The organism is Neobacillus notoginsengisoli (assembly GCF_003515685.1).
Lineage (GTDB): Bacteria > Bacillota > Bacilli > Bacillales > Cytobacillaceae > Bacillus_D > Bacillus_D notoginsengisoli.
Window position 1 is genome coordinate 285,456 of record NZ_QWEG01000003.1, and the last position, 55,537, is coordinate 340,992.

Here is a 55,537-nt window from a genome sequence, read left to right on the forward strand (position 1 = left end):
TTCCTCCATTATTTTTGAAAACACATCCTCTGCTTCACCAATGGCAATATACAGTGTTCCGCCGAGCGCGGTTAATCGTTCAGCCAAATCAATAAGGCTTTCCATCACAAAGTCATAATGCCTTTCTGATAAATTCCCTCCATCCCAAAAGGAAGGCTCAAAAATATATAATGGTAAAACGTCTCCATATTTTGCTGCTTCATAGAGAGGTAAATGATCAATAGTCCTTATATCCCTCGTGAACCAGACGATATTCATCTGTATTAACCCCCGTACTCTTAATACTTTCTTTTTACCATACCCGGCTTTGTTGTTGCTACACAAAACATTATAAAGATTCAGTTTTTTCCATCGTAAAGTTCCCTAATTTTTCACTAGTATTGCTAAGCATTGAATAATAGACTAGGACAGGAGGTTGACTATAAAACATCGAGGTGTGAAAGTTGTGCGGAAAACTATGTTTCAACTCATGGCCATCACTTTCTTTACTGCGGGGATGGCACTAGCTTTAAATACATTTCTCATTCCTCACCAAGTGCTGACCGGAGGGGTGGCGGGGATTGCGATTATCATTAATCATTTCATTCCGCTTAGCACGGGTTGGGTCATTCTAATGATCAATATTCCACTATTTGTGCTTGGCTATTTTCATCTAGGCAAAAAATTTCTTGTTTATACTATTTATTCAGTTGTATTGTTATCAATATTAATGAAGGTTTTTCCTGTCAATGCATTCAGCAGTGATTTATTGCTGTCCAGCATATTTGGAGGAGTCCTTTTCGGGACCAGTATAGGTGGATTAATCAGGTTTGGAGGGTCTGCCGGAGGGATTGACATTATTAGCCTTATTCTTGCAAAGAAAAAGGATTTGCCGGTCGGGGTCCTAATCACATGGATTAATTTGTTCGTTGTCCTTGCCTCTGCACTTGCTTTCGGTGCTGATAAAACGATCTATACATTATTTGCAATTTTTGCATCGGGACGTGCCGTTGATACAATCCACACGAGCCATACAAAACTGGCTGTGACGATTGTAACAGGCAAGTGGAAAGAATTAAACGAAGCATTAATAAGCCTTCACCAGCGGGGGATAACAATGACCGATGCAGAAGGCGGATATACGCTCGAACCTAAAAAAGTCCTAACGACAGTTATAACAAAGTACGAATTATCAGAAACGAAAGAAACAATCAAGAAAACAGACCCAGACGCATTTGTCCACATAACAAAAGCAATTGAAGTAATGGGCCGTTTCAGGCGTTAGAAAATTATCACATCTAGCGCCTGAAACTGATTGAATGTCATTTTTCTATTGTTTGAAGCGGCGGGCAAAAATCATTTTAATTCAAGAATGACCGGGCAATGATCACTGCCCATAATATAACAATCAATCTTTGCATCCATTAGCCTGCCCTCCAGCTTTTTCGAAACAAGGAAATAATCGATGCGCCAGCCAATATTCCGCTCCCTGACCTGGCGCATATAGCTCCACCACGTATAAGCACCTTCGTGTTCAGGGTAAAAATAGCGATAACTGTCAATATAGCCGGCCTCGAGGAGCTCTGTCAGCTTTTGCCTTTCCTCATCTGTGAAACCAGAATTGCCAACATTCGATTTAGGATTTTTTAGATCAATCCAGGAATGTGCTACATTCAGGTCGCCGCAAAGAATAACTGGTTTCTTTTCCTCAAGGCTAAGCAGATGTTCCTTGATTTGCTCTTCCCATTCAAGCCTGTATTCCAGCCTTGCAAGATCGCGCTGGGAGTTTGGCGTATAAACATTCACAAGATAAAAATCGTCATATTCCAGAGTAATGATTCTTCCTTCTGGTTCATAGTCTGATTCTCCAAGGCCATACCTCACACTCAGCGGCTTCACTTTGGAAAATACCGCCGTACCAGAATATCCTTTCTTTTCGGCATAATTCCAATATTGATGATAGCCCTTTAGTTCCATCGTAATTTGGCCTTCCTGGCATTTTGTTTCCTGCAGACAAAATATATCCGCTTCAGCCCGATGAAAATAATCCAGGAACCCCTTATTTACACAGGCACGGATTCCATTCACATTCCATGATATCAATTTCATGCAACCATCTCCCCCTAATCAAAAAAGAGAGGCTGAGCCGGTTAAATGGCCGGCTGCAGCCCCTGTCTGTTTTACTCTTCAAAAACTTCGACTTTTTGCATAACGTCGCCGTTTCTCATATTTCTCGCAGTTTCGAGCCCGGAAGTCACTTTACCGAAAACTGTATGGACTCCGTCAAGGTGTGGCTGAGGTTCATGGACGATGAAGAACTGGCTTCCGCCTGTGTCCTTGCCTGCGTGCGCCATTGATAATGATCCCGCTACATGCTTGTGGGGGTTTCCTTCGGTTTCACATTTAATCGTATAACCCGGACCACCAGTGCCTGTTCCATGAGGGCAGCCTCCCTGGCTAACAAATCCTGGGATGACTCTGTGAAACGACAGCCCATTATAATAGCCTTTGTTTGCAAGAGTTTCAAAATTCTCAACTGTCCCCGGTGCTTCCTCGGGATATAATTCAAATTCGATTTTTTCACCATTCTCCATTGTGATAACGCCTTTTTTTGCCATAAAAACAACTCCTTATCTTAGATAACCATTATGATACCACTTCTTTTTCTAAGAATGAAATATAATGCCATCATTATAGGTGGATTAGCCGATTGATTTCAAAAGAATGGCCGTGTTAAAATGAGATTGCCTCTTCCGAAATCGCTTGTTGCGGGACACTTAACCAGTTCGGACGGAAGGGGCAGGCGCTCTTTCGGGGGCGCCTTTATTTATGTTCTTTTAACCTTTCCGCCAATCCCGGCAATTCACTGTAAATCCTGACGATCTCGTCCATTTTTATTCTGACGAGTCCGCTTGAAGATGGGGCCACGAAGTCGGTTGTTCCCGGTACAGTCTGATTACTCTGTGCTCCCCAGGGGACGTCTTTTTGCAAACTGTACTGTTGATACACTCCCTTTCCTACAAAACAGGCAATCAATGGCCTGTACATCTTTATTTTCTCTTTCAAAATCTCCCTGCCAACCCTATATTCTTCCTTTGTAATTTCATCGGCTGCTTTCGTTGGCCTGGCTACGATATTGGTTAAGCCAAGTCCAATTTCAGGCAGCAAATAATCTTCTTCTGACTTATACTTCCTCGGTGTAATCGAGGCCTCATGAAGGATTTTCCAGAATCGGTTGTTCGGGCTCGCAAAATGATGCCCTGTTTTCCCGGAAAGCAAGCTTGGATTAAAACCAATAAACAATATATCAAGATCGTGTCTTATATGGTCCCGAAGCATATGATCACCCTTTATCAATCGATAATATTATTTTAACCTTGGTATGCAAAAAAGCCGCAAGAGCGGCTTTTGTTGTTACTGTTTTGTTTTGCTTCCGGAAGGCGGTTTTGTAAATAGTTCGGATGAAAACTCAGCCAACGCAGTGTTTTTCATCATGGAACTGGGGATAAAGCGCTCAGCCGCCTGCTGGATTTGCGGGAGAACATTTCGGTATCTCGTCCGCCTTAAACCCATCGCAGTCGCACTGACTCCAAGTCCAATCAAGGACGCCCAAAACATTCGTTTGTTTTGCCTGTTGTTCGCAATCCCTCTTAAAAGGGAAGCAACCATTCGGAAATTCATTTGCAGCCACACCTTCCCTACATGAATATTGGAATCCGCAAAAGGCCTTCCGTTATTTAGTATCCTAATCATAAGCAGCATAGATACGAACGCATTCCAGCCAATTTTGGAAGATTTGGCTTACAAAAACCAGACCATTACTTAAAAAACATGCAGCACACCGTTAACATATTCTACGACCGTTGTCTGCTTTTCTGTTTTTCCATTATTTCATGCGACTTTTCGATTATATCGGATAGAACGTCACCTTTATAAATCCTTCCTACTTTCACGTTTTCCTGATAGTAAGCAACAATCTCATCTAACTTCTGATACGTTTCCTTTGTGATCCTTACATTGAGCTGGACTCGTTGATTACTCATCATAATCCCCTTCCATATACTTCTTAGCAGTTGCTAGCACTTTACTATCTTTGACCTATCAACCGCTAACTCCCTGTTAAGACTACTTTACACTATTTTTATGCAAGTGGATAGTCATTAACAAAGTAAAAAGCGATACTGTATGTACCGCTCCCCAAAGTTTTATTTTCCAACAAGCCTCAACTCATTTTCGTTTCTTCGTTCCATAATCCGCTTCAATATATCTTCTACATGGCACTGAAACGCTCTTTGGGAGCGCTGTCTTGGACGTGGCAGATCAATAACCCGGTCCATCACGATTTTCCCATTTTCAATTAATATCACTCTGTCTGCAATCGCTACAGCCTCTTCGACATCATGAGTGACCAAAATGGAGGTGAATTTCTGCTCTTTCCATATTTCCTCTATCAAATCCTGCATTTCTAGACGCGTAAGAGCATCTAGAGCTCCAAGCGGTTCATCAAGAAGAAGAATATCCGGTTCGTGAATCAATGCCCTCGCAAGCGCAACCCGCTGCTTTTGCCCTCCTGAAAGCTTTGAGGGCCAATCCTGGCTCCTTTCCTCCAGTCCCACATTGCGAAGTGTATTGATTCCTTTTTGTTTCCAGTTTCCCTTTAAACCTGTTCCAACATTCTCCAGTACTGTTCTCCAAGGGAGAAGCCTCCCATCCTGGAACATAATTCTGGCATCTTTATTTAACCCGGTCATTTTTTTCCCTTTAATAAATATTTCTCCACCTTCATTTGACTCAAGACCCGCTATCAGCCGAAGAAGTGTGCTCTTTCCACAGCCGCTCTTTCCAACAATTGAAATAAATTCACCTGGTGCCGCGGCAAGATCAATTCCATCCAAGACTGCTCTGTTTCCATATTTTTTTCGTATACCCTTCAAAAGGACATAGGGAGATGGTTCTGAATACACGGTTAACACCCCTATCTGGTAGTTCAAGCATTCCATTTTAGCCACTTATCCTCCATCGCTCTTGCAATGACATCCGAGAGTTTGCCGAAAAGTGCATATAGGACAATGCTTAGGACAATGACATCCATGGCAAAGAATTCTCTTGCATTCATGGCCATATACCCAATTCCCGAATGAGCGGATATCGTTTCAGCAACAATAAGCGTCAGCCACATAACCCCAAGCGAAAAACGCACTCCGACCAGAATTGAAGATAGGGCACCGGGAAAGATGATGGTAAAAAAGAGGGATGGGCCTTTTAATCCATATGCCTTCCCCATTTCAATTAAGCCTTTATCGACTGATTTGATCCCATGATACGTATTTATATAAATCGGAAACAAAACCCCAATCGATACGAGAAATATTTTCGAGGTTTCATCAATACCGAACCAGAGGATAACAAGTGGAATCATGGCCAAATGCGGGATGGTCCTAAGCATTTGGATGGAAGTGTCAAATATCAGCTCAGACAATTTAAAAATTCCATTCAATAACCCGAGGATAAACCCTATTGTGCCGCCAATTAAAAAACCCGCCACCGCCCTTCCGAGACTGACAGCTATATGTTCCACCAATTCACCGGTTTGCAGCAAATGAATACCTGCCGTAATGACATCAGTTGGTGCCGGAAGGATCCTTGAAGGGATCAGGCCAAGCGAGGAAAAAAATTGCCATAAAACCAATATCAGAGCTGGAAAAATCCAGGGAATGATATACCTTCCAAATTTGCTGAGGTGAGGCAGCATAAGAATGCCTCCTTTTTAATTATTTAGGACTTCTTTAATATCAATTTTTTTAGGAATAATTTTCAAGTTGTAAAAAGTGTCGGCTATTTCTTGCTGCTCCTTGATAATTTGGCTGTTCATTTCATCCACCCCGTAAACACGCCGCTTTACTGCGATCTCAAGCGATTCCTTATCTATTTTTAATATTGGTGATAACAGATCAACGAGTTCTGTATGATGGGTATTCGCCCACTCGGAGGAATTTTTAATTTCTTCAACAATATCTGCAATAATCTCTTTATGCTTTGCAAAATCCCTGCTGGCCAGAAAGAAATCCCTGTCCGTCGTAAGCCCTTCCCCGTTAACGAGCATTCTTGCACCTGCATTCACTTCAGCTGATGAAGTAAAAGGATCCCAAACAACCCACGCATCAATATTTCCTTTTTCAAAAGCCACCCGGCCATCACCAGGAGCGAGAAAAGCGGGTGTAATATCAATATAGTTGATCCCTGCTTTTTCAAGTCCCTTAATCAGCAGATAATGGGAACTTGACCCTTTTGCAAATCCAACCTTCTTGCCTTTTAAATCACTGAGCGACTTGATCGGTGAATCTTTCTGAACCAAAATGGCACTTCCATTAAATTTTGGCTTTCCTGCAGCTATATACACAAAGGGGGCATCTGCTGCTTGAGCAAAAATGGGCGGAGAGTCTCCTGTACGGCCAAAATCAATGCTTCCGGCATTAAGGGCCTCCACGAGCGCCGGTCCTGCCTGAAACTCTCTCCATTCTACAGTGATACCTTTTTGGGCAAGCCGTTTTTCTAATGTTCCAAGTGATTTTAGAATGACAAGCGGACCATTTTTCTGGTACCCGATCCGGATCGTTTTAATAGCGGTGGTTTTTTTGTTTTCACCGTCAGCATTGTTTTTCTTAGCACCACTCTCCGCACAGCCTGACAAAAAGGTACCTGCAAGCAAAAAGGCCAACAGAAGAATCAAAAGTGACTGAACACGGCTACGTTTCATCTTAAACCCCCCACCCTTGTACTAGATTATAGGCGGATTAATCAGCCTGATTTAAATGTATGAAGGAAAACCCGATAGGTTCCTGTCCCACAAAAATATTTTTAGATTCATCGTATTTTACTCAGGAAGGAAAGCAAGAAACAAGGAGCGTCTCGGAGTTCTATCTGAACAGTGTAATGGCATATACTCGAACAGAACCTCGTCCAAAAATGGAGGGCTTTATGTTTACGGTTATTGAAAAAACAGTCCTAGCGATGTCATTTTTACGGATCGTTTCCGGAGGGATTGAAATTTTCGCCGCATTGCTTATGCTAAAATTTAATGCGGTTGAAAAAGCTATGCTCATCAATAGTTCCTTGGCACTTATAGGGCCGCTCATCCTTGTCTCAACAACAACGATTGGACTGATTGGGCTTGTTGAGAAAGTGTCTCTGATGAAAATGCTATGGGTTTTTGCTGGAGTGGGTTGCATTCTTTATGGAATAAAACAATAACCCAGAGGTGGGTGGCGATGACGCCATCCTCTTTTTGTTGATGTTTTTTTCCCCTTAATAACAATTCCACTAATAAAATACTTTCACCAGCGTTTAAATTTATGGTGATATTTTTCAAAAAAAGCACTCATACTAATCCTAACTTGAAATTGATTGGAGAGAGAGCAATGGGAATAATGAGTGAAAATCCACAAGATGAACCTTTGCATGCCGGGGAAGTTTTTCATTTATGGTCACATTTGCTTGGCACAAAGGCTTATCTTGTTGCTTTGCAAGTATTTACAAACCATTCCGGTGACCATGACCTTAAAGTCTTTATTGAAGATTTAATGGAAAACTGCATTAAGCAAGAAGAACAACAGGTGGAGGCCATTTTAAAAGAGAACGGAATCCGGCTGCCCCCCGCTCCTCCCGACAGGCCGAATGTTTCAGCTGAAGATATCCCGGCAGGTGCCAGGATTAACGATTCTGAAATCGCGGCACTTCTAACCCGTGACATCATAGGCAGCAATGTCTTGGCAAGTTATATCATGGGGATTTCAATTAGAGCGGATCTTCGAGAAATGTTCGGTGACTTTATTACCCAAAAGACTGAGTATGCCGATAAACTTTCAAAAATAAACAAGGAAAAGGGCTGGCTCGTTCTGCCTCCTCTCAATTTAAAGTAAGGAATGTTAAACAATATAAAAGGAGTGTTTCCCGGTGGCAAGTAAAAATTCGGGCATGACTGTTGCGGCAATTGGTTCAATCCCACTCATAATGACACTGGGAAATTCAATGTTAATTCCCATACTGCCCCAGATGAAAGCAGAGCTAGGGTTAACACAACTGCAAGCCAGTTTGACAATTACGGTATTTTCAATTGCGGCTGCCATATTCATTCCTATATTGGGGTATTTTTCAGACCGCTTTTCAAGAAAAATTATCATCCTCCCTGCACTCATTCTTTATGGGGTTGGCGGACTGCTGGCCGGGTTTGCATCTTCTTTATTTGATAATCCTTATTGGTGGATCTTGGCCGGGCGTACACTACAAGGGATAGGCGCGGCTGGCACGGCACCGATTGCAATGGCCCTAACCGGTGATTTATTTAAAGGCGGGGAGCAAAGCAGGGTACTGGGGATTGTAGAAGCATCCAACGGACTTGGAAAGGTATTGTCACCAATATTGGGCGCAGCATTTGGAATCATTACATGGTATGCCGTTTTTTTTGCATTTCCGGCAATCTGTTCTGTCTCCATATTGCTGACATTATTTTTTATTAAAGAAAAAAGCCACAGACAGGCACCTCCCCCTTTTGGCAAATATATGCGGGGATTGGCAAGTGTGTTTAAGTTTGAAGGACGCTGGCTTTTCACAGCCTATTTGGCCGGGGCCACATGCCTGTTCACTTTGTTTGGCATCCTGTTTTATTTGTCCGATTTATTAGAAAAACAATATAAAATCGACGGAATCATCAAAGGGTTAATTCTTGCCATCCCACTTCTTGTGATGGGGTTGACCTCTTATATTACCGGCAGTAAAATCGGCAAAAACCTGGTTATGATGAAGCGATTAATTGTCATTGGCCTCGGCCTGATGACTGTTTCATACTCACTGCTCATATTTTTTGAAAAACTCGTACCGTTCCTTCTCGTCCTCGTCATAAGCAGTGTCGGGACCGGCCTTGTCCTCCCCTGCCTGAATAGCCTGATTACTGGTTCAGTCGGAAAAGAAAGGCGTGGTTTTGTCACTTCACTGTATGGCTCTGTGCGTTTTATCGGTGTTGCCATCGGCCCGCCCATTTTTACAAGGCTTATGGAATGGTCAACGACTGGTATGTTTTTGTCCATCGCCGCTTTGACATTGATTGTAGGAGTACTTGCAGCTACGTTGATTCATGTAAGTGGCAAGGGCAAAGAAAAAGATAAAAGCAAATATTCATTCCGATATAATTATGTGTAAACTTATTTTTTTCTATATGCAAAAGGATACCCATGATAAAACCGGATTTTAAAAACCACATCAATGATTTTTGTTGAAATCCATTGGCTCAATAGTGCCTGAACAATAATTTCCCATTTAATAATGGAGGCAGTCAGCAAAAAAATAAAGCCATTGATCCAAAAAAGCGGCCTTCCAGGAAGCACTCCTCTCATAGAAGAGATGATCAGCGCCAAAACTCCGACCCCTCCATTAGACACACCCTGCCTGAGGAGAAGGCCTACGCCGGCTCCAAGAAATAACGATCCAGTGATCAAGTCAATCCAGACATTCTGAAAGGGGATATCAATTGTTTTTTGGCAAAAATAAATGGAAAGCGATGTTACTGTAATGGCAAACATTGTCCATATTGTACATCGGTTTCCAAGATATTTTATTGCCAATACAAGCATGGAAAAGTTAACCGCCCATAAGGCAAACCCCATATCAAGATAAAAAAAGTAATTAAGAAGAACAGCAATTCCTCCAGCGCCTCCTGATGGTATGTTATGGGGAAATAAAAAGAGGCCCATCCCCAACCCCTGGATGAGGCCTCCTGCTGTTACAATCATACCCTTCCTTATAACTCTGCCCATATTCACCATCCCTGCTTTTTCACAAAGGAGTTTATGCTCCATTTTATTCCACAGGGAGGAAAAGTAGTACAGGCATTAAAATTTCTTGATTCTAATCGGGCTTACCATAAGTATAGCAAGCAGGATTGTAACATAGGCATTGCTGTAATCAAATAAAGCCATACCGGCAATGACCATTCCAGCTAATGGGATGGGGATGCCCATAAAATAACCTATTGTGGGACTTGCACTAAAACGCGCCAGCCTAAGTGCACCCATCGCTGCATAAAAAGTAAAAGCAAAAGAAGTTAGCATGGAAGGATGGGCAAGTGAATAGACGAGTAAGGCAGGTGCCACCCCAAAACTGACAATATCCGCGAGCGAATCAAGCTCTACCCCGACCTCACTATTTACATTAAGCCTTCTCGCAATTCTCCCATCGAACAAATCCATAAAGGCGGCGGCAAAGATTAACAAGGCTGAAAATGTAATGATGTCATTCATGTTTAAAATGATGGAAAAAATCCCGCAAAGCAAATTTGCAATTGTAAACCAATTGGGCAATGACCGAACAACTGGCGAAGGCATTGCCTCACCTCCCCCTTCTCAAATATAGAACTGCTATCAATTTGTTTCCCTATTTTACAGACGATTATTCCTAACTCTGGAAATTAAGAAATAATGGTGATGATCACTTTGTATGTAGTTTGGAGCAGTTTAATAAAAATATGGTTTCGTTTACGGTTTATAACATAAAGGTTAAAGGAACAATAAAGATAAGCAAAGTATGGGGAGCTGTATCGAATTGAAAAAGGCCATTTTCCTGGACCGGGATGGAGTATTAAACGAGGTTTTGACGAAACGAGTGAAATTTGTCAATCATCCGAAGCAGCTATTTTTGTTGGAGGGTGCTTCAGAAGCTGTAGCCCGCCTTTCAAAAGCAGGGGATCCAATCTTTATCGTGACGAACCAAGGCGGTATTGGACTTGGGTTTATGACGGAAGAAAAATTGGAAAAGGTTCATAAGCGACTCTGTGAATTGTTAGCGGAAGAAGGAGGAATGATTTCGGGCATTGCTTATTGTCCTCATAAACCTCACGCCGGCTGCAGATGCAGAAAGCCGAATCCCGGGATGTTGGTTGGATTGGCAGAAGAACACGGATTGGATTTAACAGAATCAGTTATGGTCGGGGATCATGAAAGAGATATTGAAGCTGGGATTGCAGCTGGCTGCAAAACCGTTTTTATAGGAACCAGTGAATCAAAAGCAGACTATATCGCCCCTACTCTTTTGGATGCAGTGGAGCCAATTCTTTCATTACTCCAGTAAAAATTGCCTACACCTTTCTTGCATCAGAGTTCAAATAAGGAGGACACTCAATGGAACAGACACTGGCATATTTACGGGAAATCCTTTCAAACTATACAGAAAGCCATAAGGATGGGAAACAGATTTATGAACACCTTCAAGGGTATACAGGGAATGAAAATGAATTTATTAGGAATTTATCGCAAAAAGATATTCAGTTCTTAAATACAATTTTGCCTGAAGAAATAAAATATGCCCTAAATGAGCAGGATGAGAAACGGGCAAAGGAGCTTAACAGTGTTTATGAGCAGTTAATATAAGTCGCGGCGGAAATATGTGCGGCTATCATTGGAAATATTTTTTATTTCCTGGGCAAGCGCATAGAATGACAAAACATGATAAACGTAACAGAAAACATTTGCCATAAGAAGACAAAATCTCTTTAAATTCTACAAGTTCCTGGTTTAGAAGCCGGAAAATGAAACGAGGAATCTGGAACGCCTGATTCCTCGTTTTAAATCTTTTAGGACTCATCCCTTGCGATTTTATGTAGATGAGAAACGGCTGAATCTATATCGTCCCTGCTTACATCATAATTTGTCACCAGACGTACAAGTCCTTCACCGAATGTACCGCCAAGAATTCCTCGTTCCTTAAGCCTTTCAACAAATTGGTATTCATCCATGCCGGTTCCGCTAATATCAATGACAACGATATTCGTTTCCACTTTATTTACTACAGAAAGTCCCTGGATATTGCTAGCTCCCTCAGCCAGCCTTTTCGCATTTTCATGGTCCTCCCCAAGGCGCCCCGGCATCTTGGTAAGAGCAATTAGTCCTGGAGCAGCAATGACCCCTGCCTGGCGCATTCCGCCTCCAAGCCGCTTCCGCCATTTTCTTGCCCTTCGGATAAACGCCTTGTTTCCCGCCAATAGAGAACCAACAGGCGCACCTAGTCCCTTGGATAGGCAAATTTGGACACTTTCACTATACTTGGCCAATTCACTAACAGGCACACCAAGTGCGATAGAGGCATTAAAAAGTCTGGCGCCATCAATATGAACAGGAATATTGTTCTTGTTCGCTAAAGTATGTATCTCGTTCATATTGGTTAAAGGAATAATCGCGCCTCCAGCTCGGTTATGTGTGTTTTCAATGCATATCAAACCAGTTTCGGGATAATGGATGTCTTCCCCTCTAATTGCTCTCTCCACCTTCCCGGGATCCATTCTCCCCCGGATACCAGGGATTGTCCTTGTTTGGACGCTGGCAAGTGCTGAAGCAGCAGCGGATTCATAATAAAAAATGTGCGATTCCTCTTCAAGAATGACCTCCTGGCCAGGGGTGCAATGGACAAGTATTGCGATTTGATTGCCCTGTGTCCCGCTGGTTACAAATAATGCATCTTCTTTGCCAAGCAAACTAGCTGCAGTCTCTTCAAGCTTCCTAACAGTTGGGTCCTCGCCATACACATCATCCCCGACCTCTGCTTTATAAGCGGCCATCCGCATTTCTTCTGTTGGTTTTGTGACTGTATCACTCCGTAGATCAATCATTCTGCCTCTGCCCCTTTTTTGAGAATTTCGACTATTCCTATATACTACCTTATTTTTACGGAAACGGTTAGCAAAATAAAAAGCGGAGCCTAAGGCCTCCGCTTTTTATTATTGAAGGTTCGCGAACTTTTCCAAATCTTTATTTTCGCCAATGACCACAAGTACATCCCCTGCCTCGATTGTTTCATCTGGCGAAGGTGAGATATTAATTGATTTGGCATGCCTGATTGCAATGACACTTAAATTATATTTAGCACGCAAATCGAGTTCTCTGAGTGTTTTGCTCGTCATTGATTCCGGAACTTTCATTTCTTCAACGCTATATTCTTTTGACAGCTCAATAAAGTTCAGGACATTTGGCGATAACAGCATGTGCGCGACTCTTTCACCCATATCCCGCTCTGGGAATATGATCCAGTCTGCGCCGACCTTGTCGAGCACTTGGCCATGTGGTTTGTTTAGGGCTTTAGCAATAACTTTTTTCACACCTGCCTCTTTCAAAAGAAGGACCGTCAGGATACTCGCCTGAATATCATTCCCGATTGCCACAATCACAGTATCGAAATTGCGGATGCCTATCGATTTCAACGCTTCAGGATCGGTAGAATCAGCGATAACGGCGTGGGTGACGACTGATTGGGCATCCTCCACGCGTTCCTCATTGACATCAACGCCAAGCACTTCCTGGCCTTCTTGAAACAAACGGGCTGCAAGGCTGACCCCAAACCTTCCCAGCCCTATTACTGCGTATGTTTTAACCATTCATTATGCACTCCTAACTTGCCATTGTCAGCCGATCATTATTTTGCCTTTAGGATATTTGTACGGGTCTTGCCTCCGCCTAAAAGTAATCGCATAAGCAACTGTCAAAGGGCCCAGCCTCCCGGCAAGCATCATGATCGTGATGATTAATTCACCGGCGGGAGAGAGATGTGGCGTCAGTCCCATAGATAAGCCCACTGTTCCAAATGCAGAGGTTGTTTCAAATAAAATCGCTAAAAAGTCGGCCCCTTCTTCAGTGATCGTCAGAAGCATCGTCATGAGGATGATGAGAAAAAGGGCACTCATAGTGACTGTTAATGCTTTATATATTGTTTCATAGCCTATTCTCCTGCGGTATAAAACCACATCTTCTTTCCCTCTTATTTGCGACCAGACCGCCCCTATTAAGGTGGCAAATGTCGTGGTCTTGATGCCTCCCCCAGTTGATCCAGGCGATGCACCTATGAACATTAGAAGAATGATGAGAAAGAGTCCTGAATGTGTCATATCCCCTATGCTAATCGTATTTGCTCCTGCAGTCCGCGCTGTTACAGACTGGAACAAAGCTCCGAGAATCTTTCCTCCCGGAGATAACGGTCCAAGTGTCTTACTATTCGTATACTCCAAAAGGAGAATGAAAAGTGTTCCCGCGACTAGGAGCCCTATTGTAAAAGATAGAACGATTTTTGTGTGCAAGGACAGCCTGCCGGATCGGCGGTATTCATACAATTCATTGATAACAATAAAACCAATCCCCCCCATCACGATTAACAGACATACAGTCAGGACAACCACAGGGTCATCTACATACCCGGTCAAACTCCTGAACTCACCCATCAAATCAAAACCCGCATTATTAAAGTTGGAAACCGAGTGAAAAATTCCGTAATAAATCGCTTTTCCATTCGGCATGTCAAATGAGAACCTGATTGACAGGATGATGGCCCCGAACGTTTCAAAAATAGCGGTAAAGATGAGAATTCTTTTTGCGAACCGGACAATCCCTTCTATAGAAATATTGTTCAATGATTCCTGAAGGAGAATCCGTTCCTTCAACGAAATTCTTTTCCCCAGCAGGAATGCAAAGAAGGTTGCAAATGTCATAAACCCGAGCCCGCCAATCTGGATGAGTAAAAGTATAATGATTTGCCCAAACTTCGTAAAAGCAGTTCCGGTATCAACCACCACCAAACCGGTTACACACGTAGCGGAAGTCGCGGTAAAAAGAGCTTTGATGAATGGCAGCCCTTCCCCATTGGCAGTTGCCGCTGGCATGGATAAAAATAAAGCACCAATTAGGATAATGAGAATAAACCCGAATACAAGCACTTTCGGCGGATCGTAAGCAATTTTCCTGAACCTCATATTTTTCGCCTTCTCTTTTTAAAGGAAATATGTTCGCTGCCTAATTGGATGTATACGATACCAATTACCACCCTTTTAGATTCTATAATCATAAATCTGAAGGGCTTGGCTGCCAAGCAGTTTTTTTGTCATTTTAAGTTTTTTTCTTCACCACAATTAGTAGTTGGTACAAGGTTAACTTGATTAAGCAACCAAAGAAGGATAATTATAGTATTATTTAGTTAATGCGATATAATACACTATGACTAAATGACTAATCAAAGGGGAGTATCAATGGGAAAGGGTACAAAACAATTATTCATTCAAACAACTAGCCTTATTGCGGGATTCATGGTCTGGGCCCTGATCTCATCGTTAATGCCCTTCATAGATGAAGACTTACACATGTCTGCTGCCCATACGGCCTGGATTATCGCCATTCCTGTCTTCCTAGGGTCGATATTCCGCATACCAATGGGGTATTTTACCGATCTATTTGGTGCCAGAAAACTATTTGCAATCAGCTTCCTCGTATTGATTTTACCTATCGTGATGATAAGCAGAGCTGAATCTTTCGCATCACTACTGGCCGGAAGCCTATTACTTGGGCTTGGCGGAAGTATATTTTCAGTTGGAACAACTTCTCTCCCAAAATACTTTTCAAAAGATAAACATGGCGCTATAAACGGCCTTTATGGGATTGGCACAATAGGAACTGCGATAACCGCATTTCTGGCGCCGGTCCTTGCATCGGGTATTGGCTGGAGAAACACTGTACAGTTATACATTTTCCTTGTTGTTATATTCGCAATGATCCATCTGCTTTTTGGAGATAAACAAGAACGAAAAGTTGATGAACCAATCATGAGCCAAGTGAAGAAAGTTTACAAAAATAAAAAGCTTTGGCTTCTTTGCCTTTTTTATTTTTTAACTTTTGGATCATTTATTGCTTTTACAGTGTATTTGCCTATTTTTCTAGTTAAATATTTCGAGTTGACTTCAACGGATGCAGGGATTCGCACAGCGATTTTCATTGTCATCTCCCTCCTCTTCCGGGTAGCGGGCGGCTGGTTTTCAGATAAAATCAATCCATATTTTGTACTGATTCTTGCTTTTGCAGGATTGAGTTTTGCCGGAATTTTATTGTCCTTTACACCGTCCCTTCCACTCTTTTCTTTCGGCTGTCTACTGGTTGCTGTATGTTCCGGCCTTGGGAATGGAACTGTATTTAAATTGGTTCCATTATACTTTTTTAAGCAGGCAGGGATTGTGAATGGGCTTGTAACGGCGATGGGTGGTTTAGGAGGCTTCTTCCCTCCAATGATTGTAGGGGCGATTTATAGTGTTACCGGGCACCATGCAATCGGGTTTATGGGCTTATCCGAACTTGCTCTCGCCTGCATGATTCTTTCCGCATGGACTTATTATCACGAGCGAAAAAGTATTTCTGAGCAAATTATCCTTCACAGTAATGAAGGAATAACAGTGACCGATACGGAAGGGATTATTTTGAAAGTAAATCCTGCTTTTACTCGGATTACAGGTTACACGCTTGAGGAAGTAATCGGTAAAACTCCTAGTGTTCTGCAATCAGGCGAGCATGATAACGAATTTTACCGAAAAATGTGGTTTGACTTAAAGGTGAAAGATTGCTGGGAGGGCCTCATTTGGAACAAACGCAAAAATGGTGAGATTTATCAGGAGTATTTAACGATTAAGGCCATCAAGGATGATGCCGGGGAGACAAAGAATTTTATTGGTGTCTTTAGGGAAATAGACTGATTTTCACATAATAAAAGTGCTGCGCATTTGGCAGCACTTTTTATTTTGCTGAAAACTACCGGGTGGCCCTGTTCTTAAAGAAATTGACTACGAATAGAACAACCGCTGCAATTAAGAGAAGATGAATCAGCCCTCCCGCAACTTTGAAAACCAATCCAAGAACCCAGAAAAGTACAAGGAGACCAATAATAGTCCATAACATAGCATTCTTCCTTTCTATCTGTTTGGGAGTAGTTTACCCATTATGGTTTCATTAAAAACAACAGATTCCATTAACGTGAATTGAGAATGAAATTTTTACAACTTTTTGAACAGAACCCTATTTTCACAAATCCTTCAAATATAGAGTGACGAAAATCACATTTATGATGATAACATCACACTATCATTAACATTAACAGCACCAACTTAGTGATAAATCGATTTTTTGGATGGGGGAAAAAACATGGCACGTATTAATCAATGGAATCCTGAAGATGCACAGTTTTGGCAAAAAGAAGGAAAGAAACACGCGAGAAGGAATTTGTGGATATCTGTCCCTTCGCTCATGCTGGCCTTTATTGTTTGGCAAATTTGGTCGGTCGTTGCTGTCCGTCTAAACGATATCGGCTTCAGCTTCACTGAAGAGCAACTATTCACACTCGCTGCAATACCCGGGCTTGTAGGCGCGACATTAAGGTTTGTCTACACCTTTGCCGTTGGAAAAATCGGAGGTAAAAATTGGACGGTTATTTCAACCGCGGTACTTGCAATTCCAGCCATTGGAATTGGAATCGCTGTTCAAAATCCTGATACTCCTTTCTCTGTCATGCTGATCCTTGCTGCGCTATGTGGCTTGGGAGGAGGGAACTTCTCCTCCTCGACAGCAAACATTTCTTTCTTCTTTCCAAAGAAAGAGAAAGGTACAGCACTAGGCATTAATGGCGGCCTTGGAAATATGGGCGTTTCGGTAGTCCAATTCATTACGCCGCTGGTCATCGCGTCAAGCACTTTCGCACTTGTCGGAGGTTCACAAGTCATGCCTGATGGTTCCCAAGTATATCTTCAAAATGCAGCATTCATTTGGGTAATCCCTATAGTGATCATGACATTTGCAGCCTATTTCGGCATGGATAACCTGCCTAATGCCAAACAGTCTGTATCAGATCAATTTGTTATTGTTAAGCGCAAGCATACTTGGATTATGACAGTATTATATATCGCGACATTTGGTTCTTTCATTGGCTATTCCGCTGCGTTTCCGTTACTGCTAAGGTCACAGTTTCCCCAATATGTTCCACTGGCATTCTTAGGGGCGCTTCTCGCAGCTTCAGCCAGGCCTGTTGGCGGTTGGATTGCAGATAAGCTTGGTGGCGCACAAGTGACAGCATACGTGCTTGTCGTTCAAGCAATTGGGGCAGCCGGAGTTATCTTCTTCTTGGGAGAAAAGCAGTTTTCGGGCTTCCTCGCTTCATTCCTGATTTTGTTCGTAGCATCAGGTATAGGATCAGGATCAACCTTCCAAATGATTCCCGGTATTTTTATTCCGAAAGAAGCGGCGCCGGTCCTTGGTTTTACAGCTGCGTTCGCGGCATACGGATCATTCTTCATTCCTAAGCTATTCGGCTGGTCTGTAAACACAACTGGGACCCCCGTCACGGCCTTCTACTTCTTTATTGGATTTTATGTCATCTCATTTGCATTGAATTGGTACTTCTATCAAAGGAAGAGTGCAGCTGTCCTTATGAAGCAGGCATCATAGTTGAACTTGGGACAGAGAGTCGACTTTTTGACTTGGATCTGCCCCAAGATAGAAAAAACCGCCAAATGGCGGTTTTTTCCTTTTTATTTATTTTAGGACTGTCACTTTCACTGTTTTTCTTCCCCATTTTAAGGCTGCGTCCTTTGATGGGATGAAAACATCAATGATATTTCCTCTAATGGCTCCACCGGTATCTCCGGCAATTGCATGTCCATAACCTTCTACATATACCTTAGAACCAAGCGGAATGATTGATGGGTCAACTGAAATGACTTTCATTCCAGGATTGTTTTTCAAGTTTATGCCTGTGGCCGTAATTCCTGAACAGCCTTTGCATGATGCCGTATAGGCTGTCGCTGTCATGGTCAGCACCTTCCCGTTTACCGGTTGTGCGTTTGTTTGATTAACTTTCTGGGCACGCGGTGCAGCCTTTACAGTATTTGTTGCTTTTACTTTCTTGACAGGACTGTCTTTGGCTATCCTGACTGTTTTACCTGGATTGATTTTTTTAACTGGGGCTGCATCAGTAGCCGCTGTTTTTACACCGTTTACTGACAACTCCATTCCAGGGAAGATCAAATCGCCAGTCAATCCGTTCCAGGCTTTTAAATCCTCGACAGAAGTATGATGCTCAAGGGCAATATCCCAAAGGGTATCACCTTTCTCCACTTCATAAAGCATTTCAGTAAGAATTGTTAGCTTTTTTCCTGCAAAAATGGTATCAGATGCTAATCCATTCCATGCCTTTATGTTGTCAATTGTAGTGTTATGTACAGTTGCAAGTTTTGAAAGTGTGTCTCCAGCATTAACTTCAATTTCCTCTGCCTGCGCATTGACGCCAGCTGTCGTAGAGAGAGCAGCCGCCATGATGAATGTTCCCAATGTTTTTTTCAAGTCGATTCCTCCCTAAGTTCTTGTGAAGCTAACACTGTAAATCTTAGCATGAAAAAATAAAATACCAAGAACAGGGGGATGTTATTTGAGTAACAAGAATGACGGGAACATTACGTTTCGTTAACCAATAAAATGAATATTCAAAATTTTACAGGTGAAAAAAATGAGGTTTTAGTGGGCTAATGGTTTCATTTGAGGGGTAAGAGAAGCTTAGAAGGAGGCAAATAATCGTATGAAGAAAAGAACTCTTTTTTACCTGCTTTTTGCAGGACTTACAGCAACCCCGCTGATTTCGGCCGCGCATGTTAAGTGGTTTACCGAAGCTGTGCCCCAAAAGGCGCCGATCGAAGAAATCATTTCGCCGGTCTTTATCTCAATCTCAATTGGCGCTGCCCTCATTCTTGCAGCGTTGCCACAGCTATTGCCCTGGATTATGAAATGGAAGCCTGTGGCGAAAATTGACAGGAACCTGGAGGGGCTGCGGAAATATTCAAGAGTATTATTAAAATACGGAACAGCTGCCGCATTAATCATTCAGGTTTTAATGGGGACAATTTTTGCCCCGGAAATCCATATTCCTTCAATCGAAGTTACAATTCTGGTATGGCTTGCGATTGGCCTATTGATTACACCTCACCATTATGCAACAAAAGCTGGTTCATTAATTTTGCTTGGATTATTCATTTATATTACTCCTTTGCATGGCCTCTTTCATATGTTGGATTATGGGTTTTATCTGGCCATCATTTTTGTCCTGCTGATTGGCAATACAAGGCTCGAGCAATGGGGTTTTCCTTTCCTCTATTTAGGGACTGGCCTGTCTCTTTGTTGGGTGGCGGTAGAAAAATGGGTTTTCCCGGGTCTTTCGCTTGATATCATTGCGAATCATCACGTTCCTACTTTTGGATTTCCACCAGAAATATTTGTGGTACTAAGTGCCTTTATTGAATTTGTGGTCGGATATCTTTTAGTAGTAGGGGTTCTAAACCGTCTGCTAGCATTTGTTTTGACCTGTTTATTTATTCTTACTACAACCTTATTTGGATGGCTTGAGCTGGCCGGACATTTCATGATCCATATCATTCTCGCTATTTTCATCATCGAAGGGGTTTCTTTTTACAAACCGCCCATTTCGATCCATAAGACGGTTGCCGATCAGGTTGTGTTTGTATTTCTAAACTTTATTTTTGTTCTAGCGACATTCCTGATGATTTACTATCGGTTTGCATAATAAAAAGCGCCAGAGATTAGAAAAAGGAGCAGAAAATTTCTGCTCCTTTGCGTTTTACACACGTTCTATTGACACTGCGCATGCTTTGTATTCAGCTGTTCCAGAGATAGGGTCGTATTCGTTTAGCGTCAGGACGTTCGTTGGCGTTTCATGCCAGTGGAAACTCATGAATACAAGTCCTGGTACGACCTGTTCGGTGACTTTGCATTTTACTGTCAGCTCTCCGCGGCGGGATTTCACCATGACGAGATCTCCGTTTTCTATCCCGAGCTTTTCGGCATCGGAAGGATGGATATCGACTGTTTCCTCCGTTTGCCTAATTTTCACACCTGGCGCGTAATAGCGCGTTTGGGTGTGAGTATTGTATGATTCATACCTTCTTCCTGTCGTCAGGGTGAATGGGTAATCCTCGTCAGGCAATTCGAGCGGAGCGGTATATTCCACAGGCACAAATGGTGACCTTCGCCCTGATTCCTCTCCTGTATGGAATCTTTCATGCATGATCAATGTACCCGGATGGTTTTCGTCAGGGCATGGATAATGAACAGCATACTCACGTTCTAAACGGGAATAGGATATGCCGCCGTACATTTCCCACGCGAGCTTTCTGACTTCATTCCAGATTTCCTCACTGTTCGTATAATTCATCGGGTAGCCCATCAATGTAGACAGCTCACATAGAATCTCCCAGTCTTCCTTTGTTTCTGGATGGGCTTCTACAGCTTTTCGGACCCTCTGGACCCGTCTATCAGTATTGGTGAACGTTCCATCCACCTCTCCCCATGAACGTGCCGGAAGTACAACATCAGCGTACTCGGCCGTTTCCGTCATGAAGATGTCCTGGACAATGAGCAGATCTAGTTTCTCAAGAAGGACTTTCGTATGATTCATATGGACGTCTGCAAGAAGTGGATTTTCACCTATTACATAAATAGCCTTTATTTCACCTGTCTCAATTTTGTCAAAAGTTCTCGTTTGGGTGTCACCGGCAATCGGATTAATAGTGACCTTCCATTCTTCCTCATATCTTTCGCGATATTCTGCATTGGTGAGGCTCATCCCACCGGCAAGCTGGTTCGGCAGGCAGCCCATGTCGCCCGCACCCTGCACGTTGTTTTGGCCCCTGAGCGGCATAATGCCGCTGCCTTCCTTGCCAATATTTCCGGATAACAAGGCGAGGTTGGCAATGTCAAAAACATTATTTACGCCGCAATGATGCTCTGTTATTCCAAGCGTATACGCAATCATCGCGCCGCTCGCTGAAGCATATTCCCGTGCAGTTTCCACGATATCTTCCGCAGGAACGCCCGTAATTGCAGCGGAATACTCTGGGGTATATAATTCGACCTTTTTCTTGAGTGCCTCGAAATCATCGGTATGGCGCAAGATAAATTTAGGGCTGTAAAGTCTTTCTTTCAGGATGACATGGATAAATGCGTTTATGAGCGCAATATCCGATCCGACATTGATTTGGAGATGCCGGTGGGCAAATTTGGTCATATCAATTTTTCTAGGATCGATGACAATCATTTTCAGACCAGATTTTATTGCCTTTTTGATTCTGTTCGCAATAATCGGATGAGCTTCACTTGTATTGGAACCCATTAGCAAAAGAACTTCAGCCTTGTCGAAATCGTCAAGCGTATTCGTTGGGAAACCGCTTCCAAAAACAGTTGCCAGACCGGCAACACTAGGAGCGTGTCAGGTTCGGTTACATCCGTCAATATTATTGCTGCCAATCACAGTCCTCATAAATTTTTGAGTGACGAAATTGGATTCATTCGTTGTTCTAGCACAAGCAAACATGGAAATCGCTTCGGCTCCAAATACAGATTTAATTGAACCTAGTTTTTCCGCTATGAAATTTAAAGCTTCCTTCCAGGTTGCCGGAACCAGTTTTCCGTTTTTCCTCAATAAAGGTGAATTCAGCCTTTTTGGAGAATGGACGTATTCATATCCAAACGATCCCTTCACACAAGTCTGCCCTTTGTTGACAGGCGCTTCCTTATCACCGCGGATTTTGACGATTTTATTGTCCTGGACTTCAAGGACAAGGCCGCAACCTGTACCGCAATAGCCGCAAACCGTTTTAACAAAATTTGGTTCACCCATTTAATATCCCCCCTGTTAATAACATTAAGCCTGATATAACCATAGTAATACATTTTTGCTCTTACTTGTGAAGATATTATTAAATTATTTTGACAGCATTATGAAAGTTCATAATGACTGCAATACTATTAAGTTAACTTACTATTGAAATCAGGTGCAATGATTCTTGTCACAGCATGGCCAAATCATAGAAAAAGAGGGATTGGCTCCCTCCCTTCTGCTGTTGGCTTAGGCGATTTTTGCCGGGAGGACGATATTGAAGGTCGTACCCTTATTCGGCTCACTCTCAACAAATACTTTTCCGTTATGGCTTTCAATAATTTTAAAGCTTACCATCAAGCCGAGGCCATTCCCGTTCTTTTTCGTTGTATAAAATGGCTCACCAAGCTTCTTTAATTTTTCTTCCGGTATTCCTACGCCGGTATCCTGAATGGATATTTGCACATTATTTTCATGAATGCTCGTTTTAACATGCAATTCCCCCCCATTGGGCATTGCCTCAATTCCGTTTTTCACAAAGTTCAGGAATACCTGCTTGAGGCGGTTTTCGTCACATTCAATTTGAACGATTTCATTCGAGTAGTCAAAATGCAGCTTGACATTCTTTTTCCGTGCTTCAAATTCCAGCAGGGACAATACAGTTTGGATGACTGGAATGACATTTTTCTCCTCAAGTTCAACAACTTTCGGTTTTGCCAATACCATGAAATCTTCAACAATGACATTAACCCTCTCTATTTCATCCAAAATAATATTCAAAAACTCCTGCCTTTCAGGGTCTCTTTCATCCAACTGCAGAAACTCCGCATACCCCTTCATAGAAGTGAGCGGGTTTCGAATTTCATGAGCCACCCCGGCAGCCAGCTGGCCGACAGCTGCCAGTTTATCTTGGCGGTGTAACATTTCTTCAGTCTTTTTCCGCTCTGTAATATCGTTGCGGATTGCCATATATTGATAAGGCCGTCCTTTTTCATTAAGAAATGGAACAATTGTTGTATCAACCCAGTAATAGGTTCCATCCTTGGCCCGGTTCCGGATTTCACCTTTCCAGACCTTCCCACTGCCGATTGTGCTCCATAGATCTTTAAAAAATGCTTTGGAATGATGACCCGAATTGAGAATTCGGTGATCCTGCCCAATCAGTTCTTCCTTTGAATACTGGGAAATTTCGCAAAAGTTTTCATTGACACTTTGGATAATTCCTTTTTCATTCGTAATGGCGACAATGGAGGATTGATCAAGCGCAAACTTGAAATCCTCAATTTCTTTTAAAGAAGCCTTCAAGTTTGTTTCAGCAATCTTTCTGTTTGATATATCTGTTCGGATAGCTACATATTGATACGGCCTGCCTTTATGGTTCAGAAACGGAACAATCGTCGTGTCGACCCAGTATAGCGTTCCATCCTTCGCCTCGTTGCAAATTTCACCTTTCCATACGTTCCCTTGGCCAATTGTCCTCCAAAGCTCCTTGAAGAAATCCTTAGAATGAGTGCCCGAATTAAGAATCCGGTGGTCCTTGCCGATCAATTCTTCACGAGTATACTTGGATATCTCGCAAAATTTTTCGTTGACACTTGTAATAATCCCTTTGGAATCCGTAATCGCAACAATGGAAGATTGGTCTAAGGCAAAGGTAATGTCACTTATTTCTTTATGTCTTTCTAGCAGTTCAGCTTCAGCTTTTTTTCTTTTTGTAATATCCGTTCGAATCGAAACAAATTGGTATGGGGTTCCTTTTGAATTGAGGAAAGGAACAATCGTTGTATCAACCCAATACAAGGTCCCATCCTTTGCCTTATTACAAATTTCTCCATGCCAGATTTTGCCCGACTGGACAGTATCCCAGAGATGTTTAAAAAATTCCTTAGGATGGTAGCCTGAATTCATCAGCCGATGGCTTTGTCCGACAATCTCTTCTCTGCTGTATTTGGTGATTTCAAGGAACTTATCATTTACTTCAATCAGGTTGCCGTCTTTGTCTGTGATGCCGACTATAGCGGATGCATCAAGAGCGGCCAAGATATCTTTCAAATGGCTATCGGCGGCGGCAAGTTTTTTACTGATCAGAGTACTTGAAATGATCAATCCCCCGAAGATTAAAAACGCGACGAATAAAACGAGATACACAATAAAGGAGTCTTCAATAATCAGGCTATTGTCCGATATGGGCACCTTCCCGAAGTTGGAAGCCCTTTTTAATAAGAAATGACCCTGTGCAATCGCCGCAGTGATAATTCCCGCGCTGACAGGTTTAAGCCAAGCTGTATTGCTCCGTTTAAAGTTTTTCGAGTAAAAAAGCAGCCAAAGTGAAAAAAGAAAAGAACCATAGATTAAAAGACCTGATATAACGAAGATTAACGGGTTAAAAGCAATGCTTATTTCCATTGAATACATTCCAATGATATGAATGGAAAACACGGCCATTGTGAGAAAAAGGCTTCCAACTAGTAAGCTGGAAAACTTCACCTTTTTAGTGGTTAATGCAACGAAGGCCATTCCAGTCAGTGAAATGCCGATAATCATTGATAGAAGGGTGAATGGAATTTGATATGTGGAAAATCGATCTATGTCCTCAGCGAGAAGACCGAGAAAATTCATCACCCAAATGCCAATTCCCATCGAGAAGGTTCCACCGATAAACAGTAAACCTTTGTTTTTCCTTGACGATTGAATAAGGGTAAACATATCTAAAGCTGTATAAGAAGCCATTATGGTAAGAGCAAATGCAAAAATCAGTAAAACAGGACTGAATGTGTAAGCGAATTCACCCATTGTCAAGTATCAACCCCTGCGTTTTTAACATTATTAATACAATTGTAATAGAAAGTTCACAATTTAGAAAGAGAAAAACCCATTCTTTCTAAAAATTTCTTTTTTCACATTTTATAAAAATATGATTATACTGTATTATAATAGTGTAAATATTAGTATTCTGTATTATATAAGGAGGGTGAATGAAGTGCTGATCAACCCGGTTGAATTCTTTCGAAACCTGCCACAAAAGGAATGCCCTGTTTGCGGAGAAAACATTCAGGAACAAGCCGAATCGTACGTTTTAGAATGTGAAGGCTGCATTGCAAAAAAACTTGATTGATGATTCAAAGAAAATACCGGTTCCTTCCCAGCTGGGAGAACCGGTATTTTTTGTCTTATATACTTGGCCGTTGATTTCCACTACGGGCACACGCTTTCCGCGGGGAGTCAGTGGAGCCTCCTCGGCGCCTTGGCGCCTATGGGGTCTCCACCTTGCCTCTGCATCCCGCCGGAGTCGGTGCCCTCCGCTCCTATCAACGAAGTTAAAAATCAGCAATATTCCTTAACACAGCTTTATTTTATAGTGGTTTAGAACGTTTGAAGTCTATTTTATATGTTTAAATAGTTACTATGAGCGTATACCCGTGGAGGAAAGAAAATGAAACTGGTGAGTTGGAGTTACACAAAAAAATATAATATCAAAGCTATTTTCGATAAATTCCCTTGCTCCTTGGTTATTTTTAGGCAGATTAAGGAGTATTATTTTGTCTACACAATAAAATGGAATCCTCTTGATCCCCAAGTAAGGAGAGCTGATTTAGAAAACATGGAAACTTTGCTCAATTCCGAACTCGGGACTCTCGAAAACTATCAGAAAAGAAAGGCCATCAAGCTTCCGAACTCGAAGTAAAGGGGCGAGAATAAGCAACTACTTAAAAGTATATGCTAATTCCCAAGGAGCTGAATTCAATGGAAAAGAAAACGAAGTATACGACCCCTGCAATAAAAAACCCAACGATTACAATTGAAACCGGGGATACATTTCCGAATCCCGAAAGCATCCCGGGTAATTCCGTTGACGAACACAAACAGTTAGAGGAAGCAAATGTCATTATGGGAGGGGACGAAATTAAGCAGCAAAATGAAAATCTTTAAATAAAGAAGGAAGCTGGGACTGGTTGAAGATCAGCCGCCAGCGTTCCTTCCTTTTTATATTTCCGGTAAGTCCTTTACTCCAGAATCCATTGTACTTCCGCACATAGGACATAATAAATCATCCGAGGCGAAATTTTTGCGCATCCAGCCAATGCAAGAATCATCACTGCATGAATAAATTTCTGTGCTGATCAATGTTTCCTCTTCCTTTTCAACGGGAAACCTTCTTCCAAAAAACATGAAACCGCCTCCTTCTCTTTGTTCTAGCCCTTGCTCATCCATATGTAGTATTTACCTTTTCCAAGAAATTATTTAAGCTGCACTCCCCGCTTTTTCAATTGTTCTCATTATTGTAAGAAAGCATCCCTCGATTCCCTCCCGTCACATGTAAAATAAGAATGAAGCTTCTCCTTTCATCAAACAATAACTTGATTTGGGTGAAATATAATGAATGACTTTTCAAAAAGCCCTGCCTTATCATACGAATTAAACGAACTATTGAAATCTGCGAACAGAAGGTTCCATTGCCCAAAAGGGACATATGTATTCCGGGAAGGACAGGATGCAGCAGAGGTCTATATTATTTTGTCAGGGAAAGTGCAAGTCTCAAAAATGAATTCTGAAGGACAGGAATTACTACTAAGATTATGCTGCCATAACGATATCGTTGGGGAATTAACACTTTTCACGGTAAATCCGAAGTATATTTTCAGTGCCAGGGCTGTTGAGGATACAGAAATTGCCGCTTTGGGGATTCCTGACCTTGAAAAAGCTTTTTTTCAAAACAGCCAGTTAGCCTATGAGTTCCTAAAGTGGATGAATGACCATATGCGGAAAACGATGACCAAGTTTAAAGATCTCGTGCTCTACGGAAAAAAAGGCGCCCTGTATTCTACGCTAATCAGGCTTAGCAACAGTTATGGGATCCCGAAGGAAGATGGAATCTATATTACTGTCCCTGTCACGACTCAGGATTTAGCTAATTTTTGTGGGACGGCACGGGAGATTATCAGCCGGATGTTAGGGGATTTAAAAAGAGAGAAAGTCATCAGTGTAAAAGCCAAAAAGATTACGATTCACAACTTGGAGTTTTTGAAAACAGAAAATAATTGTGAAAACTGCCCAATTGAATACTGTAATGTTGACTGAAACTTCGTTCACAGAATGTCCACACACTTTTATCGAAAACTCCTTTATCTTTGATAAAGGAGGCGTTTTTGCATGAAAAAAATAATCATTATATGTGTTGCGGCTATTGCACTTGGGATAGCGGGAGGCATATCTTTTTTTATCGTACGTGATGCTCTTGCGCAAATCCCAGAAGACGTGGAACTTAAAACGCAAAAGAATGAGGTTTACCGTTTCGGGGATGATTACACGAAGGTTAAACTTATTGAATTCGTCTATACCCATTGCCCAGATATTTGCCCGACGACCACTCAAAAAATGGTCGCGCTTAAGGAAGATTTAAAGAAGAACGGCGTTTTCGGGAAAGACGTTGAATTTATTACAATTACGATTGACCCGTATAGAGATACACCTGAAGTCATGCGTAATTATATGGGAATGTTTGGAATTGAGGATGATGGCGGCTGGATTTTTCTGACTGGTGACAAAGATAATTTAAAGATTAGCCACGAACAGATCCGAAAAGCAGCCGAGCCTTTCCAATTCCAATACAAAGATCCAGGAAACGGATTTTTCATCCACAGCACTTTTACCTATTTAGTTGATGAAAACAATAGATTTATTGATAAGTTTCCGATGGGTAAGGACTTTGACCAAAAGGCAGTCCTAAAAGCGATTATGAAAGAAATAGATTAATTTGTATCAAAATAGTAAAGCGGATAACCTGGGTCAGGTTATCCGCTTTTTTTTGTCAATTAACTGAAGAAGGAGTCTTACTTAGGTGCTGCAGGTTGGACAGGTAGTCGGCTTTTGGCTTTGTAAGGCTAGCCTTGATTCCCGAATCCCTTAACTTTTTAACAAGTTCCGTAATCTTTTGTTTCGCCACACGGTTCACCTTCTCTTCTCGGCTTTTCCTAAACTTAATTCTACAACAAAAATATGAATAAAGTGTGAAAATCCTAAAAATCTTTTAGAAAAATTTGCACAAAAATCCATTCTGTTCATTATGCTGCGCGTGCTTGCTTCTTGACTTTACCCACTTGAAGTACACGAAAAACGCAAATCAATTGACAAAAACAACTTGGTTCTTTTGGATTAGTTAGCATCCCCTCACTAAACATGGTATAATTTTTAGGATTATGTGTATTTGGAGGATGCTATGATTACAGTCAGTAATGTAAGTTTACGCTTTGGCGACAGAAAACTTTTCGAAGATGTTAATATAAAGTTCAATCCGGGCAACTGTTATGGGTTGATTGGAGCAAACGGCGCTGGAAAATCAACTTTCCTAAAAATCCTTTCTGGCGAAATCGATGCCCAGACAGGCAGCGTTCACATGGGCCCGGGCGAAAGATTGGCTGTCCTAAAACAGAATCACTATGAATATGAGGAATATGATGTTTTAAAAACAGTTATTATGGGCCATACCCGCCTCTATGAAGTGATGCAGGAGAAGGACGCCATTTATATGAAGGCAGATTTCAATGACGAGGACGGGATGAGGGCAGCTGAGCTTGAAGGTGAATTTGCCGAAATGAATGGCTGGGAAGCAGAATCAGAGGCAGCCATTCTGTTGAAAGGACTTGGGGTTGACGAATCCCTCCACGACAAAAAAATGGCCGACCTATCAGGATCTGACAAGGTAAAGGTTCTCCTTGCCCAGGCACTGTTCGGTAAGCCAGATGTCCTTCTTCTTGACGAGCCGACAAACCATCTTGATATTAAAGCCATCCAATGGCTTGAGGAGTTCCTGATCAATTTTGAAAATACAGTCATTGTTGTATCTCACGACAGGCACTTCCTTAATAAGGTTTGCACTCATATCGCCGACTTGGATTTTGGCAAAATTCAAGTTTATGTCGGCAACTACGATTTCTGGTATGAATCCAGCCAGCTTGCTCAAAGGATGGCACAGGATTCGAATAAAAAGAAGGAAGAAAAAATCAAGGAGCTCCAAAGCTTTATTGCCCGTTTTAGCGCCAATGCTTCTAAATCAAAACAGGCAACTTCAAGGAAAAAACTTCTTGATAAAATCACCTTGGACGACATCCGGCCTTCTTCAAGAAAATACCCTTATGTCGGTTTTTCACCAGAGAGGGAAATCGGGAATGATCTGTTAATGGTTGAAGGCCTAACAAAAACCATTGACGGAGTGAAAGTTTTAGATAATATCAGTTTCACGGTGAACAAGGACGATAAAATTGCGCTTGTTGGAACAAATGAACTGGCCAAAACGACCCTCTTCAAGATTTTGATGGGAGAAATGGAGCCAGATGCGGGAACATACAAATGGGGTATCACGACTTCCCAGGCATACTTCCCAAAAGACAACTCAGCTTATTTTGAAAACAGCGATTTATCTTTAGTTGACTGGCTGCGTCAATTCTCGCCAAAGGATGATAGCGAAAGCTTTCTGCGCGGCTTCCTAGGGAGAATGCTTTTCTCTGGTGAAGAGGTTCTGAAAAAGGCAAGCGTCCTGTCCGGTGGCGAAAAGGTCCGTTGTATGCTTTCTAAAATGATGCTTTCAGGCGCGAATGTATTGCTCCTTGATGAGCCGACAAACCACCTTGACCTTGAATCTATCACGGCATTGAACAACGGATTGATTAACTTCAAAGGATCAATCATGTTTGCCTCCCACGACCATCAGTTTATCCAGACAATCGCCAACAGGATTTTCGAATTGACTCCTTCTGGCCTTGTCGATAAGCAAATGACCTATGATGAATATCTGGAAAACAAAGATCTTCAGGAACAAGTTGCGAAGATGTACTAAAAAAACAGGGGTTAACGCCCCTGTTTTTTTGTTTACCTAAATTTGTCCCCAGATAATAATCAATGCCTTTTTTGTTTATTCCTTGATGAAGAGTGTTCCTTATTACCTGTTTCACGATTTGTCGTCCCCTGCCCTTCCACTTGTGAAGAATTCAGGCCGATTGTCGATGGATCTTGTTTTCGCTTTCCCAATTCATTACACCTCCCTTTTTAGGATTTTCCAACAACAGATGATTATGCAATGAAGGAATATTTTCTTCTTTCCTAGAGAGAATATGGAAGAAGGAGGTGTGGTTTTTATGGCTAAAATTGGTGTGGAACAATCCCTCACAAATGTACAGCAGGCACTAAAAGAACGCGGCTATGATGTGGTCGAACTAAAACAGGAATCAGATTCAGCCGATTGCGCATGTTGTGTCATTACCGGCCTTGATTCAAATATGATGGGGATGCACGATACGGTGACGAAAGCTTCTGTTATTGAAGCGAACGGCTTGTCTGCTGATGAAGTTTGTTCACTTGTTGAAAACAGGCTTGGCTAGGGCTTTTTCCTATAACAGTGACAGAATAGGGTTTCTTTGTTAAATTAAGACTGTCTTTCCTTTCACATTTGGAAAGGCAGTCGCCTTTTTTAAGGCGGTAATATTTATACAGACTGGATGATTTGTTGTGTTCCATATAGATATGGCAGATCCTATTATTCTCTCAATTCAAACCGCCACTTTTGCTTTATGTATCGCATTTCCGTTCGGCACCTTGCTTGCCAGGCTTATGGCAGGAAAGAGATTCAAGGGGCAAACTGCCGTTGAAACCTTATTTTTGCTCCCTATCGTCCTCCCTCCGACTGTAATAGGCTTTTTACTCATTATACTTTTCGGTAAACATAGCCCAGTTGGTTTATTCATTGAAAGCGTCTTTGGGAGTTCAATGATGTTCACCCCTTGGGCAGCTGCAATTGCTTCTACAGTTGTGGCATTCCCCTTGATGTATCAATCGGCAAAAGCCGGCTTTGAATCGTTGGATTCCGAAATAGAAGAAGCGGCCCGTATGGATGGTGCGGGTGCCTGGAAAACTTTTTACCATATAACCCTTCCTTTATCATCCAGGGCTCTTATTACCGGGGGAATCCTCAGCTTTGCCCGGGCACTCGGAGAATTTGGCGCAACCTTAATGTTTGCCGGCAATATCCCCGGAAAAACCCAAACAGTTCCAATTGCCATATATGTTGCCATGGAGTCTGGACAAACGGAAAGAGCCTGGGCACTAGTCATCATCATCATCATCATTTCTTTCGCCATGCTCTATCTATCGTCACGCCTTAAAAGCCGATAAGATCTCTGATCCTATCGGCTTTTCCTTTTGGATAAAAACCTTCCCCCTTCCCCAAATGAAGTTTCTTTAAAAAAGAGACAAGTTTCCTCACCACCCATGCATAAATTAGTGGTAGGACAAATCTCAGGAGGGGTCATATGCAATTTTTGGTCATTAAAAAAGGTACGGTTATCTTGTTTCTTGCTGCCTGCTTGGCAATCGTTTCAGCAGCGGCCTGGTGGCTACTAAAAGCCGGTGACGATGTGGTTTTCAATCAGGTTAGCGGAAAAACCGTTCGCGAGGTCCATATGGTGACAGGGGAGTTTGCGGCAACACTTCCCACTGGGAAAAAAATAGAGGCATACAGATGGGATCCGGGGACAATATTTCTTGAAAAAAAGGAAAAGGTACGTCTCATTATTTATGGAGTCAACGGCAATGAACATCCGTTCAAGATTGAAAACACCTCTATTAAAGGAACCGTTAAAAAAGGAGAAGAAACTGTCCTGGACCTTTCTTTTGAAAAAGAAGGTGTTTATAGGCTGATCTGCGAGGTCCACCCCGATATAGAACATAACGGGCCAATGATTGCTTATATTATTGTAGATTAATTGACAAAAGCGTAAGCGCCTCGGTCATCGCCGTACAAACTGGAAGGGCTTCGACTGAGATAAAGTGAAACTTCCATCAGCAATTTTTGCTGATGGTTAGTCCCGTTCTACTGCCGCTAATTCGTCAAAGAGCACGGCGACTAAGCGGCACTACGAACCCGATTGGTTCAACTAAGCCGCTGAAATGCACAGCGGCAAGTTTCACTGTATCTCACGAATCGGACCTTTAGGGTCAGTTGCCGACGGAGGAGGCTTGACTTCCCCTTAAGAGTGGGATAAAGGAATCACGAAGAGCGAAGCTACTACCTGCAGTACTTCATGAATTAGCATCTGTGAAGTCCTTCATGGGCTTTGCGACGAGCTGAAGGTAAGCTTCCTGAATATGCTATGGCGCAGGAGCACTAAGCGCATTCGATGATGACTTATCGTAGGGAGGAGACCTGAAGTTTGGGCACGCGTAGGCGCTGAAGCTAGAGGTAGCCAAGCTTGATAAATGAGCTATCCCCTTTCGCGAAATCTATAGTTTCCAAAAAACAAACAAAAAGCTGTCTTCCTTCAGGGAAAACAGCTTTTTGTTTATAAGAATGACGAAGGTTGTTTCTAACACATCTATGGTAATAACGTTGATATCATTGGTTTCTTCTTATATAACAGTTTTGATAAACCATGATTTAATTATAATACAGATGAAAGGTTTTTGAATTTTTACTCAGTTAACCACAGTGGTTAACACAAGCGTAAACCCACTTAAAACAATAAGTTTCACAATATGTTAACAATTTGGTCTGTTTAAGGGTGATTCTTCTCACATCCCATCTGTTATACTCAAATTAAGATGTTTATAGTTAAGCTGTTATATTGCTTTTAAAATATTTGAAGAGGTGAACCACAATGACACAAACGATGTTGGTTAAAGCCACCAAAGATGAATCTGCACAGTGGAAAGGATTTAAGAAAGGTAAGTGGGCAAAAGAAGTAAATGTCCGCGACTTCATCTTGAAGAACTTCACGCTTTATGAAGGTAACGATGATTTCCTGGCTGGGGCAACAGACGCGACAGATCAGCTTTGGGCGCAAGTGATGGATTTGACTTCCCAGGAACGGGAAAAAGGCGGCGTCCTCGATATGGATACCGAAACAGTTTCAACAATTATTTCCCATGGGCCAGGCTACTTAAACGAAGACCTCGAAAAAGTTGTCGGCTTCCAGACTGATAAGCCATTCAATCGTTCCATGCAGCCGTTTGGCGGCATCAGAATGGCAAAAGCCGCATGCGAAGCATATGGGTATAAATTAAATGAAGAAGTTGAGCGGATTTTCTCAGATTTCCGGAAAACACATAACCAAGGGGTATTTGATGCCTACACAGAAGAAATGCTGCTTGCGCGAAAAGCAGGCATTATCACAGGCCTTCCTGATGCATACGGACGCGGCCGGATCATCGGCGACTACCGGAGGGTAGCCCTGTACGGAGTGGATTTCCTTATTCAAGAAAAGAAGAACGATTTAAAATCCACCAGCGGTGTTATGACAGAAAACAATATCCGCCACAGGGAAGAACTTGCGGAACAAATTCGCGCGCTTAGCGAGCTGAAGGAACTTGCAAAAAGCTATGGCTATGATATTTCCGCTCCTGCCGCCAATGCAGTTGAAGCTTTTCAATGGCTGTATTTCGGTTACCTTGCTGCAATCAAGGAACAAAATGGCGCTGCAATGAGCCTGGGTCGCGTTTCCACCTTCCTGGATATTTATATTGAACGCGACTTGAAAGTTGGCACACTTACAGAGGTTGAGGCACAGGAGCTTGTTGACCATTTCGTCATGAAACTCCGCCTAGTAAAGTTTGCGCGAACACCGGATTACAACGAGCTGTTTAGCGGCGACCCTACATGGGTAACGGAATCCATCGGCGGAATGGCTTTGGACGGACGCCCGCTTGTGACAAAAAGCTCTTTCAGATTCCTGCATACTCTTGATAATCTCGGGCCGGCTCCAGAACCGAACCTGACTGTCCTATGGTCAACAAGCCTTCCTGAGAACTTTAAAAAATACTGTGCGAAGATGTCCATTCAAACGAGCTCTATCCAATATGAAAACGATGATATCATGCGGCCTGAATGGGGCGACGACTACGGAATCGCCTGTTGTGTGTCCGCGATGGCCATTGGAAAGCAAATGCAATTCTTCGGGGCCCGATCCAATTTGGCAAAAGCCCTTCTCTATGCAATTAATGGCGGAGTTGACGAAGTTCTGAAAATCCAGGTTGGACCTGAATATGCTCCGATCACTTCCGATGTCCTTGACTATAATGAAGTGATGAAGAAGTTCGATAACATGATGGATTGGCTTGCGGGCTTGTACATCAATACGCTAAACGTCATTCACTATATGCATGACAAGTACAGCTACGAGCGGATTGAAATGGCGCTCCACGATTCCGAAATCCTCAGAACAATGGCAACAGGCATTGCTGGATTGAGTGTAGTAGCCGACTCTTTAAGCGCAATCAAGCACAGTGAAGTAAAAGTAATCCGTGATGAGAATGGATTGGCCGTTGATTTTGAAATAAACGGTGACTTCCCTAAGTATGGAAATAACGATGACCGTGTTGACGACATTGCTGTCGATATTGTCAAAACCTTTATGATGAAGCTTAATAAGCATCAAACTTACAGGGATTCCATGACAACGATGTCCGTTCTAACGATTACATCCAATGTAGTTTATGGCAAAAAGACAGGCAATACGCCTGACGGACGCAGGGCTGGCGAGCCGTTCGCACCGGGAGCAAACCCAATGCACGGCCGTGATACAAAAGGTACGCTTGCTTCTCTAGCATCTGTAGCAAAGCTTCCTTATGAATACTCGCTGGACGGGATTTCAAATACATTCTCTATCGTCCCTAAAGCGCTTGGCAAAGAAGATGAAAACCGCATCCTCAACCTTGTTTCCATCCTGGATGGTTACGCACTCAAAGATGGGCACCATCTAAACGTAAATGTATTTAACCGGGAAACATTAATGGATGCCATGGAACACCCAGAGCTATACCCGCAATTGACAATCAGGGTTTCCGGATATGCGGTAAACTTCATCAAGCTGACAAGAGAACAGCAAATGGATGTCATAAACCGTACGTTCCACGAATCACTTTAATAATAATCGGGTGGCCGGGCTACTTCGCCGGCTCCCCTCTTTTTTATCAAGGAAGGAGATTTTCTTATGAACGGAAACATACACTCAATTGAAACGTTTGGTACAGTTGATGGCCCTGGTATCCGCTATGTCATTTTTACACAGGGGTGCCTTCTCCGCTGCCAATTTTGCCATAATGCCGACACGTGGGAAATAGGGACTGGCAAGCAGATGGCTGTGGAGGAAATAATGGATGATCTCCGTTCATACCTTCCTTTCATGGAATCCTCAGGCGGAGGGATAACCGTCAGCGGCGGCGAACCGCTTCTGCAGATCCCTTTCCTTCTCGAATTATTTAAGGAATGCAAAAAAGCAGGCATCCACACGGCGATTGACTCATCAGGAGGCTGTTTTTCAAGTGCCTCTCATTTCCTCAAGCAGATGGATGAACTAATGGAATACACCGACCTCGTGCTTCTTGATATCAAGCATATTGATAGGAAAAAGCACATTGGCTTGACCGGCATGGCAAATGAGCACATCCTCGAATTTGCGAAATATTTATCAGATCGGCAAGTTCCGGTCTGGCTAAGGCATGTCCTTGTACCTGGGGTAACAGACGATCCGGGCGACATGGCCAAACTTGGGGAATTTGTCGGTACGTTAAAAAATGTTGAGAAGGTTGAAATCCTTCCCTATCATAAGCTTGGCGTCTATAAATGGGAAACTCTTGGCCTTGAGTATCCATTAAAAGATGTGGAACCTCCTAGTGATGAAAAAGTCCAGGAAGCCTATGAAACGATTACAAGACATTGGAACGCCCCCGTGAGGTAACGAATGAATGCTGTCCATGAGGGCGGCGTTTTTTCTTGGCTCATTTTTGCTAGATTAGCTGGGGGGCAAGTTCTGCATCATTTCTTCATAATGATTTGTTAATCTTAACCCTAGATAATGAAAGATTGGGGATAACGGATGATGTATCAGCTTCTTACTCATATTAGCAATTTCTTCAGCACCCCTTTTCTCAATATGCTGCATACAGTTGAACATATCCCTCTTCTGGCAGCATTTATGCTGGGAATAATCGGGGCAATGGCGCCTTGCCAGCTTACAGGGAATATTAGCGCGATTACTTATTACGGGAACAGAAGTATGCAAGCGCATGGCCAGGCTGTCCATGCGGGGTTCTTTATATTGGGAAAAATCATCGTTTTTTCCGGTCTCGGATTGATTGTCTGGGCAATCGGCCATGAATTCCAAAATACGCTGACGATGTTTTTTGCAGCCTCCCGAAAAGTAATCGGCCCGTTTATTATCCTTCTCGGCCTTTTTTTAGCAGGATTTTTCAAAATGGGATTTTTAAATTCTCTCTTTTCAGCGATTCCGTTAAACAAGGGATCCGGAAAATGGGGTTCGTTCTTGATGGGAGTTGCCTTTTCAATCTCTTTTTGCCCAACGATGTTTATTTTATTTTTCGTCACTTTGATGCCGATCGTCCTCAGCACCCCGTTCGGTGTTGTACTGCCGCCTGTTTTTGCCATCGGAACTTCCCTTCCATTAATCGTTTTTCTGGCTGCTGCGTGGTATTTGGGGATGGATGGTTCCCTTATTAGGAAGAGCCGGAAAATAGGGAATATCGTGCAAAAAAGCGCGGGCTTCTTTTTAATTCTGATCGGGCTGTTCGACACGATCACTTATTGGTGATGAAATGAAGATTGACAAAACCCTCCCCTCCGTAATAAAGTTTTATATGTCAACCAAATAAACATTCTGGTTAACCAAAAAAGGGGAGAATAAAATGTCAAATGAACAATTGAAATTGAGGCGCATGATTTTGGCTGCTTTATTTGCGGCAATTACGGGGATTCTGGCACAGATGACGATTCCGCTTCCTCTGGTCCCGATTACCGGCCAGACGCTTGCGATCGGTCTCGCCGCCACAATTCTAGGGGCCCGTTATGGAACGATTTCCATCATGCTCTACCTCGCGCTTGGTGCTGTTGGTGTCCCTGTTTTTGCTGAAATGAAATCCGGAATTTCCGTCCTTTTCGGACCGACCGGCGGTTATTTGGTAGGTTTTATTCCTACTGCCTTTATCATTGGATTTTATATGGAAAAATCATCTTTTACCTTCAAGCATGCTATGGTCGCCAACACAATCGGAATGATTGTAACCCTCGTGATTGGAACAGCCTGGCTGAAAATGTCCGCAGGCCTTCCGTGGGCTGGAGCTTTTAAAGGTGGCTTTTATCCCTTCATTCCGGTCGGCCTCATTAAAGCTGCACTGGCAGCTTCCATTGGCATCGGTGTCAGGAAGCGGCTTGTTTCTGCAAACTTATTAGGTACTGTAACCCCAGGAATGAAACACACTATTTAATCTTAGGGACAATTGGGATGGTTACCGCTCAATTGTCCCTTTTTTTAGGCTACTATGGGTAACTTATTACCAAGCAAGGCTACATCTAGCTCCAGCGCCTACGCGTGCGCAAACTTCAGGTCTCCTCCCTACGATAAGTCATGCACGAATGCGCTTAGTGCTCCTGCGCCGTAGCATATTCAGGAAGCTTACCTTCAGTTCGCCGCAAAGCCCATGAAGGACTTCACAGATGCTAATTCATGAAGTACTGCAGGTAGTAGCTTCGCTCTTCGTGATTCCTTTATCCCACTCTTAAGGGGAAGTCAAGCCTCCTCCGTCGGCAACTGACCCTAAAGGTCCGATTCGTGAGATACAGTGAAACTTGCCGCTGTGCATTTCAGCGGCTTAGTTGAACCAATCAAGTTCGTAGTGCCGCTTAGTCGCCGTGCTCTTTGGCGAATTAGCGGCAGTAGAACGGGACTAACCATCAGCAAAAATCGCTGATGGAAGTTTCACTTTATCTCAGTCGAAGCCCTTCCAGTTTGTACGGAGATGACCACGACGCTTGCGCTTTTGTTCTTCCCATTCATTCACATTGCGGGATTTCCTTTTCTCCTGTATACTTTTATCATTCGCTAATGGGAGGTGATTCCATGATAGACCTGCTGGCAGAAATATATGACCTGAATACGTGGACAACTTTATATGCCTGGATCTATTTTGGTATTGCCTTAAAGCTGTTGATTGATTTTAGCAGCACCTATTCTTTTACAAATCAAGAAAAGGTAGCAGAAACGACCGGTTTGCAACTCTCAGTTACCAAAACCACGAGCTTGCCGCCAGCATCCAATTCTGTCATTAAATGGATTGGAAAATATATAAAAAGGAAATTTTGTTCAACGGATGACCCTGAAGCACCCCTTTCCCTCCTTTCTAGCTAAAGTAAAAATAATTTACTCGGGAGGAAATATGAAAGGGAAAAATAAGTTTTTTATACTGCCAAGTATTCTATTAATGTCTGTTTTTCTATTGTCGGGATGTGCACCGGCAGATGGGAAAAGTAACTTTTTCACAAAAGTGTTTGTTGAGCCCTTCAGCTCAGCGATTCATTTTCTCGGGGAATTCTTTGGAGGCAATTACGGGATGGCAATCATCCTGATTACATTGATGATCAGATTGATCCTGATGCCGCTCATGCTTAAGCAATATAAAAATCAATTAATCATGAAAGGCAAAATGGACAGTTTAAAGCCTGAAATGGATGAATTGCAAAAGAAAATAAAGGCGGAAAAAGATGCTGCAAAACAAAAGGAACTGCAAAGCCAAATGTTTGGACTTTATCAAAAGCATGGGGTTAACCCATTGAACATGGGCTGCCTCCCTATTTTAATCCAAATGCCAATATTGACGGGCTTTTATTACGCCATTCGAAGCTCCGCCGAGATTGCTTCCCATAATTTCTTATGGTTCAGCCTTGGAAGCCCGGATATCGCCATTACATTGATTGCTGGCATTGTGTATTTCCTGCAATTCAAGGTATCTCAATCAAGCATGCCTGCACAGCAGCAGCAACAAATGAAATTCATGGGGTTGCTTTCACCCATCATGATTGTCATGTTTTCACTGAATGCTCCTGCGGCTCTTCCTTTGTATTGGGCAGTAGGCGGGACGTTCCTTATTTTGCAGACCTTGATCAGCAGGCATCTGTATAAGAATCCAGTTTCTTCGGGTAGTGTATCTGTTCAAAAATAATGAAAACCTTCCTGGTTTCTCTTACCGGGAAGGTTTTCTTACATTCTGCCTATTAAGATGCCGGTAAAGACTAAAATCATTCCGCCTGTTATACTTACCGCAAAATACCCAATGGATGTCCTTCTTTTGCGTGCGGAGTCCAGCTGAACTAGTTCAAGCATGAATGTGGAAAAGGTCGTCAAGGCGCCTGTGAAGCCAATCCCTGCGAGGGCATACATATTTCCATTCACTGCTTTAGAGGCCAAAATTCCAAGAATGAACGAACCCAATAAATTTGCAATTAGTGTTCCGCGGGGGAATCTCTCGACCCGATTGAGCATCCTTGATAGATACAGCCGCAGTATAGCCCCTAAAAACCCGCCTGCCGCAATAAAGACCAGCTTCATCCCTGAACCCCTTCCCGTCTTTTCCAACCCGTTCTGCCAACGAATAAGCCGTACCAAGCTAAAACTATTCCCCCGGCTACGCTTATTAGAAGATAAAGGAAAGATAGGACTGCATGTCCGCTCTCAATTAGTTTGATTACCTCCAGGCAAAACGTTGAAAAAGTCGTATAGGAGCCAATAAGGCCGGTTGTGAAGGCAGTATATAAATATTCGGGAATTTTAATCTTGTCCTTGTATCTAGAAGTAAGATAGCCAAGAAAGAATGAACCAGACAAATTTACGATTAGTGTCCCGTATGGCAATAAGGAATCGGGCGTCTGGAGGAATGAAAGCAAATAGCGGAGTAGGCTGCCAGCCGCCCCTCCTATCCCAACATAAAAATATCCCATTCTCTCCCCTCATTTTTGAAAAATATAGGTTTGTGATCCTTTCTTTTTTCTTGAACAAACGGAAAAGACTGCCAGCAAATTCCCGGCAGTCCCCCCTTATTCGCTGTCCACGAAATAATCCTTGTAATACCCGCCAACTTCTCCAGTATTGTCTACAACAAAATAAAACTCTTCCGTTTCATTTTTCACGTCATAAATATTTCCTGGTGTGAGAACATACTTAACCATATATTTTTTTGCATCAGTGTGTACACACTTCACTTTTTTTATTGTCTCTTTTTCTTTCCAGTTTAAGTGCTGCATATTAAAGCCCCCTTACGATTATCTTTACCAAGTATAAACAAATCAAGCCGGGTACTGCAAGGTGGGGCTTTCAATTTTGCGAAGTTCCTTTACTTCTTCCGCTTCCACTGTAATAATTTCCTGAGTGAACGCATCTTTAAATGTCCAATAGGAACGATCGCAAATTTCATCTTCCCGAAGGAATTCCATATTTGTAAAAGTCTTTTCTTGGTAATCAATAGCATACCAGTTATTTTTCTGATCCATTTCTCTACCTCTTTTCTGAAGGTCGCATGGATTCTATACCACCGGAAAGATTCAGAGTAAACATATCTGAAAATTCCTATTTCCATAGTAATAAAGTGCCATTGCTCGTCCTAAAGTACCTTTTTAAAATAATTTCACCAAAAGGCTTTCCAAAACCAGCTGGAACCTTTACAATGTAATAAACTGAATATTCAATCCACCTTCCAAGGAGGCATTACAAACCAATGAAAATTATGAGTAATGAGCAGCTAGTCGTTTCGTATCGCGATGCAATGAAGTCTGGAACGGAGAAGGAATGGATTCAAGTTCTGAAGGATGAAATTCAGCGGAGAGGGCTAAGGCCTTTTAAGAAGTAATGATTTTTGCCATGTGAATGCAGCTGCCGGCCAAGCCGGCGGCTGTTTTTATATTGTTTTACCAGCTATTTCCCCTTGTTTGACTCACAATGCAAGGGCCAAGTGAGAGTTCTGCCAAATAATCTTCTATCTTCCTTGCCGCATCTTCAATACTATCTGCGTAAATGTCTTTAAATTCCCCCACATATTCAAGCTGTTTATGCTCATACATCGGGTCATAATAGGATTCAAGCAATGTTTTGATCATGCCGCGATAATTCTTCTTGTCTAGATCGTCCTCTAGCTTGTTTTTAGCTTCCGGGATTTTAATACGCTTTTTAATTCTTTCAAGTGCGGATTTTACCTTCTCATGGTACCATGGCTCCTGTTCATAAGGAGTTATATATTCATGTTCTATTAGCTTCAGCCGCTGTTCCATTGGAAGATGAATTTGGACATGGATTCCGTACGTCTTTACATCCATTAATTCATTCGGCTGAACAATCCGCCCAATCCGCTTGCTTTCAGCTTCCATAATCGTATAGGCAGGTTTGCCAAGCTCAGCAAGGCGCTTGTACAGCATCGCATCGAATGTTTTTTGGCTGTTTCCTTCACCAAGGCCAATCGCGCCAAAAATCGACCCCCTGTGCCCGGCTAGGTGTTCCAAATCTATGACTGGATACCCTTTATCCGCCAAAAGGTGAAGTACTTCTGTTTTTCCCGTTCCTGTCATGCCATGAATAACAATCGACTTTTGTGGAAGCAACTCAGGAATCCGCTTCAAACTATACTGCCTGAATGCTTTATAACCACCTTGAAGCCTTCTGGCACTAACCCCGGAAAATTCTAGAAAGGCAGTAACGGCTTTACTTCGCATTCCGCCTCGCCAGCATTGAATAATTGGCATTCCCGAGGGTCCAGTATGTTCTTTAATTGTTCTTAAGAGGTTAGGTATTTTCGGGGAGACAATTTCCATTGCCTTCCACTTCGCCGCATCGCTGCCATCTTTTTTATAAATGATCCCGATATCGCTCCGTTCTTCATCGGAAAAGAGGGGGACATTAATTGCTCCAGGAATCGCACCTTCTTTAAATTCCACTGGTGAACGGACATCGATAATGACTGGATTTTTTAATTCGTTTAATTCTTCCATCGTTATTTCTCTCAAAATAAAAACACACCTTTGTATAAACCACTTTATTCTTTTATTTTATAGGATTCCCGCTTTTTTGCAAATGCCTGTCCCATTTTCAGCCTTCGTATTGTGTAAAAAAACGACAGGCTCACCTAAACGGAGAGCCTGTCAGTTCTGAAATTGCCATACAAAAAGCTGTCCAGTTAGCAGGAAAGTAATTGATGCCAGAGCTGATATAGGAGCCTGACCTCGTTTGCAGGCTGACTGACCAACTCGTACCATCAAGGACAATCCCTCTATCTTTTACATAATTCCTTTTCCAGTTCCATATTTGTGTATGATACAGTTTGGCTTTAAAATCACGGATGTCACCAGGCTGCCTTTCCCTTGGTGTTTCTTGAAAGGCGGGAAATCCCTTGTCCCGCCACTCAACAAAAGTGAAAATGCCATTACTAAAATTGACCTTGACTTGATAGGCATGCTTTCCGGGACGTTCCGAGTATGCCTTCAATATAACAGGCTGTTTCTCGGGGATAATTGAAATAATTCCATTATAAACTAAAAACAATTCATTTTTCCTAGACAAGATGGATTTAACCTCAGAAGGAAGCAACGGTGCTTTCTCTTTCAAACAAAGCCCATTTGCTTCATCACATAAGGAATAAAGAGATAAAGGCCCCTTTTCATCCAGAATTTTGATAATTCCTTCCAACAGCTGCATCCTTCCTCTCCCCCTTCTTCCCACTATTATAAACAAGCAATGTAAAGGATAATATTGATTAATAATTGCGTTGATTGAAGCGGAAGGCACGAAGACTCCGGCGGGATGTAGCGGCAAGGTGGAGACCCCACAGGCGCAATTGCACCGAGGAGGCTCCACTGACGCCCCGCGGAAAGCGAAGTGCCTCGTGACAGGCAAAAAGCAGCATGTCACTGCGATGATTATTCAAGGTAGCTTTCCTTTGTGGAGCGGAAATCAACAACCAAAATCGAACATACCTCTAAATAAAGTGAGTTCCAGACGATTGATTCCTGCTTCTAGTATAATAAAAATCCTCTCTCACCCTCTGTAACAAATCACACAATTTTCTCATTTCAACTGTAAATTTTCATAAAAAGGGTATACATCCTTCAAGGAGGCTAACAGCATGACGAACTTTGCAAAACAATTCATTGTTCCTAAAGGGTTTTTAGGAAAACTAGCGGGAAAAATCATGTATGTTGAAAACAGAAAAATCAATGATTGGACACTTCAGAAGCTTACGATTAGAGATGGACAGACTTTGCTTGAAGTGGGCTATGGGCCTGGTTACGCAATCGGAGTCATTGCTGAACAAAATCCAAACGTCTTTTTGGATGGAATTGATCTTTCCAAACAAATGATGGAAGAGGCTTCATTAAAACATAATGGATTAATGAAGGAAGGAAAACTCAATCTGTATCACGGCGAAGTATCGGAACTGCGGTCTAAACCCGAAACATACGACAGGATTTATTCGGTAAACAACTATCCGCTCTGGGAGAGTCCTCGTGAAACGTTAATGGACCTGGCTGATTGCTTAAAAAAGGGAGGAAAAATGGCAATTACCGTTCAGCCGAGGGAGAAGGATGCGACTGACATCACAGCCCTGGAAATAGGCAAACAACTGGAGGAAGACTTTAAAGTGGCCGGTATGGAGAGCATCAAGGTTTTCTTTAAAAAGGTATGGCCGGTACTGGCAGTTTGCGTAACAGCGGAAAAACCACACTGAGAAGCGTGGTTTTTTCATTTTGCCTGGAAAATTTTTATCAGCTTCATATGCCAATCTTCAGCTAGCTCTGTTACATCAAGAAGTTCCATAAAAATGTGCGAATCTTATGAAGACCCCAATCACTTTGCTAATAAAAGGATATATTCTTTTTACTACATTTGAGAACATTGGTAAATAGTAAAGATACAGCAGTCCTATAGCGGAGGCCAGATTCCCGAGATACGGCCAAAATGGAATGTTTACGAATTTGTCGAAAAGGCGGTTCAGCTTATTATGGATTTCAGCGAAAAGCTTTGTGAGACAACGGGAAAGAATAAATCAAGCAAATCCGCTTCGGTTGCAAATCAGAAGTGGGCCATCTTGTCATTGTCATCTATCCCTCTAGTGATGACCTTGGGTAATTCCATGTTGATTCCTGTTCTTCCCTCTATGGAAAAGGAACTGAACATTTCTCCCTTTCAAACAAGTATGATCATTACTGTATATTCCATCGTGGCTATTTTTCTTATCCCTGTGGCAGGGTATCTTTCTGACCACATTGGCCGAAAAAAAGTCATAATTCCCAGTCTTATCATTACCGGCCTGGGAGGGCTAATTTCAGCATGGGCTTCATGGAAAGCGGCTGATGCCTATGGGATTATTTTAGCGGGCCGCGCATTGCAGGGAGTCGGTGCCGCTGGTGCCGCACCGATTGTCCTTCCGCTTGTTGGAGATATGTTCAAGAAGGAGGATGAGGTAAGCAGTACTTTAGGGATAATTGAAACATCCAACACATTTGGGAAAGTACTTAGCCCGGTTCTTGGTGCCTTTCTAGCAGGGATTTTGTGGTTCTTGCCATTTTTTTTAATTCCTGTGTTTTGTGCAATCTCTATCGCAATGATGGTCTTTTTGGTAAAATGTCCGAAATCCGAAGAGAAACCTATTCCTTTTAAAACTTTTTTCAAAAACGTGAAAGATACTTTCACAAAGAAAGGCCGTTGGCTATATGCTATTTTTTTTATCGGCGGGATTTTGATGTTTGTGCTTTTTGGCATTTTATTTTATCTTTCTGAAGTTTTTGAAAAAGAAATGGGCTTCAAGGATATTAAAAAAGGGCTCTTGCTTGCCCTTCCATTAGGCGCCCTTTGTCTCGCCTCCTTTATTACTGGAAAAGTAATAAAGAAAAACAAGTTACTGATGAAATGGATGATATTAATTGGCATATTAATGGCAGGAGGCTCAATTGCTGCCCTATTCTTCTCGGAAAAACTTTGGTTCCTGCTGACAATGTTTACATTTTGCGGAATTGGAATTGGCGTTTGCCTCCCTTCCCTCGATGCATTGATTACTGATGGGGTCGAGAAGGAAGAGCGGGGTACCATCACATCCATTTACAGTTCGATGCGTTTTATCGGCGTAGCCGCCGGCCCACCGATGGTTGCCCTTCTTATGAAGAAGTCCGACAGCTGGATTTTCATCCTGTTAAGTGGCGTCTGTGTGATTTCTGCCATCATCACATTAACAAAAATCAGGCCCCGCAACAGAGAACATCCAGGTAAAGCATAGAGCAGCCCCCGAGGCTGCTCTTTTTTATTGTTTTCGTTTTTGAGTACCTTACATACATTTATCAACTTTTTACCAATAACATTGTGGCCAATCCAAGTGGACATTAACCGCCTTCACGAAGAAAATGCGATAGCACAAAGGAAAGCTTCCCTGGATCTACATCACTCGAAATCATGCGTTAGCATATTGAGAATAATTGAGGAATGTTTGAGTAATCAGAATCAATTCATTACCTTTAGAGACCGAAGGAAGGACGGCCCGTTGCTGTTCGGTCACTAAGTCTGCCTTTAGTGACCGAAGGACAGGCTGCCCACTGTTGTTCGGTCGCTAAGTCTGCCTTTAGTGACCGAAGGACGGTCTCCTCACTGCTGTTCGGTCGCTAAGTCTGCCTTTAGTGACCGAAGGACGGTCTCCTCACTGCTGTTCGGTCGCTAAGTCTGCCTTTAGTGACCCAAGGACTATCTCCTCACTGCTGTTCGGTCGCTAAGTCTGCCTTTAGTGACCGAAGGACGGTCTGCCCACTGTTGTTCGGTCGTTAAGTCTGCTTATAGAGATGGCTGCTTTATTGCATGACATACCTGACGAGAAATTGAATCATTCGGCCGAAGCAGGCCTGAGAAAGTCTTGATTCCTTTCTTGCCGGGTTGGGATAACTTTAAAAAATCCGTGCGCATTGTGCCAAGATATGTTATAGTATAAAAGTATTCCATTCGCGGGTGTGGCGGAATCGGCAGACGCGCTAGATTCAGGTTCTAGTGGGGGCAACCCCGTGGAGGTTCAAGTCCTCTCATCCGCATAACAAGGTCCCGGGCTCATGCCCAGGACTTTTTTTTGTTTATCAATGCTGTCAATGCGTGACAGCTTATTGACTTTTTAACGCTAGCCTGTCACGCAATACACGGATGCGTGACAGGTCACGGGTTTTAGGCGCGGGTGCTTGCACGCAAAATTCCAAGATGCATGGCACCATCCATGTTTTCCTCTTTACCGTGCATCCTTGTGAGGAGTAATGACGAGATTCGGCTGCGTGATGGTTGAACTTGGCATTCCTTTTACTTCACTGACCGCACCGTATTTTTTACGCAGTTCTTCAATCGGCCCGAATTCAATCGCCCTCATAATACACGTTGATACACATACCGGATCTTCCCCTTTTTCCTGCAGGTCAAGGCAAAAATCACATTTATTCGCTTTAAATAATTTTTCATTATATTGCGGCGCCCCATACGGACAAGCTGATATACAGAATTTTGTTCCTCTGCATTTATCTTGGTTAATGACGGTAATTCCATCTTCTTTCCGCTTTAGGATTGCGCCAGTCGGACAGCTTGGAACACATTTTGGTTTTGTACAGTGGTTGCACGATATGGAGAAATAGAAGGCTTTAATGTTATGGACGATTGCAGCCCCTTTTTGAATATAAGCACCTTCCTCATAAGCATAAACTCTTCTGAAGTTCTGCCCTACTTCAAGATCTTTTTTATCCTTGCATGCAACTGTGCACGCCTTGCATCCCGAACAAAGGCTTTGATTAATATAAAATCCCATTTGTGCCATCTTCATCACTCCTCTCTATGCTTTTTGCACCTCAACGAGATTCGTTAGCTGTGGATTTGCTTTTGCAAGCGGTGTTGGCCGGTGATTTGTCAGAACGTTGATTGAACCGCGCTGATCGATTCCGTCTTCATCCGGGGTATACCAGGCGCCTTGTGGAATGGCCGCGACTCCAGGTAAAATGCGGCTCGTTACATTCACTGGAATATAGAGCATGCCACGGTCATTGTAAACTTTTGCCCGGTCCCCGTCCTTTATGCCCCTAGCCTTAGCATCCATCGGATTCAGCCACATTTCCTGGCGCGCCATTTCTTCAAGCCAAGGATTGTTGTCATGTGTTGAATGGCAGCGGCGTTTGTAATGCCAGCTGATCAACTGCAACGGATATTTTTCTTTCAGCGGGTCTGACGGACCTTCCCAGGCAGGTACATACTTTGCAAAAGGCGGTATCTCATCGTGTTTTTTCATATCCCAAAGAGCTTTTGAGAAAAGTTCTATTTTGCCTGAAGGAGTTTCAAAAGGATTGTTTTCAGGATCCTCTATTTGTTTCTGGAAGCCTATTAGAGGTTCGTCAAACGTAAAATGATGAACACCCTTTTTTCGGAATTCTTCAAAGTCAGGAAAGTTTGGATCTAGTTCTTCACGGGTGCGCTGAACACTTACTCTCACCCAATCGAGCATCGTTTTTCCTTCTGTAAATTCCTCCCGAAGCCCAAAATGCTCAGCCACATCAGCAAAAACATCATATTCATTACGGCACTCATATAGTGGATCTATAGCTTTTTCCCCAAATACAACATAGTCCCCGAAGCACCAAGGAACCCCTATATCCCATCGTTCAAAGAAGCTTGTACCAGGCAGCAAAATATCGGCATACCTTGCACTTGGCGTCATAAATAAGTCACTCACCACGATGAATTCCACTTTGCTCTCATCTTCAAGCATTTTTGTCGTCCGGTTAATATCAGAATGCTGATTAACTAGCATGTTACCGCCAATATTAAAAATGAGTTTAATATTTGTCGAAAGTTTATCTGTTCCCTGCAACCCATCCTCCGCGGTCAATTCAGTGCCACGCTCAACGGCCTCGGTCCATTGAAAGCACGGGATTGTCGCCTTTACAGGATTTTCAAAAGTAATTGGATAGGCAATGTCCGACCTCGACCAATACCCGGTACCTGCTGCCCATCCGCCTAGCTTTCCGACATTCCCCGTCAAACAAGCAAGCTGTGCGCCGCCACGCATAATTTGTTCGCCATAAGCATGGCGTTGCGGCCCCCAGCCCTGTAAAAGGGCAGCAGGTTTTATGGTTGCGTAATCCCTCGCGATTTCCCTGATTTTAGAAGCGGGTACGGAACAGATTTTTTCTGCCCATTCCGGAGTTTTAGGAATGCCGTCTGTTTTGCCAAGAAGGTAGTTCTTCAAGTTTTCTTCCTTCGGCACACCATCAGGCATATGGGCCTCATCGAAGCCAATACAGTATTTATCGACAAACTCCTTGTCATATAAGTTCTCCGTAACCATGACATATGCCATCGCATCCATCATTGCGTTATCGGTTGTTGGCAAAATTGGAATCCATTCATCAGCGAACGCAACGGCGGTATCCGTATAGCGTGGATCAATGACAATAATCTTCGCCCCATTTGCCTTGGCTGCCCGAAGGTAAGAAGTATACGGGGTTGAAAAAATATTCTCAGATGGATTATGCCCCCATAGAATAATGTACTTTGAATGAAGGAAGTTATCGAAGCTTGATCCAGAATCATTCGTGCCATACGTATATGGAGTCGCAACATTTCCAGCTCCGGAGCTGTAGTCATTTCTATATCCTAAAAACCCACCCGTCATCGCTAGCAATTTTCTAGCCATATTCCTGCCACTAAAAAGGCCCCAGGACTGGCCAGAAGCATAATTAACGTATCTAGATTCGGGGCCATATGTATCTCCAATTCTCTTCATCTCATTCGCGATTGTTTCAATTGCTTCTTCCCATGAAATTCTTTCAAATTTTCCTTCGCCCCGTTTCCCTACCCTTTTCATCGGATATTTGAGCCTGTCGGGGTGGTAGAGCATTTTTTTATAGCCTCGTCCGCGAATGCAAGCGCGCATTTGTGGGGAAAGGATGGAGTCCTCATTCGTATCGGTACTGATTCTGACAACAACTCCATCTTTTATATGGGCCTTTATGATACAGCGGCCTCCACAGTTATTAATACTGCAAGTGGAAATAACTTTTTCAGGTGTTTCCGCCTTTGAAATCTTCGTGGGGTCTTTTTTGCTGACGAGCTGGCTTGCCCCGACTCCCCCAAGTACTAACGGAATCCCAATCCCGCCTGACCATTTTAAAAACGTCCGCCTTTTAACTTGCTTTTCGAAAAGTCCTTTTTTATTATTTTTTGACATTGGCCATACCTCCCATTAATTCTCTCAGGCTTTCCATATCATTGATAATAAAGTCCATCGCCAGGAAGCCGGCACCTTTATATAATTTGCTATTGGTGCAATCAACTAGTTTTTTCGCGAACTCACCAATCCATCGTCCAAGATGATTCATCAGAAATAGCCGCTGTTTCTCAAGACAGTCATTCAATTGTTTTTGTTCAGTCAGTTCCAGGCTCTTCGTTATAAGATGGATCATAAATTCAAGCTCAAGTAAAAGATGATCGTCAGGTTCATTGTTTTCTTTTACGAATTTTAAGCCAGCAAGATAATATTGCTCCCTGACTAAGTACATCGACTCATCAAACAGGAGTTGCTCCCTGCCTGTATAAAACGATTCCCAAGGAGGGGCAGGCATAGGACCCGGACCGATAAAGAGCCGTGTGAACTCGGCCGCCTCAACACTTGAATTTATTGGTCCATGAAAAAATTCTTGCAGCAGTTTCCCGCCGTTCCCAAGTTCCTCAAGCCCCTCTATATCTACATATTGAAGGAATGAATCAATTGTTTGGGCATCTAATGGAGCGTAAAATAATTTGTGCAAAAACTGATAAAAGTTTTTTCGCGCTGCCAACATTTCAAAAATCTCTACTTTTGCCAACAACAATCTCACCTCATTGTGAATAATTTCACAAAAAATACAACCCTCACACCTGTTGCAAGTTGTGAATCTAGATAGTACTCTCCGAGTATAATTATCAATTTAATAGTAGCAATTTTTTCCTAAACTGAAATATGTTTATTCAAATATTCACATATTGTTCCCAAATTATTTAGCTGAATAGCCTTAAATTAGCCTTAAATTCGCCTTAATTTGCCACTGTCTTTATAAAGTCGATGGTTTATGGTATTTTAATAAGAGTTATTATAAGGAACAGATGAAGAGTTTTAGTAGGAGGTTGCATCTGGATGGAAATTACCGAACACAGCGTTGAACACCTTGAGGACCCATTCGGTTTATTGAAAGGCGAAAGATATGAGTTTTTGCTCGATATTAAGGTTGATGAAGAAGATGAATTATATTCCGAGCTGGGTACGGGGCTCAGGATTATCTTTTCTGTAGAGGATGGGCAGCAAAAAATAGCCCAATATAACTTTTTTGAAAAGGAATCCGGTCAAGTTCTTGACTTTGAGCTTGAGGATGATGAAGAAGAAATGGTGTTGCAATACTGCAGCAAACACATGGGGTAGCATGGGTAAATGAAAAAGGTGCTGATAAAAATCCAGCACCTTTAATCCTATTCAATATACTTATCTTTATGCGGTGGACTTACAATGTGACCCCAAACTCAGATATAACGCTTGCTCGTGTTAGCGACTACTTGCAGTTCCCGTGTCGTTTTACGCATTTCATTACTGCAGATTGGGCATGGAGGAACTTCTGTACTCTTAAAATTATCTCTTATCCAGGCTTTGCAGCCTTCCGCGGTGCACTCCCATATGTCAGTCTCTTCCATCACAATTTCTTCCATATTTCTTCTACCAAACGCCATTCCTAGGCACCTCCAAGAATTTATTCACAAGACATGGCCAAAGCCCGCCCTGCCTCAGGGTATTGTTATGACCCAAACCGGATGTCCCTGAATGAAAAATCACCGTTATAAAAAGGACATGCGTTGCCTCTCTTCATAAACGGTGAGAACGAAATACTAATGCTACTTACTATAATACCATAAAACAGAGGTCTGGTCTAATTCAGGTTTTAGTCGGATGTTCAATCGAAAAAAACATGCCGTGCAAAAAGCTCTTCCCCGGCTTCCATTATTCCGTATGAATACTGCGGTTGCCGCCGCTTATCTGTCGGGGATCCTGGGTTGAATAAAAGAATTCCCTCTACAACTTTCAAGACTGGTATATGAGAATGACCAAAAATAATGCAATCAACTTGATCACCTTTAAAAGCTTTAATCGCCCTCTTCTCGGTTGTTTTTCCCGTACCGTATCCGTGAATAATTCCAATTTTAAAATGACCGGCCTGGATCATCTTTTTGGCCGGGAACAGATTTTTAATTTCTTCATTATCCACATTTCCATGGACACCTTCCACCTTGCCAAAGGCTGAAAGAAAATCATAAACCACGGGGTGTTGCCAATCACCCGCATGAATAATCAAATCCGCTGTTTTTAAATCAGCAATCAATAACTCCGGAAAACTTTTCGCTCTTTTAGGGATATGTGTGTCTGATAATACAACTATTTTCATCTTGCTAGCTACCCCCCCACTGTAATACAACTAAATCTTTCTAAACTATTACCACATATAGCAATACACTTTTCAGCTAAAAAAACTGCTTAAAAGGCCGATCCCACTTGGACCGGCCTTTCATTCATGCTTGTTTCTTCTTACGAGCAGCGGCTTTCTTCTTGGCTGCCACTGGCTTTTTCGGTTTCGTTCTGTCAATAGAAGCCTGAAGAGCAGCCATTAAATCGGTCACGTTGGATGGCTGTTCCTTCGCTGCTGGCGCGACAACCTCCCGTCCGGCCCGCTTTGCTTCAATCATCTCAAGCAGGGCTGTCCGATAGTCATCCGTATATTTTTCAGGAACAAACTCAGTCGTCAGCTGGTCAATTAAAAGAATGGCTGTTGCCAACTCTCTATCTGTCACATTCTCGCCCTCAGGAACATTTGGTACGTCATTCGCCTTCCTGACTTCATCTGGGTAGTGGATTGTCTCCATGACTAATGTATTTTCATAAACCCGGATGACAGCCAGCTGCTCCTTGGAACGGATGACAATTTTAGCGAGACCGACCTTTTTGGAGTCTTCCAAAGCCCTTCTCAGTAACGAATAGGCTTTCCCCCCGCCCTCATGCGGTGACATAAAATAGCTACGGTTGAAATATATTGGATCGATTTCTTCTATTTTGACAAAATCGATAATTTCGACTGCTTTCTCCTCGTTTTCCTTCTTAAGCTTTTCGAGGTCATCGTTATCTAAAACGACAAACTTCCCTTTTGTATACTCATAGGCCCTGACTATTTCCTCGTTTTTCACTTCTCTATCGCAGGAAGGGCACACTTTCTCATATTTGAGTGGGGTATGGCACTCATTATGGAGCGTCCTCAGTTTGATATCCCGGTCCTCGGTTGCCGCATGAAGTTTGATCGGAATGTTAACAAGACCAAAGCTGATACTCCCTTTCCACATCGTATGCATTTTTCATTCTCCATTCATTTTTCTGTTAGTTTGTGTAAAACTAACCTATAAAAAACATGGAAAGTTTGTATTTCAAGTCCAAATGCACACAATGACTACTGGATGGGGATGGAAATTCGATGAAACCTATGCTCCCTGTATTAAGTTTTGAAAGCCCGGAACGCCCCGGCTGGCTGTATGAAATTAAATATGATGGATTTAGGGCATTTCTTCATTGGGATGGCTCAACGATTGAACTGATAAGCAGGAATGGCAAAACGTTGCTGCCTCAATTCCCTGAAATTGAACTGTTTCTTCAGGCCAATAAAAAAAACTTTCAACGTTTCTTTCCGTTAACACTCGATTGTGAGCTCGTCATCCTGGAAAATGAGTATAAAGCAGATTTCAGCGCGATTCAGACGAGGGGAAGAATGAAGTCGGAAAAGAGGATAAAGGAGACTGCAGAGCATACCCCTGCACGTCTAATGGCCTTCGACGTGCTTGTCCTGGCCGGGAAGAAGCTTTTCCATCTTCCTTATCTTGAAAGAAAGAAGCAGTTGGAAACCTTATTTACCCAATCCGGATTGCCAAAAGAAACAGACCGAAACAGCCGTGATCTGTTGCACCTGGTTAAACCACATACTGACTTTCATAGGATTTGGGAACAGGTCGTCCTTCATGATGGGGAGGGCATTATTGCGAAAGATCCTAAAGGACAGTGGGAAGAAGGCAAACGAACCGACAAGTGGATTAAGTATAAGAACTGGAAAATTGTCAATTGCTTTTTGACCCGTTATGAGAAGTCCAATGGCTATTATTACTGTGGGGTTTATAAAGATAATGAAGTGATTCATGTCGGCCATATTCTGTTCGGCCTAAAGCCGGAGGAAAAGCAGGCATTGTTTACCGTAATAAAACAAAACGCTACTAGTGAGGACAACCGGTTCATTTATGTGGAGCCGGCCATTTGCTTCGAAGTAAAATATCTAGAGCTATATCAAAATGAACTTCGCGAGCCGCATTTCAGCAGGTTTCGATTTGACCTTAAACCAGAGGATTGTACGTATGATGACTTTCTTTTTAACCAGAAAAATGTGCCTCAGGAAATTGAACTGACTCATCCGGAAAAACCGATATGGGAAACACCTCCAATTCGAAAAATCGACCTTGTCACGTATTTGCGGGAAGTATCGACCGCGATGCTTCCTTTTTTGCAAAACCGTACATTAACCGTGATTAGGTACCCGCACGGAATGTTCGGTGAAGCTTTTTACCAAAAAAACTGTCCGGATTATGCACCCGATTTCATAAAAACCTATATGGAAGAAGGAATAAATTATATCGTCTGCAATGATTTAAAAACGCTCGTCTGGCTAGGAAATCAGTTGGCAATTGAGTTTCACATTCCCTTTCGGACGATTGTATCCGAAACGGCATCTGAAATTGTGTTTGATTTAGATCCCCCTTCCCCGAAGGAGTTCGGGATGGCCGTCACAGCGGCATTGTATATTAAAGAAGTGATTGACGGACTAAATTTAACCGGTTTTGCCAAAACATCTGGGAATAAAGGCATTCAAGTTTATATCCCTTTAAAGCCAGATACGTACACGTTTGATGATACCCGCCTCTTCACGGAATTCATTGCCAACTATTTGGTGTCGAAAGCGCCTGATTTATTTACAATTGAACGGCTGAAGAAAAACCGCGGCAATCGACTTTACGTAGACTACGTCCAGCATGCTCCCGGGAAGACGATCATCGCCCCCTATTCCCCACGCGGAAATAACCATGCAGGCGTCGCAGCACCACTGTTTTGGGAAGAAGTAGAGCCCGGTCTTGATCCAAAGGAGTTTACCCTGCCAAGTGTCTTGAAAAGGTACAGAGATACAGGTGATCCTTTCAAAAATTATTTTAAAGTTGGAGAATCCCAGCCATTTGGCCCTGTTCTAGAATTTTTGCAATCCGAGAAATAAGAAAAGCGCAAGCGCCCGTTCAGCGCCGTATGGACTGGAGGGCCCCGATGGAGATAAAGGAAACACGGTGAGCGTTAGCGAATCGATGTTGACTTATCGTATCGAGGGGCCCGAAGTCCACTAGGCGCTGGGCGCTGGAGCTAGACAACTAATGAAAAGGGGCTCGTGCGGCTCCTTACCTGTTTTTCCGCTTTTTGTACATCAAAAAGGATCCTGACATTTTTCCAATCCTAACGGTCAATGAAAAATTCTTTTACAAGCATCGCAAAAAATAACAGCCTATCTTCCTCTGTGACGTCTTTATGAAAAGACAGTACAGGGGTATTCGCATCGAAAAAAACAGAACTCCATTCAACTGGCATGATACCTCTTCTCAGCCTGCAGGCGACAGTGTTTTCTGCAATAAAAATCTTACTGTCCATAAACATAGAAGTACATTCAAGCATCGCTGTTTGTCCTCCAATATCCGTCCTAAACAGCCATTGATCCCCCTTTTTCTCTAAACAGCCCAGTTTACGCCTATCTGCATGGAAAGCGTCAATCAGGTTTCCAGAAACGATATAAAAGGCTTTTGTCAGCAAGTTTTCATCCTTCAACTCATAAACATGGGTAAAGGCAGGAAATTCACTAGTACGGTGTTTTCTAAGTTCACCAATCTTCAACCCGGCGGGAGAAAATAAAAGAAGACCAGGCTTCAGTCTGTTTTCGTATAGAGGAAGGATAGATTCAGACTTTAGTAAGGTGTTTGATTTATTCATAAAAGTCATCTTTGAAGTTGCAGCACTCTTAACTTTTGCTAGGTGCATATGAAAATAGGCAAAGCTTGCACCGATAAATGGAAGGGTCAGGACCATTAGTTGAACATTG

At 42.6% G+C, this 55,537-nt stretch carries 63 protein-coding genes, 1 tRNA gene and 1 pseudogene (2 of these 65 only partly in view); 30 read left to right on the forward strand and 35 right to left on the reverse strand.

Features of this window, described 5'->3' with window-relative positions; genetic code table 11:
* Positions 1-258, reverse strand: the 5' end (the start) of a protein-coding gene (locus D1B31_RS06010) for an FAD-binding domain-containing protein (protein ID WP_118919839.1). Its footprint begins 1,149 nt before the window's first position; the window shows 258 of its 1,407 coding nt (coding positions 1-258); the start codon lies at positions 256-258; its stop codon lies off the left edge, out of view.
* 187 nt (positions 259-445) lie between these two features.
* Here D1B31_RS06010 and D1B31_RS06015 point away from each other — a divergent pair, with 187 nt between their 5' ends.
* A complete protein-coding gene (locus D1B31_RS06015; RefSeq protein WP_142922567.1) occupies positions 446-1,264 on the forward strand; it encodes a YitT family protein in 819 nt (272 codons plus the stop codon).
* Between the two features lie 71 nt (positions 1,265-1,335).
* On the opposite strand, the gene D1B31_RS06020 is transcribed toward D1B31_RS06015, so the two are convergent.
* From D1B31_RS06020 to D1B31_RS06055, 8 genes are all read right to left on the reverse strand, one after another.
* Positions 1,336-2,088 (reverse strand): exodeoxyribonuclease III, encoded by a 753-nt coding sequence (locus tag D1B31_RS06020; protein WP_118919841.1) that lies wholly within the window; start codon positions 2,086-2,088, stop codon positions 1,336-1,338.
* A gap of 71 nt (positions 2,089-2,159) precedes the next feature.
* On the reverse strand, positions 2,160-2,597 hold the full coding sequence (locus tag D1B31_RS06025) for a peptidylprolyl isomerase (protein ID WP_118919842.1): 438 nt from the start codon (positions 2,595-2,597) through the stop codon (positions 2,160-2,162).
* Between the two features lie 205 nt (positions 2,598-2,802).
* Positions 2,803-3,318: a mismatch-specific DNA-glycosylase gene (locus D1B31_RS06030; protein ID WP_118919843.1), complete on the reverse strand. Its 516-nt coding sequence runs from the start codon at positions 3,316-3,318 to the stop codon at positions 2,803-2,805.
* Between the two features lie 75 nt (positions 3,319-3,393).
* Positions 3,394-3,732, reverse strand: a complete 339-nt coding sequence (locus D1B31_RS06035; RefSeq protein WP_158587479.1) for a hypothetical protein — start codon at positions 3,730-3,732, stop codon at positions 3,394-3,396.
* A gap of 101 nt (positions 3,733-3,833) precedes the next feature.
* A complete protein-coding gene (locus D1B31_RS06040; RefSeq protein WP_118919845.1) occupies positions 3,834-4,025 on the reverse strand; it encodes a hypothetical protein in 192 nt (63 codons plus the stop codon).
* A 159-nt stretch (positions 4,026-4,184) separates the two neighbouring features.
* Complete coding sequence (locus tag D1B31_RS06045; RefSeq protein WP_240035185.1) at positions 4,185-4,943, reverse strand: ATP-binding cassette domain-containing protein; 759 nt, start codon at positions 4,941-4,943, stop codon at positions 4,185-4,187.
* A gap of 23 nt (positions 4,944-4,966) precedes the next feature.
* Complete coding sequence (locus D1B31_RS06050) at positions 4,967-5,731, reverse strand: ABC transporter permease subunit (RefSeq protein ID WP_118919847.1); 765 nt, start codon at positions 5,729-5,731, stop codon at positions 4,967-4,969.
* Positions 5,732-5,746: 15 nt separating this feature from the next.
* A complete protein-coding gene (locus D1B31_RS06055) occupies positions 5,747-6,736 on the reverse strand; it encodes a sulfonate ABC transporter substrate-binding protein (protein WP_118919848.1) in 990 nt (329 codons plus the stop codon).
* A gap of 221 nt (positions 6,737-6,957) precedes the next feature.
* Between D1B31_RS06055 and D1B31_RS06060 the strand changes: the two genes are divergently transcribed.
* The 3 genes from D1B31_RS06060 (at position 6,958) to D1B31_RS06070 (ending at position 9,174) form a co-directional block, all read left to right on the forward strand.
* The gene (locus D1B31_RS06060) at positions 6,958-7,230 is read left to right on the forward strand and encodes a YqhV family protein (protein WP_118919849.1); all 273 of its coding nucleotides are present in this window, start codon (positions 6,958-6,960) and stop codon (positions 7,228-7,230) included.
* Between the two features lie 167 nt (positions 7,231-7,397).
* Positions 7,398-7,898 carry a DUF3231 family protein gene (locus tag D1B31_RS06065; protein ID WP_118919850.1) on the forward strand — a complete coding sequence of 167 codons (501 nt, stop codon included), beginning with the start codon at positions 7,398-7,400 and terminating at the stop codon, positions 7,896-7,898.
* A 55-nt stretch (positions 7,899-7,953) separates the two neighbouring features.
* Entirely contained in the window at positions 7,954-9,174 is a 1,221-nt protein-coding gene (locus tag D1B31_RS06070; protein WP_118919987.1) for an MFS transporter, read from the forward strand.
* A gap of 2 nt (positions 9,175-9,176) precedes the next feature.
* On the opposite strand, the gene D1B31_RS06075 is transcribed toward D1B31_RS06070, so the two are convergent.
* Together D1B31_RS06075 and pssA are read right to left on the reverse strand one after the other, a co-directional pair.
* Positions 9,177-9,764, reverse strand: coding sequence for a YitT family protein (locus D1B31_RS06075; RefSeq protein ID WP_420846070.1), 588 nt, complete (start codon positions 9,762-9,764; stop codon positions 9,177-9,179).
* Between the two features lie 99 nt (positions 9,765-9,863).
* Entirely contained in the window at positions 9,864-10,355 is a 492-nt protein-coding gene (gene pssA / locus D1B31_RS06080; protein ID WP_118919852.1) for a CDP-diacylglycerol--serine O-phosphatidyltransferase, read from the reverse strand.
* Between the two features lie 217 nt (positions 10,356-10,572).
* Between pssA and D1B31_RS06085 the strand changes: the two genes are divergently transcribed.
* The gene (locus D1B31_RS06085; RefSeq protein ID WP_118919853.1) at positions 10,573-11,097 is read left to right on the forward strand and encodes a D-glycero-alpha-D-manno-heptose-1,7-bisphosphate 7-phosphatase; all 525 of its coding nucleotides are present in this window, start codon (positions 10,573-10,575) and stop codon (positions 11,095-11,097) included.
* Positions 11,098-11,147: 50 nt separating this feature from the next.
* Positions 11,148-11,396 (forward strand): sigma-G-dependent sporulation-specific acid-soluble spore protein CsgA, encoded by a 249-nt coding sequence (locus tag D1B31_RS06090; protein ID WP_118919854.1) that lies wholly within the window; start codon positions 11,148-11,150, stop codon positions 11,394-11,396.
* 203 nt (positions 11,397-11,599) lie between these two features.
* Here D1B31_RS06090 and ltaE read toward each other — a convergent pair whose 3' ends face one another.
* From ltaE to D1B31_RS06105, 3 genes are all read right to left on the reverse strand, one after another.
* Complete coding sequence (ltaE, locus tag D1B31_RS06095) at positions 11,600-12,631, reverse strand: low-specificity L-threonine aldolase (protein WP_118919855.1); 1,032 nt, start codon at positions 12,629-12,631, stop codon at positions 11,600-11,602.
* Positions 12,632-12,739: 108 nt separating this feature from the next.
* A complete protein-coding gene (locus D1B31_RS06100; RefSeq protein WP_118919856.1) occupies positions 12,740-13,393 on the reverse strand; it encodes a potassium channel family protein in 654 nt (217 codons plus the stop codon).
* Positions 13,394-13,420: 27 nt separating this feature from the next.
* Positions 13,421-14,758, reverse strand: coding sequence for a TrkH family potassium uptake protein (locus D1B31_RS06105; RefSeq protein ID WP_118919857.1), 1,338 nt, complete (start codon positions 14,756-14,758; stop codon positions 13,421-13,423).
* A 273-nt stretch (positions 14,759-15,031) separates the two neighbouring features.
* Here D1B31_RS06105 and D1B31_RS06110 point away from each other — a divergent pair, with 273 nt between their 5' ends.
* A complete protein-coding gene (locus D1B31_RS06110) occupies positions 15,032-16,519 on the forward strand; it encodes a NarK/NasA family nitrate transporter (RefSeq protein ID WP_118919858.1) in 1,488 nt (495 codons plus the stop codon).
* Between the two features lie 55 nt (positions 16,520-16,574).
* On the opposite strand, the gene D1B31_RS06115 is transcribed toward D1B31_RS06110, so the two are convergent.
* Entirely contained in the window at positions 16,575-16,721 is a 147-nt protein-coding gene (locus D1B31_RS06115; RefSeq protein ID WP_118919859.1) for a lmo0937 family membrane protein, read from the reverse strand.
* Between the two features lie 243 nt (positions 16,722-16,964).
* Between D1B31_RS06115 and D1B31_RS06120 the strand changes: the two genes are divergently transcribed.
* On the forward strand, positions 16,965-18,260 hold the full coding sequence (locus D1B31_RS06120; RefSeq protein WP_118919860.1) for a NarK family nitrate/nitrite MFS transporter: 1,296 nt from the start codon (positions 16,965-16,967) through the stop codon (positions 18,258-18,260).
* An 87-nt stretch (positions 18,261-18,347) separates the two neighbouring features.
* Here the strand turns inward: D1B31_RS06120 and D1B31_RS06125 are convergent, their stop codons facing one another.
* Positions 18,348-19,154, reverse strand: a complete 807-nt coding sequence (locus D1B31_RS06125; RefSeq protein WP_118919861.1) for a LysM peptidoglycan-binding and 3D domain-containing protein — start codon at positions 19,152-19,154, stop codon at positions 18,348-18,350.
* 232 nt (positions 19,155-19,386) lie between these two features.
* Between D1B31_RS06125 and D1B31_RS06130 the strand changes: the two genes are divergently transcribed.
* On the forward strand, positions 19,387-20,385 hold the full coding sequence (locus D1B31_RS06130) for a DoxX family membrane protein (protein WP_118919862.1): 999 nt from the start codon (positions 19,387-19,389) through the stop codon (positions 20,383-20,385).
* A 54-nt stretch (positions 20,386-20,439) separates the two neighbouring features.
* Here D1B31_RS06130 and fdhF read toward each other — a convergent pair whose 3' ends face one another.
* The 3 genes and pseudogenes from fdhF to D1B31_RS25175 all read right to left on the reverse strand — a co-directional run.
* Positions 20,440-22,497 carry a formate dehydrogenase subunit alpha gene (fdhF, locus tag D1B31_RS06135; RefSeq protein ID WP_240035186.1) on the reverse strand — a complete coding sequence of 686 codons (2,058 nt, stop codon included), beginning with the start codon at positions 22,495-22,497 and terminating at the stop codon, positions 20,440-20,442.
* 228 nt (positions 22,498-22,725) lie between these two features.
* A complete protein-coding gene (locus D1B31_RS06145) occupies positions 22,726-24,921 on the reverse strand; it encodes a PAS domain-containing protein (protein ID WP_420846076.1) in 2,196 nt (731 codons plus the stop codon).
* Positions 24,922-24,951: 30 nt separating this feature from the next.
* Positions 24,952-25,269: pseudogene (locus D1B31_RS25175) on the reverse strand (MHYT domain-containing protein); the annotation flags it as partial.
* Positions 25,270-25,447: 178 nt separating this feature from the next.
* Between D1B31_RS25175 and yhfH the strand changes: the two are divergent.
* The 3 genes from yhfH to D1B31_RS06160 all read left to right on the forward strand — a co-directional run bounded on the left by yhfH (position 25,448) and on the right by D1B31_RS06160 (position 26,406).
* On the forward strand, positions 25,448-25,591 hold the full coding sequence (gene yhfH, locus D1B31_RS06150; RefSeq protein WP_420846071.1) for a protein YhfH: 144 nt from the start codon (positions 25,448-25,450) through the stop codon (positions 25,589-25,591).
* A gap of 318 nt (positions 25,592-25,909) precedes the next feature.
* Positions 25,910-26,161, forward strand: coding sequence for a hypothetical protein (locus tag D1B31_RS06155; protein ID WP_118919866.1), 252 nt, complete (start codon positions 25,910-25,912; stop codon positions 26,159-26,161).
* Positions 26,162-26,220: 59 nt separating this feature from the next.
* Positions 26,221-26,406 carry a hypothetical protein gene (locus tag D1B31_RS06160; protein WP_118919867.1) on the forward strand — a complete coding sequence of 62 codons (186 nt, stop codon included), beginning with the start codon at positions 26,221-26,223 and terminating at the stop codon, positions 26,404-26,406.
* A gap of 54 nt (positions 26,407-26,460) precedes the next feature.
* On the opposite strand, the gene D1B31_RS06165 is transcribed toward D1B31_RS06160, so the two are convergent.
* Positions 26,461-26,688, reverse strand: a complete 228-nt coding sequence (locus D1B31_RS06165; RefSeq protein WP_240035187.1) for a cold-inducible protein YdjO-related protein — start codon at positions 26,686-26,688, stop codon at positions 26,461-26,463.
* A gap of 165 nt (positions 26,689-26,853) precedes the next feature.
* On the opposite strand from D1B31_RS06165, the gene D1B31_RS06170 reads away from it, so the two are divergent.
* Complete coding sequence (locus D1B31_RS06170) at positions 26,854-27,555, forward strand: Crp/Fnr family transcriptional regulator (protein WP_118919869.1); 702 nt, start codon at positions 26,854-26,856, stop codon at positions 27,553-27,555.
* A 72-nt stretch (positions 27,556-27,627) separates the two neighbouring features.
* Positions 27,628-28,230 carry an SCO family protein gene (locus D1B31_RS06175; RefSeq protein ID WP_118919870.1) on the forward strand — a complete coding sequence of 201 codons (603 nt, stop codon included), beginning with the start codon at positions 27,628-27,630 and terminating at the stop codon, positions 28,228-28,230.
* 55 nt (positions 28,231-28,285) lie between these two features.
* Here D1B31_RS06175 and D1B31_RS25005 read toward each other — a convergent pair whose 3' ends face one another.
* Positions 28,286-28,420 carry a hypothetical protein gene (locus tag D1B31_RS25005; protein WP_275670699.1) on the reverse strand — a complete coding sequence of 45 codons (135 nt, stop codon included), beginning with the start codon at positions 28,418-28,420 and terminating at the stop codon, positions 28,286-28,288.
* Positions 28,421-28,693: 273 nt separating this feature from the next.
* Between D1B31_RS25005 and D1B31_RS06180 the strand changes: the two genes are divergently transcribed.
* Positions 28,694-30,310, forward strand: coding sequence for an ABC-F family ATP-binding cassette domain-containing protein (locus D1B31_RS06180; protein ID WP_118919871.1), 1,617 nt, complete (start codon positions 28,694-28,696; stop codon positions 30,308-30,310).
* A 59-nt stretch (positions 30,311-30,369) separates the two neighbouring features.
* Here D1B31_RS06180 and D1B31_RS06185 read toward each other — a convergent pair whose 3' ends face one another.
* Positions 30,370-30,501 (reverse strand): YuzL family protein, encoded by a 132-nt coding sequence (locus D1B31_RS06185; RefSeq protein ID WP_118919872.1) that lies wholly within the window; start codon positions 30,499-30,501, stop codon positions 30,370-30,372.
* Positions 30,502-30,608: 107 nt separating this feature from the next.
* On the opposite strand from D1B31_RS06185, the gene D1B31_RS06190 reads away from it, so the two are divergent.
* The 9 genes from D1B31_RS06190 (at position 30,609) to yidC (ending at position 39,474) form a co-directional block, all read left to right on the forward strand.
* Positions 30,609-30,851, forward strand: a complete 243-nt coding sequence (locus tag D1B31_RS06190) for a YkuS family protein (protein ID WP_118919873.1) — start codon at positions 30,609-30,611, stop codon at positions 30,849-30,851.
* A gap of 142 nt (positions 30,852-30,993) precedes the next feature.
* Complete coding sequence (gene modB / locus D1B31_RS06195) at positions 30,994-31,641, forward strand: molybdate ABC transporter permease subunit (protein WP_118919989.1); 648 nt, start codon at positions 30,994-30,996, stop codon at positions 31,639-31,641.
* A gap of 137 nt (positions 31,642-31,778) precedes the next feature.
* The gene (locus D1B31_RS06200; RefSeq protein ID WP_118919874.1) at positions 31,779-32,231 is read left to right on the forward strand and encodes a cupredoxin domain-containing protein; all 453 of its coding nucleotides are present in this window, start codon (positions 31,779-31,781) and stop codon (positions 32,229-32,231) included.
* 891 nt (positions 32,232-33,122) lie between these two features.
* Positions 33,123-35,387, forward strand: a complete 2,265-nt coding sequence (gene pflB, locus D1B31_RS06205) for a formate C-acetyltransferase (protein WP_240035188.1) — start codon at positions 33,123-33,125, stop codon at positions 35,385-35,387.
* A 66-nt stretch (positions 35,388-35,453) separates the two neighbouring features.
* Complete coding sequence (gene pflA / locus D1B31_RS06210) at positions 35,454-36,200, forward strand: pyruvate formate-lyase-activating protein (RefSeq protein ID WP_118919875.1); 747 nt, start codon at positions 35,454-35,456, stop codon at positions 36,198-36,200.
* 141 nt (positions 36,201-36,341) lie between these two features.
* Entirely contained in the window at positions 36,342-37,070 is a 729-nt protein-coding gene (locus tag D1B31_RS06215) for an urease accessory protein UreH domain-containing protein (RefSeq protein WP_118919876.1), read from the forward strand.
* A 94-nt stretch (positions 37,071-37,164) separates the two neighbouring features.
* Positions 37,165-37,743, forward strand: coding sequence for a biotin transporter BioY (locus D1B31_RS06220; protein ID WP_118919877.1), 579 nt, complete (start codon positions 37,165-37,167; stop codon positions 37,741-37,743).
* A 632-nt stretch (positions 37,744-38,375) separates the two neighbouring features.
* Entirely contained in the window at positions 38,376-38,663 is a 288-nt protein-coding gene (locus tag D1B31_RS06225) for a hypothetical protein (RefSeq protein WP_118919878.1), read from the forward strand.
* A 28-nt stretch (positions 38,664-38,691) separates the two neighbouring features.
* Entirely contained in the window at positions 38,692-39,474 is a 783-nt protein-coding gene (yidC, locus tag D1B31_RS06230) for a membrane protein insertase YidC (protein ID WP_118919879.1), read from the forward strand.
* A 38-nt stretch (positions 39,475-39,512) separates the two neighbouring features.
* On the opposite strand, the gene D1B31_RS06235 is transcribed toward yidC, so the two are convergent.
* The 4 genes from D1B31_RS06235 to D1B31_RS06250 all read right to left on the reverse strand — a co-directional run bounded on the left by D1B31_RS06235 (position 39,513) and on the right by D1B31_RS06250 (position 40,798).
* Entirely contained in the window at positions 39,513-39,860 is a 348-nt protein-coding gene (locus D1B31_RS06235; RefSeq protein ID WP_118919880.1) for a fluoride efflux transporter FluC, read from the reverse strand.
* Positions 39,857-40,249, reverse strand: coding sequence for a fluoride efflux transporter CrcB (gene crcB / locus D1B31_RS06240; protein ID WP_118919881.1), 393 nt, complete (start codon positions 40,247-40,249; stop codon positions 39,857-39,859). The genes D1B31_RS06235 and crcB overlap by 4 nt, the downstream gene beginning before the upstream one ends.
* A gap of 96 nt (positions 40,250-40,345) precedes the next feature.
* Entirely contained in the window at positions 40,346-40,552 is a 207-nt protein-coding gene (locus D1B31_RS06245; RefSeq protein WP_118919882.1) for a DUF6501 family protein, read from the reverse strand.
* A 42-nt stretch (positions 40,553-40,594) separates the two neighbouring features.
* Positions 40,595-40,798 carry a hypothetical protein gene (locus D1B31_RS06250; protein ID WP_118919883.1) on the reverse strand — a complete coding sequence of 68 codons (204 nt, stop codon included), beginning with the start codon at positions 40,796-40,798 and terminating at the stop codon, positions 40,595-40,597.
* Positions 40,799-41,022: 224 nt separating this feature from the next.
* Here D1B31_RS06250 and sda point away from each other — a divergent pair, with 224 nt between their 5' ends.
* A complete protein-coding gene (gene sda, locus D1B31_RS06255) occupies positions 41,023-41,154 on the forward strand; it encodes a sporulation histidine kinase inhibitor Sda (protein WP_118919884.1) in 132 nt (43 codons plus the stop codon).
* Between the two features lie 58 nt (positions 41,155-41,212).
* Here sda and mnmH read toward each other — a convergent pair whose 3' ends face one another.
* Together mnmH and D1B31_RS06265 are read right to left on the reverse strand one after the other, a co-directional pair.
* Positions 41,213-42,301: a tRNA 2-selenouridine(34) synthase MnmH gene (mnmH, locus tag D1B31_RS06260; RefSeq protein WP_118919885.1), complete on the reverse strand. Its 1,089-nt coding sequence runs from the start codon at positions 42,299-42,301 to the stop codon at positions 41,213-41,215.
* 115 nt (positions 42,302-42,416) lie between these two features.
* A complete protein-coding gene (locus D1B31_RS06265) occupies positions 42,417-42,989 on the reverse strand; it encodes a hypothetical protein (RefSeq protein ID WP_118919886.1) in 573 nt (190 codons plus the stop codon).
* Positions 42,990-43,416: 427 nt separating this feature from the next.
* Here D1B31_RS06265 and D1B31_RS06275 point away from each other — a divergent pair, with 427 nt between their 5' ends.
* The 3 genes from D1B31_RS06275 (at position 43,417) to D1B31_RS06290 (ending at position 46,360) form a co-directional block, all read left to right on the forward strand.
* Entirely contained in the window at positions 43,417-44,019 is a 603-nt protein-coding gene (locus tag D1B31_RS06275; protein ID WP_118919888.1) for a class I SAM-dependent methyltransferase, read from the forward strand.
* A 273-nt stretch (positions 44,020-44,292) separates the two neighbouring features.
* Positions 44,293-45,564, forward strand: a complete 1,272-nt coding sequence (locus D1B31_RS06280; protein ID WP_118919889.1) for a bacillibactin exporter BcbE — start codon at positions 44,293-44,295, stop codon at positions 45,562-45,564.
* A 712-nt stretch (positions 45,565-46,276) separates the two neighbouring features.
* A tRNA-Leu gene (locus D1B31_RS06290) sits at positions 46,277-46,360 on the forward strand.
* Between the two features lie 188 nt (positions 46,361-46,548).
* On the opposite strand, the gene D1B31_RS06295 is transcribed toward D1B31_RS06290, so the two are convergent.
* Genes D1B31_RS06295 through D1B31_RS06305 form a run of 3 tightly spaced genes read right to left on the reverse strand, consistent with a single transcriptional unit; the run spans position 46,549 to position 50,161 of the window.
* Positions 46,549-47,121 (reverse strand): DMSO/selenate family reductase complex B subunit, encoded by a 573-nt coding sequence (locus D1B31_RS06295; RefSeq protein WP_118919890.1) that lies wholly within the window; start codon positions 47,119-47,121, stop codon positions 46,549-46,551.
* Positions 47,122-47,136: 15 nt separating this feature from the next.
* Positions 47,137-49,524, reverse strand: coding sequence for a DMSO/selenate family reductase complex A subunit (locus tag D1B31_RS06300; RefSeq protein ID WP_118919891.1), 2,388 nt, complete (start codon positions 49,522-49,524; stop codon positions 47,137-47,139).
* A complete protein-coding gene (locus tag D1B31_RS06305) occupies positions 49,511-50,161 on the reverse strand; it encodes a TorD/DmsD family molecular chaperone (RefSeq protein WP_142922570.1) in 651 nt (216 codons plus the stop codon). The genes D1B31_RS06300 and D1B31_RS06305 overlap by 14 nt, the downstream gene beginning before the upstream one ends.
* A 308-nt stretch (positions 50,162-50,469) precedes the next feature.
* On the opposite strand from D1B31_RS06305, the gene D1B31_RS06310 reads away from it, so the two are divergent.
* Complete coding sequence (locus tag D1B31_RS06310) at positions 50,470-50,751, forward strand: DUF6509 family protein (RefSeq protein ID WP_118919893.1); 282 nt, start codon at positions 50,470-50,472, stop codon at positions 50,749-50,751.
* A gap of 98 nt (positions 50,752-50,849) precedes the next feature.
* On the opposite strand, the gene D1B31_RS06315 is transcribed toward D1B31_RS06310, so the two are convergent.
* The 3 genes from D1B31_RS06315 to ku form a co-directional block, all read right to left on the reverse strand.
* Positions 50,850-51,053: a cold-shock protein gene (locus tag D1B31_RS06315; RefSeq protein WP_118919894.1), complete on the reverse strand. Its 204-nt coding sequence runs from the start codon at positions 51,051-51,053 to the stop codon at positions 50,850-50,852.
* A 221-nt stretch (positions 51,054-51,274) separates the two neighbouring features.
* On the reverse strand, positions 51,275-51,763 hold the full coding sequence (locus tag D1B31_RS06320) for a metallophosphoesterase family protein (protein WP_118919895.1): 489 nt from the start codon (positions 51,761-51,763) through the stop codon (positions 51,275-51,277).
* A gap of 124 nt (positions 51,764-51,887) precedes the next feature.
* Positions 51,888-52,718, reverse strand: coding sequence for a non-homologous end joining protein Ku (gene ku / locus D1B31_RS06325; protein WP_118919896.1), 831 nt, complete (start codon positions 52,716-52,718; stop codon positions 51,888-51,890).
* Positions 52,719-52,837: 119 nt separating this feature from the next.
* Between ku and D1B31_RS06330 the strand changes: the two genes are divergently transcribed.
* Positions 52,838-54,670 (forward strand): DNA ligase D, encoded by a 1,833-nt coding sequence (locus D1B31_RS06330; RefSeq protein ID WP_118919897.1) that lies wholly within the window; start codon positions 52,838-52,840, stop codon positions 54,668-54,670.
* Between the two features lie 230 nt (positions 54,671-54,900).
* Here the strand turns inward: D1B31_RS06330 and D1B31_RS06335 are convergent, their stop codons facing one another.
* Positions 54,901-55,537: the 3' portion of a hypothetical protein gene (locus D1B31_RS06335; RefSeq protein ID WP_118919898.1), read on the reverse strand. It continues 107 nt past the right edge of the window; the window shows 637 of its 744 coding nt (coding positions 108-744); its start codon lies off the right edge, out of view; the stop codon is at positions 54,901-54,903.

Excerpts from the sequence above, each read along its gene's own strand:
- D1B31_RS06105 (WP_118919857.1), bottom strand. The coding sequence starts at position 14,758 with ATGAGGTTCAGGAAAATTGCTTACGATCCGCCGAAAGTGCTTGTATTC.
- D1B31_RS06060 (WP_118919849.1), top strand. The coding sequence starts at position 6,958 with ATGTTTACGGTTATTGAAAAAACAGTCCTAGCGATGTCATTTTTACGG.
- D1B31_RS06145 (WP_420846076.1), bottom strand. The coding sequence starts at position 24,921 with ATGGCCGTGTTTTCCATTCATATCATTGGAATGTATTCAATGGAAATA.
- D1B31_RS06200 (WP_118919874.1), top strand. The coding sequence starts at position 31,779 with ATGCAATTTTTGGTCATTAAAAAAGGTACGGTTATCTTGTTTCTTGCT.
- D1B31_RS06050 (WP_118919847.1), bottom strand. The coding sequence starts at position 5,731 with ATGCTGCCTCACCTCAGCAAATTTGGAAGGTATATCATTCCCTGGATT.
- D1B31_RS06180 (WP_118919871.1), top strand. The coding sequence starts at position 28,694 with ATGATTACAGTCAGTAATGTAAGTTTACGCTTTGGCGACAGAAAACTT.
- D1B31_RS06190 (WP_118919873.1), top strand. The coding sequence starts at position 30,609 with ATGGCTAAAATTGGTGTGGAACAATCCCTCACAAATGTACAGCAGGCA.
- D1B31_RS06220 (WP_118919877.1), top strand. The coding sequence starts at position 37,165 with ATGTCAAATGAACAATTGAAATTGAGGCGCATGATTTTGGCTGCTTTA.
- sda (WP_118919884.1), top strand. The coding sequence starts at position 41,023 with ATGAAAATTATGAGTAATGAGCAGCTAGTCGTTTCGTATCGCGATGCA.
- D1B31_RS06065 (WP_118919850.1), top strand. The coding sequence starts at position 7,398 with ATGGGAATAATGAGTGAAAATCCACAAGATGAACCTTTGCATGCCGGG.
- yidC (WP_118919879.1), top strand. The coding sequence starts at position 38,692 with ATGAAAGGGAAAAATAAGTTTTTTATACTGCCAAGTATTCTATTAATG.
- D1B31_RS06110 (WP_118919858.1), top strand. The coding sequence starts at position 15,032 with ATGGGAAAGGGTACAAAACAATTATTCATTCAAACAACTAGCCTTATT.
- D1B31_RS06075 (WP_420846070.1), bottom strand. The coding sequence starts at position 9,764 with ATGATTGTAACAGCAGGAGGCCTCATCCAGGGGTTGGGGATGGGCCTC.
- D1B31_RS06235 (WP_118919880.1), bottom strand. The coding sequence starts at position 39,860 with ATGAAGCTGGTCTTTATTGCGGCAGGCGGGTTTTTAGGGGCTATACTG.
- modB (WP_118919989.1), top strand. The coding sequence starts at position 30,994 with ATGGCAGATCCTATTATTCTCTCAATTCAAACCGCCACTTTTGCTTTA.
- ku (WP_118919896.1), bottom strand. The coding sequence starts at position 52,718 with ATGCATACGATGTGGAAAGGGAGTATCAGCTTTGGTCTTGTTAACATT.
- D1B31_RS06280 (WP_118919889.1), top strand. The coding sequence starts at position 44,293 with ATGGATTTCAGCGAAAAGCTTTGTGAGACAACGGGAAAGAATAAATCA.
- D1B31_RS06165 (WP_240035187.1), bottom strand. The coding sequence starts at position 26,688 with ATGGATGAGCAAGGGCTAGAACAAAGAGAAGGAGGCGGTTTCATGTTT.
- pflA (WP_118919875.1), top strand. The coding sequence starts at position 35,454 with ATGAACGGAAACATACACTCAATTGAAACGTTTGGTACAGTTGATGGC.
- D1B31_RS06100 (WP_118919856.1), bottom strand. The coding sequence starts at position 13,393 with ATGGTTAAAACATACGCAGTAATAGGGCTGGGAAGGTTTGGGGTCAGC.
- D1B31_RS06175 (WP_118919870.1), top strand. The coding sequence starts at position 27,628 with ATGAAAAAAATAATCATTATATGTGTTGCGGCTATTGCACTTGGGATA.
- D1B31_RS06160 (WP_118919867.1), top strand. The coding sequence starts at position 26,221 with ATGGAAAAGAAAACGAAGTATACGACCCCTGCAATAAAAAACCCAACG.
- D1B31_RS06215 (WP_118919876.1), top strand. The coding sequence starts at position 36,342 with ATGTATCAGCTTCTTACTCATATTAGCAATTTCTTCAGCACCCCTTTT.
- D1B31_RS06120 (WP_118919860.1), top strand. The coding sequence starts at position 16,965 with ATGGCACGTATTAATCAATGGAATCCTGAAGATGCACAGTTTTGGCAA.
- D1B31_RS06315 (WP_118919894.1), bottom strand. The coding sequence starts at position 51,053 with ATGGCGTTTGGTAGAAGAAATATGGAAGAAATTGTGATGGAAGAGACT.
- D1B31_RS06040 (WP_118919845.1), bottom strand. The coding sequence starts at position 4,025 with ATGATGAGTAATCAACGAGTCCAGCTCAATGTAAGGATCACAAAGGAA.
- pflB (WP_240035188.1), top strand. The coding sequence starts at position 33,123 with ATGACACAAACGATGTTGGTTAAAGCCACCAAAGATGAATCTGCACAG.
- D1B31_RS06025 (WP_118919842.1), bottom strand. The coding sequence starts at position 2,597 with ATGGCAAAAAAAGGCGTTATCACAATGGAGAATGGTGAAAAAATCGAA.
- D1B31_RS06130 (WP_118919862.1), top strand. The coding sequence starts at position 19,387 with ATGAAGAAAAGAACTCTTTTTTACCTGCTTTTTGCAGGACTTACAGCA.
- pssA (WP_118919852.1), bottom strand. The coding sequence starts at position 10,355 with ATGCCTTCGCCAGTTGTTCGGTCATTGCCCAATTGGTTTACAATTGCA.
- D1B31_RS06070 (WP_118919987.1), top strand. The coding sequence starts at position 7,954 with ATGACTGTTGCGGCAATTGGTTCAATCCCACTCATAATGACACTGGGA.
- D1B31_RS06115 (WP_118919859.1), bottom strand. The coding sequence starts at position 16,721 with ATGTTATGGACTATTATTGGTCTCCTTGTACTTTTCTGGGTTCTTGGA.
- D1B31_RS06265 (WP_118919886.1), bottom strand. The coding sequence starts at position 42,989 with ATGCAGCTGTTGGAAGGAATTATCAAAATTCTGGATGAAAAGGGGCCT.
- D1B31_RS06155 (WP_118919866.1), top strand. The coding sequence starts at position 25,910 with ATGAAACTGGTGAGTTGGAGTTACACAAAAAAATATAATATCAAAGCT.
- D1B31_RS06035 (WP_158587479.1), bottom strand. The coding sequence starts at position 3,732 with ATGATTAGGATACTAAATAACGGAAGGCCTTTTGCGGATTCCAATATT.
- D1B31_RS06225 (WP_118919878.1), top strand. The coding sequence starts at position 38,376 with ATGATAGACCTGCTGGCAGAAATATATGACCTGAATACGTGGACAACT.
- D1B31_RS06310 (WP_118919893.1), top strand. The coding sequence starts at position 50,470 with ATGGAAATTACCGAACACAGCGTTGAACACCTTGAGGACCCATTCGGT.
- D1B31_RS06020 (WP_118919841.1), bottom strand. The coding sequence starts at position 2,088 with ATGAAATTGATATCATGGAATGTGAATGGAATCCGTGCCTGTGTAAAT.
- D1B31_RS06090 (WP_118919854.1), top strand. The coding sequence starts at position 11,148 with ATGGAACAGACACTGGCATATTTACGGGAAATCCTTTCAAACTATACA.
- D1B31_RS06030 (WP_118919843.1), bottom strand. The coding sequence starts at position 3,318 with ATGCTTCGGGACCATATAAGACACGATCTTGATATATTGTTTATTGGT.
- crcB (WP_118919881.1), bottom strand. The coding sequence starts at position 40,249 with ATGGGATATTTTTATGTTGGGATAGGAGGGGCGGCTGGCAGCCTACTC.
- D1B31_RS06055 (WP_118919848.1), bottom strand. The coding sequence starts at position 6,736 with ATGAAACGTAGCCGTGTTCAGTCACTTTTGATTCTTCTGTTGGCCTTT.
- ltaE (WP_118919855.1), bottom strand. The coding sequence starts at position 12,631 with ATGATTGATCTACGGAGTGATACAGTCACAAAACCAACAGAAGAAATG.
- D1B31_RS06330 (WP_118919897.1), top strand. The coding sequence starts at position 52,838 with ATGAAACCTATGCTCCCTGTATTAAGTTTTGAAAGCCCGGAACGCCCC.
- D1B31_RS06320 (WP_118919895.1), bottom strand. The coding sequence starts at position 51,763 with ATGAAAATAGTTGTATTATCAGACACACATATCCCTAAAAGAGCGAAA.
- D1B31_RS06250 (WP_118919883.1), bottom strand. The coding sequence starts at position 40,798 with ATGGATCAGAAAAATAACTGGTATGCTATTGATTACCAAGAAAAGACT.
- D1B31_RS06275 (WP_118919888.1), top strand. The coding sequence starts at position 43,417 with ATGACGAACTTTGCAAAACAATTCATTGTTCCTAAAGGGTTTTTAGGA.
- D1B31_RS06245 (WP_118919882.1), bottom strand. The coding sequence starts at position 40,552 with ATGCAGCACTTAAACTGGAAAGAAAAAGAGACAATAAAAAAAGTGAAG.
- D1B31_RS06170 (WP_118919869.1), top strand. The coding sequence starts at position 26,854 with ATGAATGACTTTTCAAAAAGCCCTGCCTTATCATACGAATTAAACGAA.
- D1B31_RS06300 (WP_118919891.1), bottom strand. The coding sequence starts at position 49,524 with ATGTCAAAAAATAATAAAAAAGGACTTTTCGAAAAGCAAGTTAAAAGG.
- D1B31_RS06295 (WP_118919890.1), bottom strand. The coding sequence starts at position 47,121 with ATGGCACAAATGGGATTTTATATTAATCAAAGCCTTTGTTCGGGATGC.